General features: G+C 39.2%; 54 protein-coding genes and 1 pseudogene (1 of these 55 running past the window's edge). 25 read left to right on the top strand and 30 right to left on the bottom strand.

Translation table 11 applies throughout. The annotated features are described in order from the left end of the window. Positions 1-33 carry the 3' portion of a MauE/DoxX family redox-associated membrane protein gene (locus CWC17_RS14700; RefSeq protein ID WP_138613721.1) on the top strand. It extends 699 nt beyond the left edge of the window, so only the last 33 of its 732 coding nucleotides appear in the window; its start codon lies beyond the left edge, outside the window; the stop codon is at positions 31-33. A 102-nt stretch (positions 34-135) separates the two neighbouring features. Then, positions 136-480, top strand: coding sequence for an energy transducer TonB (locus CWC17_RS14695; RefSeq protein WP_055013827.1), 345 nt, complete (start codon positions 136-138; stop codon positions 478-480). A 67-nt stretch (positions 481-547) separates the two neighbouring features. Here the strand turns inward: CWC17_RS14695 and CWC17_RS14690 are convergent, their stop codons facing one another. From CWC17_RS14690 to CWC17_RS14670, 5 genes are all read right to left on the bottom strand, one after another. Beyond that, positions 548-826, bottom strand: coding sequence for a peptidylprolyl isomerase (locus tag CWC17_RS14690; protein WP_138613719.1), 279 nt, complete (start codon positions 824-826; stop codon positions 548-550). A gap of 90 nt (positions 827-916) precedes the next feature. After that, on the bottom strand, positions 917-1339 hold the full coding sequence (locus CWC17_RS14685) for a thiol-disulfide oxidoreductase DCC family protein (RefSeq protein ID WP_138613717.1): 423 nt from the start codon (positions 1337-1339) through the stop codon (positions 917-919). A gap of 17 nt (positions 1340-1356) precedes the next feature. Next, the gene (locus tag CWC17_RS14680; protein ID WP_138613715.1) at positions 1357-1884 is read right to left on the bottom strand and encodes a response regulator transcription factor; all 528 of its coding nucleotides are present in this window, start codon (positions 1882-1884) and stop codon (positions 1357-1359) included. Continuing rightward, positions 1881-3122: an ATP-binding protein gene (locus CWC17_RS14675; RefSeq protein WP_171042096.1), complete on the bottom strand. Its 1242-nt coding sequence runs from the start codon at positions 3120-3122 to the stop codon at positions 1881-1883. The genes CWC17_RS14680 and CWC17_RS14675 overlap by 4 nt, the downstream gene beginning before the upstream one ends. A 48-nt stretch (positions 3123-3170) precedes the next feature. After that, positions 3171-3572, bottom strand: coding sequence for a nuclear transport factor 2 family protein (locus tag CWC17_RS14670; RefSeq protein ID WP_138613711.1), 402 nt, complete (start codon positions 3570-3572; stop codon positions 3171-3173). 218 nt (positions 3573-3790) lie between these two features. Here CWC17_RS14670 and CWC17_RS14665 point away from each other — a divergent pair, with 218 nt between their 5' ends. Together CWC17_RS14665 and gloA2 are read left to right on the top strand one after the other, a co-directional pair. After that, positions 3791-4870, top strand: a complete 1080-nt coding sequence (locus CWC17_RS14665) for a ketoacyl-ACP synthase III (RefSeq protein ID WP_138613709.1) — start codon at positions 3791-3793, stop codon at positions 4868-4870. An 80-nt stretch (positions 4871-4950) separates the two neighbouring features. Continuing rightward, positions 4951-5337: an SMU1112c/YaeR family gloxylase I-like metalloprotein gene (gene gloA2, locus CWC17_RS14660; protein WP_138613707.1), complete on the top strand. Its 387-nt coding sequence runs from the start codon at positions 4951-4953 to the stop codon at positions 5335-5337. A gap of 17 nt (positions 5338-5354) precedes the next feature. Here the strand turns inward: gloA2 and CWC17_RS14655 are convergent, their stop codons facing one another. Further along, positions 5355-6716, bottom strand: coding sequence for a leucyl aminopeptidase family protein (locus CWC17_RS14655; protein ID WP_138613705.1), 1362 nt, complete (start codon positions 6714-6716; stop codon positions 5355-5357). Positions 6717-6797: 81 nt separating this feature from the next. Then, a complete protein-coding gene (locus tag CWC17_RS14650; protein ID WP_138613703.1) occupies positions 6798-7220 on the bottom strand; it encodes a hypothetical protein in 423 nt (140 codons plus the stop codon). 104 nt (positions 7221-7324) lie between these two features. Here CWC17_RS14650 and CWC17_RS14645 point away from each other — a divergent pair, with 104 nt between their 5' ends. The 3 genes from CWC17_RS14645 to CWC17_RS14635 all read left to right on the top strand — a co-directional run bounded on the left by CWC17_RS14645 (position 7325) and on the right by CWC17_RS14635 (position 11917). Next, positions 7325-7474 carry an oxidoreductase-like domain-containing protein gene (locus CWC17_RS14645; protein ID WP_082430530.1) on the top strand — a complete coding sequence of 50 codons (150 nt, stop codon included), beginning with the start codon at positions 7325-7327 and terminating at the stop codon, positions 7472-7474. A gap of 343 nt (positions 7475-7817) precedes the next feature. Further along, a complete protein-coding gene (locus CWC17_RS14640; protein WP_138613701.1) occupies positions 7818-10397 on the top strand; it encodes a TonB-dependent receptor plug domain-containing protein in 2580 nt (859 codons plus the stop codon). A gap of 86 nt (positions 10398-10483) precedes the next feature. Further along, a complete protein-coding gene (locus CWC17_RS14635; RefSeq protein ID WP_138613699.1) occupies positions 10484-11917 on the top strand; it encodes a tetratricopeptide repeat-containing sulfotransferase family protein in 1434 nt (477 codons plus the stop codon). 4 nt (positions 11918-11921) lie between these two features. On the opposite strand, the gene CWC17_RS14630 is transcribed toward CWC17_RS14635, so the two are convergent. Beyond that, on the bottom strand, positions 11922-12824 hold the full coding sequence (locus CWC17_RS14630; RefSeq protein ID WP_138613698.1) for an alpha/beta fold hydrolase: 903 nt from the start codon (positions 12822-12824) through the stop codon (positions 11922-11924). 128 nt (positions 12825-12952) lie between these two features. On the opposite strand from CWC17_RS14630, the gene rlmF reads away from it, so the two are divergent. After that, on the top strand, positions 12953-13885 hold the full coding sequence (gene rlmF / locus CWC17_RS14625) for a 23S rRNA (adenine(1618)-N(6))-methyltransferase RlmF (protein WP_138613696.1): 933 nt from the start codon (positions 12953-12955) through the stop codon (positions 13883-13885). 38 nt (positions 13886-13923) lie between these two features. After that, a complete protein-coding gene (gene ltaE / locus CWC17_RS14620) occupies positions 13924-14928 on the top strand; it encodes a low-specificity L-threonine aldolase (protein ID WP_138613694.1) in 1005 nt (334 codons plus the stop codon). On the opposite strand, the gene CWC17_RS14615 is transcribed toward ltaE, so the two are convergent. The 6 genes from CWC17_RS14615 to CWC17_RS14590 all read right to left on the bottom strand — a co-directional run bounded on the left by CWC17_RS14615 (position 14911) and on the right by CWC17_RS14590 (position 23669). Continuing rightward, on the bottom strand, positions 14911-15495 hold the full coding sequence (locus CWC17_RS14615) for a thymidine kinase (protein ID WP_138613692.1): 585 nt from the start codon (positions 15493-15495) through the stop codon (positions 14911-14913). The two genes, ltaE and CWC17_RS14615, sit on opposite strands and share 18 nt — an antisense overlap. Positions 15496-15596: 101 nt before the next feature. Beyond that, positions 15597-16388 (bottom strand): transporter substrate-binding domain-containing protein, encoded by a 792-nt coding sequence (locus CWC17_RS14610; RefSeq protein WP_138613690.1) that lies wholly within the window; start codon positions 16386-16388, stop codon positions 15597-15599. A 74-nt stretch (positions 16389-16462) separates the two neighbouring features. Next, positions 16463-16933 carry a methylated-DNA--[protein]-cysteine S-methyltransferase gene (locus CWC17_RS14605; RefSeq protein ID WP_138613688.1) on the bottom strand — a complete coding sequence of 157 codons (471 nt, stop codon included), beginning with the start codon at positions 16931-16933 and terminating at the stop codon, positions 16463-16465. Continuing rightward, positions 16930-18285, bottom strand: a complete 1356-nt coding sequence (locus CWC17_RS14600) for a DNA-3-methyladenine glycosylase 2 family protein (RefSeq protein WP_055018041.1) — start codon at positions 18283-18285, stop codon at positions 16930-16932. Before CWC17_RS14600 ends, CWC17_RS14605 begins: the two co-directional genes overlap by 4 nt. A 127-nt stretch (positions 18286-18412) precedes the next feature. Beyond that, complete coding sequence (locus CWC17_RS14595; protein ID WP_138613686.1) at positions 18413-18901, bottom strand: GNAT family N-acetyltransferase; 489 nt, start codon at positions 18899-18901, stop codon at positions 18413-18415. A gap of 10 nt (positions 18902-18911) precedes the next feature. Beyond that, the gene (locus tag CWC17_RS14590; protein ID WP_138613684.1) at positions 18912-23669 is read right to left on the bottom strand and encodes a PAS domain-containing protein; all 4758 of its coding nucleotides are present in this window, start codon (positions 23667-23669) and stop codon (positions 18912-18914) included. A gap of 559 nt (positions 23670-24228) precedes the next feature. Here CWC17_RS14590 and bfr (CWC17_RS14585) point away from each other — a divergent pair. Next, on the top strand, positions 24229-24702 hold the full coding sequence (gene bfr, locus CWC17_RS14585) for a bacterioferritin (protein WP_055018043.1): 474 nt from the start codon (positions 24229-24231) through the stop codon (positions 24700-24702). A 12-nt stretch (positions 24703-24714) separates the two neighbouring features. Beyond that, positions 24715-25179, top strand: a complete 465-nt coding sequence (gene bfr, locus CWC17_RS14580) for a bacterioferritin (protein WP_004588793.1) — start codon at positions 24715-24717, stop codon at positions 25177-25179. A gap of 73 nt (positions 25180-25252) precedes the next feature. Here the strand turns inward: bfr (CWC17_RS14580) and CWC17_RS14575 are convergent, their stop codons facing one another. From CWC17_RS14575 to CWC17_RS14560, 4 genes are all read right to left on the bottom strand, one after another. Further along, a complete protein-coding gene (locus CWC17_RS14575) occupies positions 25253-25447 on the bottom strand; it encodes a (2Fe-2S)-binding protein (RefSeq protein ID WP_004588794.1) in 195 nt (64 codons plus the stop codon). Between the two features lie 574 nt (positions 25448-26021). Beyond that, positions 26022-27143: a hypothetical protein gene (locus tag CWC17_RS14570; protein WP_138613682.1), complete on the bottom strand. Its 1122-nt coding sequence runs from the start codon at positions 27141-27143 to the stop codon at positions 26022-26024. A gap of 113 nt (positions 27144-27256) precedes the next feature. Continuing rightward, complete coding sequence (locus tag CWC17_RS14565) at positions 27257-27580, bottom strand: hypothetical protein (protein WP_138613680.1); 324 nt, start codon at positions 27578-27580, stop codon at positions 27257-27259. Between the two features lie 377 nt (positions 27581-27957). Then, the gene (locus tag CWC17_RS14560) at positions 27958-28473 is read right to left on the bottom strand and encodes a hypothetical protein (protein ID WP_138613678.1); all 516 of its coding nucleotides are present in this window, start codon (positions 28471-28473) and stop codon (positions 27958-27960) included. An 850-nt stretch (positions 28474-29323) separates the two neighbouring features. On the opposite strand from CWC17_RS14560, the gene CWC17_RS14555 reads away from it, so the two are divergent. The 4 genes and pseudogenes from CWC17_RS14555 (at position 29324) to CWC17_RS14540 (ending at position 32187) form a co-directional block, all read left to right on the top strand. Continuing rightward, positions 29324-29992, top strand: coding sequence for a hypothetical protein (locus CWC17_RS14555; RefSeq protein ID WP_138613676.1), 669 nt, complete (start codon positions 29324-29326; stop codon positions 29990-29992). A gap of 298 nt (positions 29993-30290) precedes the next feature. Beyond that, positions 30291-30890, top strand: coding sequence for a hypothetical protein (locus tag CWC17_RS14550; RefSeq protein ID WP_138613674.1), 600 nt, complete (start codon positions 30291-30293; stop codon positions 30888-30890). A gap of 130 nt (positions 30891-31020) precedes the next feature. Then, positions 31021-31197: pseudogene (locus CWC17_RS19820) on the top strand (IS91 family transposase); the annotation flags it as partial. Positions 31198-31530: 333 nt separating this feature from the next. Further along, the gene (locus CWC17_RS14540; protein WP_138613672.1) at positions 31531-32187 is read left to right on the top strand and encodes a hypothetical protein; all 657 of its coding nucleotides are present in this window, start codon (positions 31531-31533) and stop codon (positions 32185-32187) included. A 494-nt stretch (positions 32188-32681) separates the two neighbouring features. Here CWC17_RS14540 and CWC17_RS14535 read toward each other — a convergent pair whose 3' ends face one another. The 4 genes from CWC17_RS14535 to CWC17_RS14520 form a co-directional block, all read right to left on the bottom strand. Then, positions 32682-33272: a hypothetical protein gene (locus CWC17_RS14535; RefSeq protein ID WP_138613670.1), complete on the bottom strand. Its 591-nt coding sequence runs from the start codon at positions 33270-33272 to the stop codon at positions 32682-32684. 76 nt (positions 33273-33348) lie between these two features. Further along, positions 33349-33807: a DUF6436 domain-containing protein gene (locus CWC17_RS14530; protein ID WP_502704916.1), complete on the bottom strand. Its 459-nt coding sequence runs from the start codon at positions 33805-33807 to the stop codon at positions 33349-33351. A gap of 43 nt (positions 33808-33850) precedes the next feature. Next, a complete protein-coding gene (locus tag CWC17_RS14525; protein WP_138613666.1) occupies positions 33851-35317 on the bottom strand; it encodes a methyl-accepting chemotaxis protein in 1467 nt (488 codons plus the stop codon). A 99-nt stretch (positions 35318-35416) separates the two neighbouring features. Further along, complete coding sequence (locus tag CWC17_RS14520; RefSeq protein WP_138613664.1) at positions 35417-35971, bottom strand: hydrolase; 555 nt, start codon at positions 35969-35971, stop codon at positions 35417-35419. Positions 35972-36135: 164 nt separating this feature from the next. On the opposite strand from CWC17_RS14520, the gene CWC17_RS14515 reads away from it, so the two are divergent. Beyond that, positions 36136-40632: an EAL domain-containing protein gene (locus tag CWC17_RS14515; protein ID WP_502704917.1), complete on the top strand. Its 4497-nt coding sequence runs from the start codon at positions 36136-36138 to the stop codon at positions 40630-40632. Here CWC17_RS14515 and CWC17_RS14510 read toward each other — a convergent pair. Continuing rightward, entirely contained in the window at positions 40629-41525 is an 897-nt protein-coding gene (locus CWC17_RS14510; RefSeq protein ID WP_138613660.1) for a cation diffusion facilitator family transporter, read from the bottom strand. The two genes, CWC17_RS14515 and CWC17_RS14510, sit on opposite strands and share 4 nt — an antisense overlap. A 199-nt stretch (positions 41526-41724) precedes the next feature. Between CWC17_RS14510 and CWC17_RS14505 the strand changes: the two genes are divergently transcribed. Next, positions 41725-43167: a sensor domain-containing diguanylate cyclase gene (locus CWC17_RS14505; RefSeq protein ID WP_138613658.1), complete on the top strand. Its 1443-nt coding sequence runs from the start codon at positions 41725-41727 to the stop codon at positions 43165-43167. Between the two features lie 10 nt (positions 43168-43177). On the opposite strand, the gene CWC17_RS14500 is transcribed toward CWC17_RS14505, so the two are convergent. Next, the gene (locus CWC17_RS14500; RefSeq protein WP_138540288.1) at positions 43178-44050 is read right to left on the bottom strand and encodes an SMP-30/gluconolactonase/LRE family protein; all 873 of its coding nucleotides are present in this window, start codon (positions 44048-44050) and stop codon (positions 43178-43180) included. 352 nt (positions 44051-44402) lie between these two features. Between CWC17_RS14500 and CWC17_RS14495 the strand changes: the two genes are divergently transcribed. Further along, positions 44403-45239: a patatin-like phospholipase family protein gene (locus CWC17_RS14495; protein WP_138540289.1), complete on the top strand. Its 837-nt coding sequence runs from the start codon at positions 44403-44405 to the stop codon at positions 45237-45239. On the opposite strand, the gene CWC17_RS14490 is transcribed toward CWC17_RS14495, so the two are convergent. From CWC17_RS14490 to CWC17_RS14480, 3 genes are read right to left on the bottom strand one after another with little or no spacing between them, the layout of a single operon-like run. Next, positions 45231-45470 carry a hypothetical protein gene (locus CWC17_RS14490; protein ID WP_138613656.1) on the bottom strand — a complete coding sequence of 80 codons (240 nt, stop codon included), beginning with the start codon at positions 45468-45470 and terminating at the stop codon, positions 45231-45233. The two genes, CWC17_RS14495 and CWC17_RS14490, sit on opposite strands and share 9 nt — an antisense overlap. Continuing rightward, positions 45467-47062, bottom strand: a complete 1596-nt coding sequence (locus CWC17_RS14485) for a PepSY-associated TM helix domain-containing protein (RefSeq protein WP_138613654.1) — start codon at positions 47060-47062, stop codon at positions 45467-45469. The genes CWC17_RS14490 and CWC17_RS14485 overlap by 4 nt, the downstream gene beginning before the upstream one ends. Continuing rightward, a complete protein-coding gene (locus CWC17_RS14480; protein ID WP_138613652.1) occupies positions 47059-47346 on the bottom strand; it encodes a hypothetical protein in 288 nt (95 codons plus the stop codon). The genes CWC17_RS14485 and CWC17_RS14480 overlap by 4 nt, the downstream gene beginning before the upstream one ends. Before the next feature lie 485 nt (positions 47347-47831). Here CWC17_RS14480 and CWC17_RS14475 point away from each other — a divergent pair, with 485 nt between their 5' ends. The 3 genes from CWC17_RS14475 to CWC17_RS14465 all read left to right on the top strand — a co-directional run bounded on the left by CWC17_RS14475 (position 47832) and on the right by CWC17_RS14465 (position 50534). Continuing rightward, complete coding sequence (locus CWC17_RS14475; protein ID WP_055014458.1) at positions 47832-48053, top strand: hypothetical protein; 222 nt, start codon at positions 47832-47834, stop codon at positions 48051-48053. 184 nt (positions 48054-48237) lie between these two features. Then, on the top strand, positions 48238-50265 hold the full coding sequence (locus tag CWC17_RS14470; RefSeq protein ID WP_138613650.1) for a hybrid sensor histidine kinase/response regulator: 2028 nt from the start codon (positions 48238-48240) through the stop codon (positions 50263-50265). A 17-nt stretch (positions 50266-50282) separates the two neighbouring features. After that, positions 50283-50534, top strand: a complete 252-nt coding sequence (locus tag CWC17_RS14465) for a hypothetical protein (protein WP_138540294.1) — start codon at positions 50283-50285, stop codon at positions 50532-50534. Between the two features lie 111 nt (positions 50535-50645). On the opposite strand, the gene ahpF is transcribed toward CWC17_RS14465, so the two are convergent. Both ahpF and ahpC read right to left on the bottom strand, forming a co-directional pair. After that, a complete protein-coding gene (gene ahpF / locus CWC17_RS14460) occupies positions 50646-52229 on the bottom strand; it encodes an alkyl hydroperoxide reductase subunit F (RefSeq protein ID WP_138613648.1) in 1584 nt (527 codons plus the stop codon). Positions 52230-52385: 156 nt separating this feature from the next. Further along, entirely contained in the window at positions 52386-52955 is a 570-nt protein-coding gene (gene ahpC / locus CWC17_RS14455) for an alkyl hydroperoxide reductase subunit C (protein WP_055014462.1), read from the bottom strand. A 256-nt stretch (positions 52956-53211) separates the two neighbouring features. Between ahpC and CWC17_RS14450 the strand changes: the two genes are divergently transcribed. The 3 genes from CWC17_RS14450 (at position 53212) to CWC17_RS14440 (ending at position 54925) form a co-directional block, all read left to right on the top strand. After that, complete coding sequence (locus tag CWC17_RS14450) at positions 53212-53631, top strand: DUF3429 domain-containing protein (protein ID WP_138613646.1); 420 nt, start codon at positions 53212-53214, stop codon at positions 53629-53631. Between the two features lie 67 nt (positions 53632-53698). Then, complete coding sequence (locus CWC17_RS14445; protein WP_138613644.1) at positions 53699-54097, top strand: hypothetical protein; 399 nt, start codon at positions 53699-53701, stop codon at positions 54095-54097. A gap of 3 nt (positions 54098-54100) precedes the next feature. Next, on the top strand, positions 54101-54925 hold the full coding sequence (locus tag CWC17_RS14440) for a class I SAM-dependent methyltransferase (RefSeq protein ID WP_138540297.1): 825 nt from the start codon (positions 54101-54103) through the stop codon (positions 54923-54925). Here CWC17_RS14440 and CWC17_RS14435 read toward each other — a convergent pair. Further along, entirely contained in the window at positions 54920-56530 is a 1611-nt protein-coding gene (locus tag CWC17_RS14435) for a GMC family oxidoreductase (RefSeq protein ID WP_138613642.1), read from the bottom strand. The two genes, CWC17_RS14440 and CWC17_RS14435, sit on opposite strands and share 6 nt — an antisense overlap. A gap of 101 nt (positions 56531-56631) precedes the next feature. On the opposite strand from CWC17_RS14435, the gene CWC17_RS14430 reads away from it, so the two are divergent. Continuing rightward, positions 56632-57648 carry an AraC family transcriptional regulator gene (locus tag CWC17_RS14430; RefSeq protein ID WP_138613640.1) on the top strand — a complete coding sequence of 339 codons (1017 nt, stop codon included), beginning with the start codon at positions 56632-56634 and terminating at the stop codon, positions 57646-57648. Positions 57649-57671 lie beyond the last annotated feature (23 nt).

Below are 57671 nucleotides of genomic sequence, written 5' to 3'. Positions count from 1 at the left end.
ATTGCCGCAGGTGTCTGGATGTTTATTAAGTAATCTTAATTAAGGTTAAATCATGAGCTTGATAACTAAGCGGATTATTTTACATGACTGGTCTTTTAGTGTAAAAAAGGGGACTAAATAATAAAAGGAATTAAAATGAAATACTTACTGTCTATCATTGCCGCTCTAATCATTACTGGCTGTACTTCAACTCCACTTCAAGACAGGCCTGCAGCAACGGTAAAATCAACAGTTCCACCTAAATACCCTATTGCAGAGGTACGTAATAAAACAGAAGGTTTTGTTACCATGTCTTATGATGTAGATAGTTATGGGCGCCCTAATAATATTAACGTTATTAACGCTAAACCTGAGCAAGTGTTTAATAGCGAAGCCAAACGCGCCCTATCTAAATGGCAATACTCACCTAAAGTTGTTAATGGTGTTGCTGTACCTGACAAAAACTTAGAAATGACAATTGAGTTTAATTTGGATAATTAATAATCGGGTAAGGTTATATCTTAAAGGCTGCAGTGTGCAGCCTTTTTAGTATTTATCTGCAAGCTTATTAAGTACGATAAAGAACTTTAATAACGTGCCAGCCAAATTTAGTTTTAACTAGGTGTGGCTCTAAAATAGCGCCATTAAAGGCTATTTTGTCAAACTGCGGAACCATTTGCCCGCGTCTAAATTCACCTAAGTCGCCACCTTTTTTACCCGATGGGCACGACGAGTAATTTTTAGCTAAGGTTTGAAACTTGGCACCTTTACCTAATTGCTTAATAATGTCTTCTGCTATTTCTTTGTGTTTAACCAATATGTGGAGTGCGTGCGCTGTACTTGCCATTTCAAAGCCCTGATAATTTAAAACGCGGCGATTTTAGCACAGCCACATAAACCTGGCATCTACTTATACTGCAATGTGTGAACGACTAGTTTATAAATAATGTTTTGCATCATCTGGGCTGGGTATTCTGCAATAGTTGTACTTGCCAAATAAGGTATAGCGGTTTAAAGCAATTTTATCGTACAGCCAATTATTAAAGGTGTTAGGTAAAAAACTAAATACAGTGGCTAATTTATAGGGGTAACCTAGCTGCTTTACTACTTCAAAAAAAGCATGACTTTGCGTGTACGCTTTGCCGTTTTGTAGGTAAACCATTGAGGCGTATTGTGTGGTTGAAAAACCAAAGTGAGTTAACAGCAGTGCACCTTTTGGAGATTGCACGCTGCATAGTTTAAAAATAACATTGGCATCGTTACTAATAATAAAATTACACCACGCACTACATAATTTACACTGCGCATCGAATAATATAATTTTTTGATTACGCATTAATGTAGCCGCATCATCACTCATTTTATACCCCTAAGCGGTTACTGCTGAACCGGCTTTTTTTGTAACTTACGCTGTAATGTGCGCCTATGCATGTTTAACTGCCTCGCAGTGGCCGACACATTACCGTTATTACTGTGTAGTACTTGCTGAATGTGCTCCCACTCTAAACGCTCTGGCGACATAACTGGTGTTACAATACTGCTCACATTTTGCATATTTAAATCGGTGTTTAGCGCCTTTAATAATGTGGCCATATCAACGGGTTTAGTAAGGTAGTCGTCAGCGCCCAACCGCATAGCCTCTACTGCGGTGGCTATGCTGGCAAACCCTGTTAGTAATACAATGTGCGCCTGTGGTAATAAGCTGCGTAGCGGCTTAATTAAGGCAAGGCCGTTATCGTCACCTAATTTCATATCGAGCAAAATAAAATCTGGCAAGTGTTTACGTGCACTAAGTAATGCATCACTTTGATTATGCGCAACTTCACATCTAAAGCCTTGTTTTGTTAAACGCCTAGCGAGTGTGCTGGCTAGGTTTATATCGTCTTCAATTATAAGTAATTTCATGTATGTGACTGCTCATTATTTACTATGGCTAATTTTACTTTAGCAACCGCCCCACCACCAGCATGATTATACAAAGTTAACGATCCGTTTAGGCGCTCAAACGTTACATTAGAAAGCAAAACCGCAAGCCCCATACCTTGGCTACTAGGCATAAGTTGTCCGCCAAGCTCTGCTAATTGTGATTGGCTAAAACCGCTGCCAAAATCACGAATTAGCAAATATACACATTCACTATGCTGATTATTTTGCTGCCAGCTTAGCTCTAACTCGGTTTGGTTATTTTTTTGATTTGCAATGCATGCATTTTGTAGCAAATTGAGAATAGCAGGTAATAGCATTGCATCACTTTTTAAGGTCGCTGCAATTGGCTCACTTAACCAATTAATGTGCTGATCTGGGTATTGCAGTAATAATGTATCAGTGATCTGTGTTTGCAGCTGCTTTACTGTAATGTGCTCGATGGTATTTTTATTACGAAGCTGAGCAGAGAGTTTTCTAAAGTCGTTTAACTGCGACGCACACTGCTTAAGCGGCGTTTGCATTTGCACAACAACAGGGTTATTTGGCTCCTCTTCTAAAAGCTCTTCAAATAGTAACTGTAAGTTAGCAATAGGGCTGGCTAGTTGATGGGTAATTTGCGCCGCTGCGCCATCTAGGGTCACCAGTTGCTCGTTACGCAGTTGTTGCTCGCGAGCTTTAGCTATTGTGCGTTCGCGCTCTTTTAATGCTCTACTCATAGCACCAATAACCAAAGCGATTACGCTTGCGCTTAAAACAAAATTTACCCACATGCCTATAAAGTGCCCGCTCATGTTCATTTGATGCATACTGTGATCGGGCATCCTAATCAGTAAAAAGCTATAAGCGGCAATGGCTAGCACAGCGATATAAGCGAGTCCTTTTTCACGAAGTGTTACCGCTGCAATCATAATAGGTAACAATAATAGCGATACAAATGCATTGGTTGCGCCACCACTTAATGAAAGCAAAATAGTTAAAAACAGAACATCTGCAGTGAGCTGCATCAACATACCAACGGGGCGCGCTCGACTTACATTGCGATAAGCAAATACGCTCACTAATTGAAATATAGCCTCTAACGCTATTACCACTAATAAAGGCAATAACGCTATTTGATGCTCTAATAAGAAATACACGCTTAGTACAGCAATTAGCTGCACGGCAATGGCACCACTTCGCAGCATTAAAAGGCGGCTAATGGTCGGGTCGGTTTGCATAAACAAGGTACGGTTTACCTATAAAATTTAATACGTTAATAAAAGCAGTCAATCATCCATTGATATAGTAAAAAGCGCGCACGGTGTTCCTTGATGAAACACCATTTTCCATTGTTCATTACTTTTGCGCCAAAGCGACATACGTAAGGAGTAGTTGAACTCGCTTCGGGCTGAGCGCCTGTAAGCTGCTTGGTAACTAATTTGCGCGATGTCTTCGCTTAGCATTCGCCCCTTGAAGTACTGGTTATAAAACTGTGGAACAACCTCAGTAGGTAAACGAGTCAGTACGTGCTGCTTATCAAATACGGTGCCATTAGCTGAAATCTCAATAAATTCATCATCAAGCAAGGCATTTAATGCATCGCTTGATTGGCGTACTTCTGGGTCTAATAATTGCCGTTCAGACTCAATTAAGTGATTAAATAGTGATGCTTTAATTTTATTACCCATACACTTCCCTTTTATCAGTACAGACCTAAGATAATAATACCTTTATTTGCTTTAAATTCGAACGGTTATATTTATAAATGCAGCAACGGGCATTTAAAATTACAGTAAATTTAAACTTTAAAAGACAAAACAGGGTAATAACTTCTCTTACAGGGCAATTTTTGATATAACTCATCCTTTAGCAATACACGTCAGACCACCATTTAAGAGAACACATTATGGCCTACGCACATATCACAGGTTGGGGTAAATGCATTCCCCCAGCAAGCATTAGCAACGATGAAATTAGCGAAATAGTTGATACCAACGATGAGTGGATCACCACACGTACCGGAATTAAATCTCGTAGGGTTAGCCATGTAAGCACCGCAGAACTTGCAACCGTTGCAGCTAAACACGCCATTGATTGTGCTGGTATTGATGCAAAGGATATTGATTTAGTTATTTTAGCGACGTGTACCCCTTCAACAGTTGTGGCCAATACCGCCTCTTTAGTACAAAAAAACATTGGCGCTACCGGCGCTGCAGCGATGGATACCAATGCTGCGTGTTCTGGTTTTTTATATGCCCTTCAAGCAGCTACTGCACAAATTCAAGCGGGAATGATAAAAAAGGCCGTGGTTATTGCTGCTGAGCGTATGACTTGGTATGTAAACTGGGCACGCCGTGACAGTGCTGTATTATTTGGGGATGGCGCTGGCGCCGTAGTACTAGAAGCCGCAGAAACACCTGCAGGCCTACTTGGCACTAAAACCGGCTGCGATAGCGAAGACAGAGACATTTTACACATCACCAACTTTGGTAGTGATTTAAATAAGTATGAGCCAATTGGCCCATCGGACTTACTATTTGAAGGCCGTGAAATTTTCAAACGTGCTGTTAAAGGTATGAGCGAAGCGTGTGATGATGTATTAACGCAAGCTAATTTAAGCCTTGATGACATAAACGTACTTGTCCCGCACCAAGCTAACCTACGCATAATTCAAGCAATTCAGCATCGCTTAAAAGTAGCTGATGAAAAAGTAATGGTAAATATTGGAGAATATGGTAATACATCGGCTGCAACTATTGCTATTGCGTTATGTGAAGCCGTAGAAAAAGGGTTAATTAAACCACACTCAAATATTATGTCGGCAGCGTTTGGTGCTGGTTTAACGTGGGCAGCAAGCTACATAAAATGGGGCGAGCGTGTAACACCTATTAAAGTAAGTGATGCAACCTTACCACCGTGTGAGTTAACAGGCCTTGAGCTTGTGGCTCCAGCCGTTAAAACATGCCAGGAAGCTGAGCCAAACTAAAAACACATGTAACAAGCTATGCATAAACGCACTTTTTGGTGCGTTTTTGTTTTTAAGGACAATAAAATTAAGGAACTAACTTGGAACTATTAGGTATTCATCATGCTGCTATTATTTGCAGTGACTACGCTCGTTCTAAACACTTTTATAGCAACATACTTAAACTTGACGTTATTAACGAGCACTTTAGAGCGGCACGTAATTCGTATAAGTTAGATTTAGCCATGCCTGATGGCAGCCAAATAGAGCTCTTTTCGTTTGATGGAGCCCCTGCAAGACCAAGCTACCCAGAAGCGCAGGGCTTAAGGCATCTAGCATTTAAAGTTAAAAACGTTGCCCAAGCAAAACAGTATTTAGAGTCACAAAATATAACAGTGGAAGCGATAAGAGTGGATGAAATAACCGGCAAAAAATTCACCTTTTTTGCCGATCCAGATAACCTGCCACTTGAGTTATACGAGGTATAACCCTCGTATAACAAGGTTTATTTAAAGCGACTTTGCAGGTAATTAAATACCGCACGAATCCCTAACGCTTCACCACCTGTTGGGCGACCAGGTAATGCACGTAAATTCCACGCCATTACATCAAAATGTACCCATGGAGTGGTTGGCTCTACAAATTCTTTTAAATAAAGCGCTGCGGTGATGGCCCCACCAAACGGTGTGCTGGCACAGTTAGCCATATCGGCTACATCGCTCTTTAAAAAGCTTTTGTACTGATCAAATAAAGGCAATTGCCATACAGGATCGTTTACATCCATACCTGCATCAATAATCCCATTTGCTACATCGCGCTCTGTTGAGAAAAAGCCCGGTAACTCAGTCCCTAAAGCAACACGACAAGCACCTGTTAAGGTCGCAAAGTCAATAATTAGTTCAGGGTTATCGTTTTGTGCCTCGCTAAGTGCATCACACAATACTAAACGCCCTTCTGCATCGGTATTGTCGATTTCAACCATAATGCCTTTACGCGTTTTAATTACATCACCTGGGCGAAATGCATTTCGTGATACCGCGTTTTCAACCGCAGGCACTAAAACGCGTAATCTAATTGGTAAATTAGCTGCCATAATTAACTGAGCTAATGCAATAACATGCGCTGCACCGCCCATGTCTTTTTTCATGTTACGCATGCCTGTGCTTGGTTTTAAATCAAGCCCACCAGAGTCAAAACATACCCCTTTACCGACTAAGGTAATAAGCGGTGCGTTTTTGTCGCCCCATTTTAAATCAAGTAAACGCGGTTTGTTTTCGCTGGCGCGCCCTACCATGTGTATAGTTGGGTAATTTTGCTCAAGTAGCTCATCGCCAATCCACTGAGTAAATTCGCCATTATAATTGTTGGCTAAATCTTCCATTACTTGCGATAAGTGCTGCGGCATCATATCGACCGCCGGTGTATTTACTAAATCACGCGCCAAATAGATAGCATCGGCTTGTTGCTTGATACGTTGATACAATGCTTCATCGGCAATGGCCAGTTGAGCCTTGGCAGTTGGTTTTTCTTTATATTCGCTAAATTCATAGCCGCCTAACACAAAACCAAGTGCTACTTGTTCTACAAAGGTATCATCGCCCTGAATTTGATACGTGCCCAGCGGTAATTTATTGGCAAGCTCGCCTGCGGCCCAAAAATCATCTTTGCTTTGTAATAAACAATATACGTGGCTTAACTCACCGGTTTGCGCATCCGGCACAAGCGCTAAACCTTGCTTTTCAAAGCCACTATTAGTTAACCATGTTTGTATAAAAGTCGGTTGTTGAGATTGCCAGTCAGTGAACTCGTTTTTGAGAATAAAAGATAAAGGAATACCAGAAGAAGTATGACGAAGTAATGCACTCATTGAAAAGCTCATAAAATAAAAAATGGTACCTCAAAGCATATCAATAAGAGTGACCAAAAGGTATAGCTAATTTAACCTAGTTTATTCTTTATTAGGTGCTTTAGTATGTTGTTTTAAATCCTCTTTAATAATTTCGGCGTCGAGATCTTTGACGGGTTTATTAATGTTAAACGAGCTTGGCAATACATCAACGCCTACTAACTGGCCTAGCTTAACCACCAAAGGAATAGTAATAGGAGCAAACGGCAGTACGGCAAATACACCAAGACCAAGCCCCTTTAAAATATCAACAAACTGCTCGTTAGCACGTTTTAACTCTTCTTTGCTGGTTTGCCCTTGCGTGTAACGCTTATAAATAGTGAGCATTTCTATGGTTTCTTGCTTTTCTTGCTCGAGCGCAATTTTAAGCGCCACCATGGCACGACGAAAGCGAAGCTGTTGGCGCTTTTTACTAATTTTAACTACCCGCCAAGGCGCACGGTGAATAACTTTATATAATCGCATAGCGTGTATTCTCACACATAAAGGGTTTTACACAAGAATAATTTACTTAATACGCCCTATACTTTATGCTTTTGCACCATATCAGTGCTTATAAACTCATTTCTATGCAAAACAAACCAAAAGTAGCCATCCCTAAACCCCAAAAACCTAAGCCTGATGAATGTTGCGGTGGAGGCAGCTGCTGCCCTTGCGTGTGGGACGAATACAGGCAAAAGTATCGTGACTGGCAAGCGCAAAACCCACCTTCAAACTAACTTGAATAAACAAGTTGATAACATTTACCTGCCTGCTTCACGCATTAAATCTTCTAAAAAACACTAAAACCGCACTTTATTAGTTCAAATTAGTTACATACTGCACCATTGTTGCAAATATATTTTGATTTGAACTTTTTGTTATTAAAGCGTTAATTATTAATTGCCCTCAAAGTTTTTTATGTATAGGCTGTACATAGGACTTCACATGAGGTGAGCTTTTAGCTCTAAAAAGTCGAGTAGGTTGACTTTTTATCCCCATGTGAACACGTCCAAAATAATAAATAAGTAGTGTTAATTACTGCATTACGTACAGAATATATTCTAACTGGGGAAAATTAGAATGAAACTTAAAAGCAACACGCTAAATCAAGCAATTAGATTTGCTTTAGCTACAACGACCACAGCTGGTTTGTTTATATCAGGGTCTGTTATTGCAGCAGAAGAAAGTGAAACCAAAGTAAACAAAAATGTTGAAAAAATTGCCGTAGTAGGTACGCGCTCAGCGCCACGCTCTATTGGTGATTCACCAGTTCCTATTGATATTATTGGCGGTGAAGAGCTTGAAAAGTCAGGTAACACTGACATGCTTGAACTACTAAAAGGCTCTGTTCCTTCTTTTAATGTTCACCAAAACCCTATTAGTGATGCAGCATCACTAGTACGCCCAGCTAACTTACGTGGTCTGCCCTCAGATAGCACGTTAATTCTTTTAAATGGTAAACGCCGTCACCGTGCTTCAGTTATTGCATTTTTAGGTGGTGGTATTAACGATGGTGCACAAGGTGCTGATATTTCAGTAATCCCAAGTATTGCACTTAAGCAAGTAGAAGTACTACGCGATGGCGCAGCAGCACAATATGGCTCTGATGCTATCGCAGGTGTAATGAACTTCCAACTAAAAGATGCCTCTGAAGGGGGTAAGTTCGAAGTACGCCATGGTCAATACTACGAAGGCGACGGTGATACCACACAGATATCGGGTAACGTAGGCTTACCATTTACTGACAACGGCTTTGCTAACTTAAGTTTTCAATATAAAACAGCAGATGCGACAAGTCGCTCAGAGCAACGCCCTGATGCAGCCGCACTTTCTGCTGCAGGTGTACCAGAAGTGTCTTCGCTTGCGCAAGTTTGGGGTGCACCTGAAGTTGATGACGACATTTCAATTTTTGGTAATGTCGGATTAGAGCTAACAAACGACTCTGAATTTTATATGTTTGGTAACTATTCTGAGCGTGATGTACGTGGTGGCTTTTACTACCGTAACCCACATACTCGCCCAGGTGTTTACTCAAATGACGGCGGTGAAACGCTTTTAGTTGCTGATTTAACAGAAGATATGAGCGCTAACTGTCCTACTATCGCGATTGACGATAACGTTTTAGATAATCCAGACTACATTAGCGGTGTGGCAAACAACCCTGATTGTTTTGCATTTAACGAAGTGATCCCTGGCGGTTTTACACCTAACTTTGGTGGTAACATCACAGATACCTCTTTGACCATTGGTACAAAGGGTATGTTTACAGGTGGTTTCTTTAAAGGTGCTTTTTATGATTTAAGTGGTACGGTGGGTTTAAATGAATCACGCTACTTTATTTACGATACAGTTAATGCCTCATTAGGGGCAGACACCCCGCGTGATTTTAGCCCAGGTAAATACGAGCAACTAGAGAAAAACTTTAACTTTGACCTTTCAAAAGGCTTTGATTTTGACCTAGCGTACGATGTAAATATTGCTGGTGGTTTAGAATGGCACGAAGAAACATTCACTGTTATTTCTGGTGACGAAGCGTCATTTACAGCAGGTCCATTAACTGATCAAGGTTTTGGCATTGGCTCTAACGGCTTCCCAGGTTTTAAACCGTCAGATGCCGGCGAATACACCCGCCGTAACTACGCAGCCTATGTTGATGTAGAAGCACCTTTTACTGAAGAGTTCTTAATGGGCCTTGCAGTACGTTTTGAAGATTACGACAGCTTTGGTTCAACTACCAACTATAAAGTGATGGCACAGTACCACCTTACAGAAGACTTAAATATTCGTGGTTCTGTAAGTACAGGTTTCCGTGCGCCTACTGTTGGCCAAGCAAACGTAAGTAACGTACAAACCAACCTAAGTGACGGTGTGTTACAAGATTCTGCATTATTACCACCAACAAACCCAATTGCTGTGCAACTCGGTGGTACAGAGCTAACACCTGAAGAATCGCAAAGCTACACATTAGGTGCAGTATACACAATTGGTGATTTATTCTTAACGCTTGATTACTACAACATTGACGTAGAAGATCGCATCAGCCAATCAGAAAAAATCGTATTAAGCCAAGCTGATAAAGACACGTTAGAAGCAGCAGGTGTACCTAATGCACAAAGCTATGCGCAAGTAAGCTTCTTTACTAATGACTTTGATACTACAACGCAAGGTATTGACTTAGTAGCTAACTACACAGCTGACATGCTAGGCGGAAGCTCTACATTTAGCCTTGCTTACAACTGGAATGAAACTGAAGTAACTAAGTTCAGCGACATTACCGGTGAGTTTAAAGTTAAGCGCTTAGAAGAAGATTTACCTAACCACCGTGCAACGCTTACTTGGGCACAGCAGTGGGAATCTTTTTCAATGTTTACCCGTGCTAATTACTACGGCGAATACCAAGGTGTTCACGTAGATTACGATGCAACAGCAAAAACAGCTGACGCAGCGGTGACCATTGACGCTGAAATAACGTACTTCTTAAACGAATCTATTAGCTTCTCGGTAGGTGCACAAAACATCTTTGACCAAGACGCTGAAAAACTTGATTTTGAAGACCGTACCGGTATTCCTAACAACAACTGGGGCGGGCAATACTACGAAACGTCTCCATACGGTATTAACGGTGGCTTTTACTACGCGAAAGCAACCTATACGTTCTAATATTTTTTCATGATAAACCAAGGCGAAATGGTAAGACATTTCGCCTTTTTTATTTTATATTAATTAAAAAACAATAATGTCTCATCATGCTAATTAAAAAAGCCAATCAATTATTACAGCAAAATAAACTCAAAGAAGCTGAGTTTCATTTTAAAGCAATTTTAAATAGTGACCCACAAAGCGGCGAGGCATTTTTTGGATTAGGTAGAATAGCGCTTAGGCTAGAGCGCTTTGATGCAGCGGTATACTTATTACAAAAAGCATGCGAACGTTTACCTCATATGCTAGAACCTTTACACGCCCTTGCCGATGCTTTTAATGGTGTCCAATCCCCTGACGATGCGCTTAAAGTACTCGAATATGCTAAAAGCCTTGCAAGCCATAACCCGGAGCCTCACTACTACTTAGCCCAGCATTATTTAAACTACGGTGAATTAGACAAGGCGCACACTACATTTGCGCATGCGCTAAGTATGGGGATTTATCCTGTAACGGCTTATATATTATTTGAATTAGTTCAATTGGGCCGTTTTAATAAAGAACACAACTATGTGAGTAACCTACACCACTTTTTGACACAAACTAACAACCTGCGCTTAAAAATGGTGTGTTATTACGCATTAGGCAAAAGCTACGACAAACTAGAGGACACAGAGCAAGCGTTTAACTATTATTTGCTTGCCAATAAACTTCAAAAAAAGCTCGCTTCCTTTAAAACCAGTGATTTAGTGCCTTTTTATGAACAAATAATCATGCACAATACACAGACTTTAATTGCATCTGCCGATCACACTTTTACCGGTACTATTACGCCCGTATTTATTATAGGCATGCCCCGAAGTGGCTCTACCTTACTTGAGCAGATGCTGGCTAACCACTCACAATTTGCCACGTTAGGTGAAAACACCAGTATTAGTAACCAAGTAGTGGCTTTTATAGAGCAACAAACACAAACGCCTTATCCCCAATGCTTAGATATATTAAATACTGATTTAATTACAAAAGCGCGCAATATTTATATTGAAGAGCTAAAAAAAGCTCAGCCAATACGCCCTTTTATTATTAATAAGCTACCAAGTAACTACCAATCTATAGGCTTAATTTATTTACTGTTTCCTCACGCTAAATTTATTAACTTAAGTAGAGAGTTTAACGCCACCGCTTTTTCTGTGTTTAGTAACTATTTCGCTGAAAATGAACCGTACTTTTGCGATTTAAAAGAATTTAAACTTTATCATGCGTTGTATACAAAACTGATGAACCACTGGCGCAGTCTGCCCTCATTGCCGCTATACGATATGCATTATGAGCAAATAGTTGTTGAGCCAAAGGCACAGCTAAGTGCTTTGTTTTCATTTTTAGGGTGTGAATATGAACCGAAATGCTTAGCATTTTATAAGCGTAAAGCTGCTGTTAGCACATTAAGCAAACACGCTATTAGGCAGCCAATTAATACACACGCACTTGCGCATTGGGAACGCTATAAAACACCGCTTTTAAAACAATTTGAGCAAGCCTAATGGCTTAACTGTGCTCATTAAACCAGTCCAACACATCTTTAAACTGTTCATCTCGTGCCTGTGGGTGCGTAAGCATATTAATATGATCGTAATCCACACTGTGGCCATAGCACTTGCCATAAATTTTGAGGGTTTGTTTTCCAGGCCCTGACTCTGCCATAAACTTTTTGATATCAATAGGCTGCGCCAGAGCTTTGTCGTTTACTGCGCCAATATGAAGTGTAGGGGGGACATGCAGCTTAGCTAACGCGCTTGCGTAATCAAAACCATCATCGCTATCAACCCAAGGCCTTTTTTTAGCCCATTGCATACTTTGATAATGCGACTTTTGCGATTCGTTATCGCTGCCCCACTTATAGCCTTTCGCGTTTAAGTAACCATGCTTTTTAGCGAGTAATGGCGCCATAAAGTACCAAATCACATTCGCTTGCAGTAACTTTTTAGGGTGGTTGTTAAATAATGAACGTTTTGAGCCAAAATAGGCACAAGCCTTCACGTCTTTTACATACTCAGGAAAACGAGCAAAAACGCTATTCATTAAAACGCCCCCCCAGGAGTGAGCGACCCAATAGTCAGGCTTTTTGCTCTCCACTTCCTCTATATAATTAATAAAGGCGGGAATATCTTCAACTATCGCCTCCGTTTGACCATATTTAGCATGACGTGAAATCAGCGGCTTACTTTCACCACGCCCACGCAGGTCTGCTACATAACAACAATATCCTTGCTCCGCCAAAAAAGGCGCTAAACCTTTATTACTGTGAGTATAAAAAATTTTGCCGTTTTCTACTGCTCCATGCATTAAAAACACGACGGGGCCTGCTTGCTTGTCGTTTGCTATACGGCGTAGATGCAAAGTTTGTTGATTGTTTAATTGAACAAAATGTGATTGCTGAGTGATTGCCACAAATTTTCCTTTGTTATTTTTATTTACTCATCCTACCAGTAGCATGGTTAATTCTAAAGTAAATGGTTGCACTTTTTAGCGGGGCATTTGATACAATTACATCATTATTGAATTGCTAAATTTAAGCTATGAAATCAAAATCAAACAGCAACAAGTTACATCCTCGCAATCAACACTTACATGGCTACGATTTGGACATGTTATGTGAAAAACATAATGCGTTAGCACCTTTTATAATAACAACTCCTGCGGGCAGTAAAAGCATCGATTTTAGCAATAACAAAGCCGTTAAAACGCTTAACCAAGCTCTATTAAAAGCGCACTATAATATAGAATTTTGGGATATACCCGATCAAAACTTATGCCCCCCTATTCCAGGGCGAGTAGATTACATACATCACTTAGCCGATTTATTAAGCACAGATAACCAACAAAACATACCGACAGGACGTAAAATTAAAGCGCTTGATATTGGGACAGGGGCTAACTTAGTTTACCCTCTTACAGGTAGCCACGAGTATAACTGGCACTTTACGGGGAGTGATATAGATGCAAGTTCAATAAAAATTGCAAAGCAAATAGCGCAGTTTAACGGTTTAAAAATCACCGTAAAACATCAAAAAAATGCATCTTCTATTTTTAAAGGCATTATTAACCAAAAAGACTTATTTCATTTAACCCTGTGTAATCCCCCGTTTCACGCAAGTGCTGATGAGGCTAGTAAAGGTACTGAACGCAAATGGAAAAATTTAGGTAAAACACCCCAAAACGCGCTTAACTTTGGTGGCCAAAATAACGAGCTGTGGTGCGAAGGGGGTGAAGAGAAGTTTATCAGTAATATGATTACTGAAAGCGAGCAATTTGCGGAGCAGGTAATATGGTTTACGTCACTGGTTTCAAAAAAAGAAACGCTTGCTACGTTAGAAAAAAAACTCAGTACACTCCCTATTGCTGAATATAAAATTATAGATATGGCGCAGGGGCAAAAAGTAAGTCGCTTTATTGCGTGGAGTTATTTTGATAAAGCTACCCGAGAACACATTTTTGAAGAGTTTATGTAAACCCATAAAATAATAAGGCTAATAAAGGAATAACAACAATGATAGATTTTCGCTCAGACACCGTTACTCAACCTTCCAAAGCCATGCGCGATGCAATGCATAATGCCCCAGTTGGCGATGATGTATACGGCGATGATCCTAGCGTAAACGAATTAGAGGCATATGCATGTGAGCGCTTTAATTTTAACGCTGCGCTTTATTGTAGCTCTGGCACGCAAGCCAATTTATTAGCTTTAATGGCGCATTGTGAGCGCGGGGATGAATATATTTGTGGACAAAATGCCCATAACTATAAGTTTGAAGGCGGTGGCGCTGCCGTACTTGGCTCAATACAACCTCAACCTATCGAAAACGAAAAAGACGGCAGCTTATGTTTTAACAAGGTTGCCGAAGCTATAAAACCTAACGACTGCCATTTTGCCAACACGCGCTTGCTTAGCCTTGAAAATACCATTGGCGGTAAAGTGCTCCCGCTTGAGTACTTAGCTCAAGCTCGCGACTTTGTAAATACGCATAAATTAGCACTGCATTTAGATGGTGCGCGCGCGTTTAATGCAGCGGTTGATCTAAATGTAGATATAACAGCAATTACAAAGCACTTTGATTCTGTTTCAATTTGTTTATCTAAAGGCTTAGGTGCGCCAATCGGCTCGCTATTATTGGGCTCACCAGCATTAATTGACAAAGCTAGGCGCTGGAGAAAAGTACTCGGTGGCGGCATGCGCCAAGCAGGAATGCTTGCAGCCGCTGGTCAATATGCACTTGAGCACAATGTAAATCGCTTGCAAGATGATCATGCTAATGCGCGTTATTTAGCTCAAAAGTTAAATAAATTAAGCGGTTTTACTGTAGATATGAGTAACACCACCAACATGGTGTATGCTACGTACAGTAGTAGTATTAATATTGAAGAGCTTGCACAAGCGCTTAAGCTGCAAGGTATATTATTTAGCCCAAGCAAGCAGCTTAGGCTAGTAACGCATTTAGATATTACGCGCGAAGATATTGATACATTTTTAAATGCCTTAGCGGCCCATATTTAATTCTGCTTTATAATGTTTGCGGCACACCGAAACGTATCGGTCGTTGCCGCCAATTTCTACTTGGTTACCATCGGCAATCGCATTGCCGTTTTCATCTGTGCGCAACACATGATTGGCTTTACGGCCGCAATGACATACTGTTTTAAGTTCAACCAGCTTGTCGGCCCATGCTAGCAAATACTGAGAGCCTATAAATAACTCGCCTCTAAAGTCGCTTCGCAGGCCATAACATAATACTGGAATACCAAGTTCATCAACCACATCAGTTAGTTGCATAACTTGCTCTTTAGATAAAAACTGGCATTCGTCGACCAAGACACAGTGGCGTTTTTTTTCGTTTTGAAGGTTTTGAATCAAATCAAATACATTTTTAGATTCATCAAATATATGTGCATCAGCTTTAAGACCGATACGAGACGATACTTTCCCTACACCAGAGCGGTTATCAATGGCAGCCGTTAAAATAACGGGCTCCATGCCGCGCTCACGATAGTTAAACGCAGATTGTAACAAGGTGGTTGATTTACCCGCATTCATCGCAGAGTAGTAAAAGTATAATTGAGCCATTGCCGTGCCTTAAGATAAAAAGTGCGCTTATGCTACCTTAATATACGATTAATACAAATTTCATATCGCTATTTTAGTTAATAAGCGCTTTGATTTTCTTATTACTCAACAGCTTGCAAGTATTTTATGTAAATTTCAGCACTATCAAAGTGCGCTAGCCATTGCCATATCTCTTTACTAAGCTGGCTATTTTGCTGATAAAACTGCTTTGAAAAAATTAAATAACCGTCCGTTGTTTCATAAGGTGGGTAAAGGGGTTTCACATCACTCCCTTTATGTTGATAGCTCGACACTTTTAAGTCATCTACTTGGCATAAGTCAACACTTGCCTGCACAACGCCTTTATCAAGTAATTCAAATGCTTTATCTTTAGAAAACGTATTATGAATGTAAAAAGGCTCTTCTTTTAGCGCGCTGTTCAAGCCATAGCCATTAGGGATGGCAATAGTGAATGCTTTATTTTGAAATACTTGGCGGGTTTTCCATTGTTTATGAAAACGCGCTCGCCCTATTAAGCAGCTACTAAAACGACTCACTGCAAATCTTTCTAGCAATACGCCCTTTTCGTTTGTAGGGTACACAGCAAAACGTTCACGCCCAGCACGATAACTGGCAATAACCGCATTAACACGGTTAAGTTCTAAATCGTTTAGGCACCTGCGCCATGGTTTTCTAACAAATGAAATAGTCACATTGGGTATGTCGGCATCTAATTGCTTTAAAATTTCAATCGAAGCGCCAGGGTTATCTATCGGTACTTCCTGCCCTACCCCTAAAAACATAGGTGCTACGTCTTTGTCTTCGTAGCAAAACACTAAATTCGTTGGGTCAGCCAGCGCAGGGGCTGCAAATGTAAAAGCACAGAACAAGCTGATAAGTCTATATATTCTCATAATATTTTTATTTTAGCTGAGTTACCTAAAGTGTAGCGCGTCGTTTTATAAATGCCTAAGTTAATGATTATAATCTATATTAAACCTTCATGCTTTAACAACCATTGCTTTCTTGCAAGCCCACCAGCGTAGCCTGTTAACTTTGCGTTTGCGCCTATGATCCGGTGGCACGGCACAATAATACTAATAGGGTTTTTACCGTTTGCAGCCCCTACAGCTCTTACCGCCTTTGGATTGTTTAACAGCCGGGCTATATCACCATAAGTACTGGTTTTACCAAAAGGGACACTGAGTAATGCTTGCCACACACTGTTTTGAAAAGGCGTACCATGCGTATCTAATGGCACATTAAAGGTTGTTCGTCTGCCATTAAAGTATTCGTTTAATTGCTTTGCGCAAATTAAAGCCGGTACATTCGTCACCTGCTCAATGGGTGTATGTGTGTAGTGTGTTTTTGGATAAAAACCGACATAGCTCACGCCGTTTTCGGTTGCTTGAATGATAACGTCGTCAATTGGGCTCGAAATAGCGGTTTGGATAATCATGAAAGTTGTTGCCATAGCTGAAAGGTTAAGTATGAGCGAAATGGGGCGCTCAGTTCAGGGTTAAATTGCTGCGTATTTACTAACGCTTTTTTTACGCCCAGATCGCCAGCTAACAATATATCTGGGTTACTTTGCCCGCGCAGTTTGGCGTAGTTAACGGTCCATGGGCCTATCCCTTTTATCTCAAGCCAATTATCTAAAAGGCTATTTTCAGGGTTATCGGCGCAGTACTTAGATAAATTTTTTAATGCATTTTTGCGCGATTGCGGCATTTTAAAAAATTCAAAGTCGCAGGTAGCTAAGTCCTCTGGCTGTGGAAAATATATTTTATCAGCATGTTGATCACCACGCTCTGCGACTAACTTTGTAACTAAAGTATGTGCCGCTGCTACACTAACTTGCTGACCTAGCACAGCGCGGATCCCCGCTTCAAAGCTCGACCATATTCCAGGCAATCTTAATCCTTCACTTAAATTAAATGCACCATTTATACTACCCTTCAAGTGAGTTTCTATATGGTTTATGTCAGCATCTACATCGAGCACACGACGAATATTATTAATAACTTTATGTAAATGCTCGGTATTGTCTATCACTATTTCAACTTTAAAATGGTTATTTTTCGCTTTAAAGTGCGCGTTAAAATGGCCTACAGCCCCATTTAACTTAAATGTTCGCCCATAACTATTCGGGGTTATCCACTCCATAGGCGATATTAGTCGCTTTGATAAAAAGCTATGTAAGGCTTGCCAATTGTAGGGGGGCCTAAAGGGAAGCGTTAATATAATCACAGGGCTTGACTCTTTTTTTGTTTTTCTGAGCGTTGATGGCGCTAAATGCAATTGTTGTAAAAAGGCATCATTAAAACGGCGCACACTTTTAAACCCAGCTGCAAAGGCAATATCGGTTATTGGTAATGTGGTTTCTTGAATAAGCTTTTTGGCAAACTGACATTGGTTAAATAAACGATATTGAGTAATAGACACACCAAAGTGCTGGTTAAATATACGCCTCAAGTAACGGCTCGTAATACCCAAGCGAGTAGCAAGTATTTCGCAATTATCATTCTCACCTAGGTCAATTAATTGCTTAGCTCTTAGTGCAGTGGTTTTTACTCCCAGCCAAGCCGCGCTACCTGGCGCACTATCGGGCCGGCAGCGTATACACGGCCTAAAGCCCGCTTGCGCGGCATTGTGCGCGTATTGATAGTACAACACGTTTTTTTCATGTGCAGTAGGTGCGGGGCAAATCGGCCGACAATAAATGCCGGTGCTTTTTACGGCAACGTAAAATAAACCGTCAAATCGGGCATCACGGCTTTGCCGCGCTTTTTGCCAATACTGATTATTCATCAAGGGTCTTAATCAATAAAACGTACCTTAGCATAGCAATGTTTTAAACCTGTACTGGCCATTTTCGGCACTCATCTGCTTTTAAAAGTATCATACCAACCCACTTAGTGAGTTAAGCGTGTAAGTATCACGATTGCTCTGCAAAATCGAGCAAGTCTTGGCCTGCTAGGCGATAGATTATCCATTCGTTTTGGGCTTTTGCCCCAATGCTATTATAAAAATCGATAGCGGGTTTGTTCCAATCAAGTACTACCCACTCAAAACGCCCACAGTCGTTTTTTATGGCTTTATTAGCCAAGTGCTTCATTATTAGTTTGCCCGCGCCATTGCCACGGCTGTCAGGGCTTACGTATAAATCCTCTAAATACAATCCATTTTTACCCAGCCACGTAGAGTAATTATAAAAATACACAGCAAAGCCAATAGGCTCATCATCTTCAAGGCAAATAACACTGTGTGCTGTTGCCCCCTCACTAAACAGCGTTTTTATAATTGCCTGCTCATCTGTTTTTACTGCATCGGGTTCTTTTTCGTAAATGGCCAGTTCGGTAATAAACTGTAAAATGGTTGGCGCATCGCTTTTTTTAGCGTCGCGTATTTGTACTTGCTTACTCATGTTATTAATCCTAAAAGTACTGCTCTATTTTTTCTTTTAAAATATCAAGCTGAATGGGTTTAGTTAAGTAGTCGTCCATACCGGCATTAATACACCGTTCTTTATCTGAATTCATTGCATTGGCGGTTAAGGCAATTATTTTTATTGCTTTGTGCTCATCCCCTGCCATACCGTCTCGTATATTAGCCGTGGCGTCAAAGCCATCCATTACCGGCATTTGGCAATCCATTAATACTAAGTCAAAATACCCTTGGTTGTGCTCGCTTAAGGTGTTTATGGCCTCTTGCCCGTTTTGCGCTAGTATCACCTCGCAATTTAGCTTTTTAAGCATCAGTGTAGAAACATGTTGATTAACGGGGTTATCCTCAACTAATAAAATTTTTGCAGGCGTGTCTGTTTTTTCTTTTCTTAGTGACGAAATATACCCTGGAGTCACCAGAGGAAGGGGCTCGGTGCTGTCTGAACTTGTTATAACCGATAACGCAGAAATTAAATCAGCGGTTGTAACTGGTTTAGGAAAATACGCTTGAAAACCAATTTTTGAATAGCGCTGAGCGCCTTCCATGCCAGCAATACTGGTCATCATTACCAGTGGCATGGCTTTATAGTCATCATGTGCTTTAAACACTTTACACAACTCCATACCATCCATTTCAGGCATTTGCATGTCTAGCACAGCAATATCAAACATAGTTTGTTTGTTTTCTATGCGCTGTGCACATAGCTCAAGCGCCTGTTTTGCACTACTAGCAAGCGTAACATTTGCCCCCCAATGTCCTAACTGTTGAGAAATAACTAAGCGGTTAGTCTCATTATCATCAACTACGAGTACATTTAACGAACTCATATTTATATTAGGGATAGTGCGTTCTTTTTCTTCCCCTTCAGCCACTTGCATGGTTGCAGTAAATTCACTGCCTTTGCCAGGTGCGCTCACCAGTGAAATTTTGCCATTCATTAGCTCACATAACTGTTTACATATAGCAAGCCCTAGGCCCGTGCCTCCGTACTCACGTGTGGTTGATGCATCCACTTGCGAAAAAGGGGTAAATAATTGCAGTTGTTTTGCCTTAGTTATGCCAATTCCTGAGTCTTTTACTTTTATATTGAGTAATAGATCTTGCTCAGTTTTTTCTACAGAGGCACTCACCACCACCTCGCCTTGACTGGTAAATTTAACCGCATTACTAATTAAGTTGGTTACCACTTGGCGTATACGCCCGGGGTCGCCCATTAAATGTGAGGGCTCTAGCGCGACTAAATCTAAGATAATCTCAATGCCTTTTTCTTGTGCGGTAAAGGCCTGCGCCTCCGCTATTTCGCCAATTAACTCGCGAGCATTAAAATGTATATGTTCAAGCTCAATCTTGCCTGCTTCCGCTTTAGAAAAGTCGAGTATATCGTTAATAACACCAAGCAAAGAATGAGCACTACTTTTTGCAATAGCGACTTTTTTTTCTATCGGTTTACTTAATGGCTCTAACTCAACCAATTCTAACATGCCTAATACGCCATTCATCGGTGTGCGTATTTCATGGCTCATTGTGGCTAAAAATTGGCTTTTTGCCACCGCAGCCTCTTGCGCTTGTACTAAAGCAACTTTTAACTTTTCTGCCGTTTCTTTACGCTTTTGAGAAACCAACGTACTCCCTACTAACGTAGCCAGCGAGCGTAAATACGTTTCTTCACTATGCGCCCAAATGCGCTTTTCTCCGACGGTCTCTGCACATAAAATACCTAAATTACCATCTCCGGATGAAATAACCGCATCCAGCATCGACTCAATATTTAATGGTTGAGTATAGCTTTGGGTAAATTCAACCGTTGCCTTGTGCGTATACACATCGTCAATTGCCACTAGGTTTTGATCAAAAATTGCCTCATAGTAACTTGGAAAATCAGCCTTTTTGAGCACACCGTCAAAATCTACAAATCCGTTTTGCCGAGTATATAAGCCATGGCAGGCCATTTCGTCGCACTGTTTGTTAAGTATCCAAATAGAGGCACGTTCCACATTTAACACCTCTACCATCGACTTTATCGCCAGCTTTTTAACTTGTGCAACGTCGCTATTTTTTACCTCAGGCGAAACCGTTAATGACGCTAAATTTTTGTTATAGGCATTTGCTTTTTCGCTTTCTAACTCTAGGCGTTTATGTGTATCAATACTTTGGAATGACCCAAAAACACGCACACATTTACCGTCTTTAAATTCTGCCTGCCCCATCGACTTAACCCAGCGCTCTTTACCGGTATAAGTTAAAATGATCAACTCAACACTCCAGCTTTCACCTAAAGTGACTGCACATTCAAATAAAGTACTGATTTTATCTCGATGCTCTCCTGGCTTATAAAAATTTATAGCTGTTTCAATGCTAGGCTCAAACCCTTCTGGTACTTCGTGTATTACTTTTACTACGTCTGACCAATACATGGTTTGGTTTTCTAAATTTATTTCCCATGCACCAATTTGGCCTTGTTTACTCATTGCCTCAAGCAAATTTTGTTGGCGGGTAATTTCTGCTTGAGTATTATGGCGCTCAGTAATATCTGAAATAAAACCATCTAAATACAGTACTTGGTTGTCATCACCATAAATGGCCTGACCTTTTTCGTGTACCCAACGAATATTGCCATCACTTCTTTTTATTCTGTATTCAATCGACCAAGGTAGTTTTTGAGCAATACAGGTACTTACTTGTAGCTCAACCTCCTTGTCATCTTTGTGAATCATTGAAGCAAAGCTCAGTGTTTTATTATTTATAAACGCATCTGGCGTATAACCTGTTATACCTTTTACCTGATCGCTCATATATAACATGGTCCATGCTTTATCAAACTTACACCGATAAATCACGCCTGGAATATTATCTACTAACGAAGCAAAGCGATCGCGGCTGTACTGTAGTTCAGATTCAATCTGCTTACGTTCGGTAATATCTAAATGCGTTCCGATCATACGACGAGGCGAACCATCTAAGTTCCACTCGACCACTTTTGCAGTGTCGAGCACCCAAACCCAGTGGCCATCTTTATGCTTCATTCGCGCCTCGCTGACATAGTAATCAGTATCACCGTTAAAATGCGCTTTTAATTTTTGCTCTGAAATAACCAAGTCATCGGGATGAGCATATTTATACCAGGTATCAATAGTCGTAGGCTGCAAATCACTGAGTTTATAACCTATGATTTCTGCCCAGCGATTATTAAAAGTTACTTTACTGGTATCTATAAACCAATCCCATATTCCTACAGCTGTGGTATCTATAACTAACTGCAACTGGGTTTTATGCTGTTCAAGTTCAAGCTCTTGTAGTTTCAATGGTGTTACATCGGTGCGAATAGCAATGTAGCTTTGTGGTTTACCGTGCTCATCAAAAAATGGCGCTATGGTAGTATCTACCCAATAAAAACCCCCATGTTTTGCTTTATTACATATTTGTCCGTTCCATACCTCACCTCGCTGGAGGGTACAATACATGTCGGCAAAAAATTGTTTGTCGTGCTTTTTGGAATTAAGTAAACGGTGGTTTTGGCCAATTAACTCATGCTCTTCATAGCCGCTAATTTCACAAAACTTCTTATTAACAAAAGTGATAGTGCCTGCTAAATCTGTTACCGCAACAATCGCATGCTCATCAAGTGCACTTTTTTGCTCATCCAATTGCTTAAACGCTATTTGCAAAGCTGAACGTTGCTTTTGCAATACGATCTGTTGCTCTTCTTTCACTGCCACCATTTTTTGAAGATCGACTGATAACTTATATAACTCATGACTATCAGTTAAGGTAGGAACCTTTATCTTTTCGCCATCAGTAATTTTGGCCATCACTGCGGTAAGTTCAATTAAAGGTTTGGATAAACGCCGACTAAGCCACCAAGCTGCACACAAAACAAGCAATAAAGACACTGCATTTGTTAAAATTGCCCAACGTTTATAATAACCAAAGTCTTTGAGCATTATGTGTGAAGGTTTTGCCGCTAAAAGTTGCCACCCTTCTACGCCCAAAAAATCTAACTCGCTAACTTGAGCATTATAAGTGGTACCCTGAGTACTGCTGTACTCAAACGTTTGTTTATTAGTCAGTGTGGTTTGCGTAAGAACAGGAGCCTCTTCTGCATTCGTTACTGAAGAACGCTCTATTTTATTGTTATGAAGTACAAAAAAACTAACATCATTATGTGTGCTATGAATGGTGCTTAGGCCTTCTAAAAGACCACGCATATTTACTTCTGCTAACATTACCCCTTCTAGTTTTTGCGCATCACTAAGCCAAGGTATAACCACAATATTAAACTGTTTACCTTTAAACTCAACAGAGCCGAAAGTGGCTTGCGCTGAGGTACTTACAGAGTTAATAAGCTGGCTCAGTTCACCTTTGTCTATCTGCCCATATGGCGAGATAATGGGCTGCTCGAATGTAGATCCAGCTATAACCTCAATACTATTTACAAAATCATAGTGAGTAACAAAATGATTTATTAGTTTGCTTTGTTCAAGAGGGTAATTAGCAAGCTGGTTTTTAAAGGTATATAAATCAGTAAGATGATCATCAAACCATAAATTAGTAAACTCAGCTGCAATAGAGCTTAATTCGTGAAGTTCTGCATCTGCATTTTTTTTTAAGGTACTATTTACATGCTGTAAGCTGAACCAGGTCAGTAAGCAAAGAGGAACAATAGCCATAAACAAAAAAGTAATGATCAGCTTACTACGCACAGACTGAGCTGTGCCACTTAGCAGCCCATACTTTTTTCCTTCAACCATGCTATATATCCAATAACTGTAAATGCATTATTTGTTACCTACATTAATGCACTAAAACCTAAAAGACGCAAGTTTTAGCCCTCAAAGTGGGAAAAATACACCACTTAATTACAGTTTAAACATCAGTAAGTTGCAATTAAAAATTAATTACTCAAATAGACTAAACGTTTAAATTACGGCAATTTTAACCTTTCTCTTTTTTATATTTTATTGTTAAAAACTAAAGCTCACTATTTATACGAACTTTTACTTATCTAGAACCTTAAAATGTGCTTAAATTTATGCAAGTTTTTGGTATTACAACGCTCGCGCTTACATACAATTGTGCGTTTACACGTATAAACCCTAAGCCACATTTGAAAATTTTTGGTGAAAATACTTCAAATAAATCACATTTCATAGTTAAACAAAAATGCAAAACTGTTCATAAACCAAGCAGTAACGCAAACTTAAATAAGAATCAAAACCAATTGTAAAGCAATGATTTTTATAGAAAAACTTGCAAAACACACAATTTCAACTACACTGTGCACAATTAAAATAGTTAAGGTGATTTATCATGAAAGGTAATCAAAAAGTAATCGATGCATTTAATACTTTGCTAGCCAATGAGTTAGCCGCAATTGACCAGTATTTTATTCATTCACGCATGTATGATGACTGGGGTTTAGATAAATTATATGTACGCCTTAACCATGAAATGGAAGAAGAAAAAGATCACGCCGATTGGCTTATAAAACGCATCTTGTTTTTAGAAGGTGTGCCTAATATGACTAAACGCCGTGATCTTTTGATTGGTAACGATGTAAAAAGCATGATGCAGAACGACTTAACACTTGAGCTTGAAGTGGTTGCATGTGTTAAAGACGTAATTGCTATTTGTGAAGAACAGCAGGATTATCAGTCTCGCGAAGTATTAGAAAAGCTATTATTTGATACCGAAGAAGATCATGTTTATTGGCTAGAGCAACAACTCGGTCTAATTGATAAAATTGGTACACAAAACTACCATCAAGCACAAATGGGCGAGTAAGGAGCATAAAGTATGAAAGGCGATAAAGACGTTATAGCTGCTTTAAATAAAGTACTTGCTAATGAGCTTGTGGGTATTAATCAATACTTTTTGCATGCCCGTATGTTTAAAGATTTTGGTTTTAGCCAGCTCGATAAAGCAGACTACAAAGTTTCAATTCAAAAAATGAAAAATGCCGACCGTTTAATTGAGCGTATTTTATTTTTAGAAGGTTTACCTAACCTACAAGACTTAGGCCGATTACGCATAGGCGAAAACAGCGAAGAAATGATTGCTGCAAATATGAGCTTTGAGCTTGATACAATTGATGACTTGCGCAGTGCAATTAAGTTAGCTGAAAACAAAAAAGATTATATTAGCCGTGAAGCACTTGATAATATTTTGAACGAGCAGGAAGAACAAATTGACTGGCTAGAAACCCAGCAATTACTTATTCAAAACACGGGGCTTGAAAATTACTTACAGTCTCAACTGTAAGGTAAATTTAGGTCATAAAAAAAGCAGCTTTATAAAAGCTGCTTTTTTTGTATCTGAATTTTGTAATAACGAATTAAGCGACTTGATCGGTAATATCTGCAATCTCAATAAGTTTGCGATTTAAGATCTTTTTAGTACAACAACAACACTTACCGCATTGGCTGCCTACTTTAAGCTCTTTAGTTAATTCACGCATGGTAGTTGCACCATCGTCAATTGTTTGCTCAATTTTTTTATCAGTCACCCCGTGACAAAGACAAATATACATGAATACAAACTACTCTCAATTTCATTTAGTAGGTGCATATTAATCTAAACAGTAATGGTTATCAATTGTTTCGCAGTAGAAAAGCTTATTTTTTAGAAAAATAAGATCAGTGCCACTTAAGTCGAGAATACACGGCGCGTTGAGAACTTATTGATTTATAGAGAAATATGGCACTTAAATTGAGATTTATTAACTTAATTACACTCTAAAAATAATTATGTTTTTTATTAGGTAAATTTCTTTAACAGCGGGAAGTTACTTACAAGCGTCTATAAAGGTAACTACTTTGAAATGATAATTTGGCTATTTATTGTTTACTTCGAGGTAGAGTTTATTTAGGCCGTCGCTTTCATGAGTATCGACATCGCAGCTTTATTTTTCATTACGTAAAGAACCTCGACTCTTGGCCAGTTACAACTGCGGATTGCATCACTCAATAATTACCGCCGGTCTGCTCTGTGCCATGAGCGGACGGTCGTAACGCCTTGCTAAGCGGCGAAAAATTGTTGGCTAAAATTAGCGATGAACGAGCAAAAGCCAACTGTTTTTTGTCCGTTTAAGCAACTTGTTAGAGCTAAAAATTACCGACCCTTACTTTGTTAATAACGTCCTCATTGGATTTGTTATATTTAGATTCATGGTTGTACACAGTTGAACCAAAATAAGTGCCACCTGCAAATTTTATTGACCACCCTTTATATTCTTCTTTATTCCCTTTTATTTCAAATGTGCCAACTCTAGCGTGGTTGGCCACATGAATCATACCGCGCCATTCAAGTTGATCATTCTCCATTTCATGACCGTAGTTTTTAATTAACATGAGTTCTTTCGAGAATGATAAATTTGAAAAGATTAAACTATATTTTAATTTTATTTCTTTGTTATCCAGATAAAATTTAGAGTCATTGTAACTTATCGTTTGCCATAGTCCGCGACTTGTTTTATGAGTAAAGCCATTTTCTTGATTAAAGTATTTTACTTCAATACCAAAATAAGATGGTTCAAAGCCCTCTTCAATTAAGTGCTCTTTAGGAAATAAGACATAGTCAATTCTAACATTTACATTTTCAGATAAATGAATGCCATTAACTTCTGGATAAATGTAAAAGTCTGAAGCCAACTTTTCATTGAACCAATTTTTCAACTCTGGTTCGCTTGTGAACCTTTCTGTTGTTTCACGTAATTTATTATATTTTTCTTTTTTTAAAAGAACTGTTTGATTAATCAAAGCTCGAATTGCTTTTTCTGAATTAAACTCATCTTTAATCTCTTCTATAAATTGAGCTAATTTATCATTAACCTCTTCAAATTTTTGTTGTTCAGCTAAAAAAGTTGATTGATAATCTGGAAAGCCATTAATCGTGTTAGTGATTCTTCGTTCTTCATCCCATAAAGAAGAAATCTCTTCGTACGCAATTCTATTTTTGATAGAACGTTCTTCTTCAATATTGGGATCAAATACTTCCGGTTGTTTACCATTAAGAATTTTAAGAGCATCAATTTTTTTTAGTGAGCCTCCACGCTGTTCACCACATTTATTACACTGGTAAACATAATGAATACCACCACCAAATTCTCTTGTTTTTATTTCTTTGTGCATTTCACAACTGCAAGGTCCTGTAGCTCTCGCATTTTCCAAAGACTCTCTTTTGTTTTTAATTTCTACGAGTTCTTCAATGAGCAGATTAGCGTCCATATTCATCCTTTAGCTCTAACGCTCGATTAACGGGTTAAAAATAGTGGGCTAAAATCGAGCGAAGCGAAGTGCCCGCTGTTTTTAATCCCTGTTTAATTGCTTGTTATACCTACTCACCCCGATACTGTAACTCTCACTGCAACACCGATTACAGATACTACAATTGCAACAATTGATAGTGTAAGTGACAACTTATAACGAGATTCTTGTTTCTTCATAGACAAGAGATTTAACAAATGGTCGTAGCATTTATACCATTTTTTAGAGTAATCATTGTCTGTAGCATAAGGTTCCTTATTGCCATCACCTTTATCTGTATATGGGAAGTACTCATATAGTTGTTTTAACAAGGATTTTAATTCTTTCTCAGACAATTCTGAAGTAGCTGGTTCAAAAACCTTACATTGAAAATTATAAACATCTTTAAATTGAGCCATGACTTCCCTTTTATCGCAAATTCTATTAGTAGGTATAACAATTTAATAGTGCGCTCATCGCGCATATTTCTGCCGACGCTACGCTCATTTTTCTACATTATATAGTTTTAACAAATTACCTAAGGTATTACTATCACTAAGTTTTCTAACTATTTTAAGTAAAGTTAAATTAACCAATGTGCGCGCAGCGCTCATTTTCATGAATATATGCACAAAGAGCAGTTTAACAAATCAATTAGCGACGATATTTAGCCAATCTCAATGACCGGTTATCGCTCATTGCCGAAGTATGCCTGAGTATATGAAGCGGACGATAGTAACACATTAAGCAGCGCGGCCAGCCTGCAAGCCGATGCTGACGTTAGAATAAAACCTCATCACTTTCGCCTAAATTTACCAGCCCGAGAATGCCATTTTGTTGAGTCTTTTACGTTTTCAAAGCGATGTTGCATGTTGTTATATCGGGTCCCGCCAGGCTCAATACTTTCGGTGCTCGCGATTAGCATGCGGTTCAAGTTTTCTAGCTCGTAAAGCTCTAAATTGGGCAATCTTGAAGCCATATTTTTCTTAAAATTCTTGTGGGCCTTTATTTGGCTAACTAGAAACTTCTTTTCTTTCTTTTCGTATTCAATAGTTTTTTCGTCCGTGATGTGTTTTTCATGTGTTTCTCTTTCAGGATCCTGCTTCCTTTTTTTCTTAATTTTTTCTTTACTATTTTTCAATGATTTTTGAATGACGTTGGAATACGCCCATTTTTGAGCTGCTCTTAAAGCTACATTCCAACTTTGGTCATTAGCTTTAAATTTAAGCGACAGAAGATGATCTTTAGTCCATTTACCTGATTTTAGCATTTCCCATATGAACTGCTTATTTTCGTGTACTTTATTATCCACGCTCATTCTAGCTTCGGTCTCAAACCTAATGATAATTTAATATTAGTGCGCTCATCACATATATTCCTGCCAACTCCACGCTCATTCTTCTACATTAAATAGTTTTAGCAAATAGCGCGAAGTATTACTACCTCTAAGTTTTCTAAAACTTTTGAGTAATGTTAAATAGCTCAATATGCGCGCGCAGCTGATTTTCATAAATATATGCGCAAAGCGCAGTTTGACCACTAAATTGACTATTATATTTATCCAATCTCAATGACCGATGTTCGCTCAAATCAGACCCCGAAAAATAGCTCATATAGATATCTAGGTTAACGCTTTCAAAAAACAGAAGTATATTTCCGATAACTACCTTTGAATCCTATAAACGGAAGTTTGATTCCGAAATATAGCAATATTGCCTTACAAACCGGAAGCTTACTTCCGTTTTGTACTTTAAGATTATAAGCTGGTATCTATTTTAAGCTCGGAAATCCAACTCGTTTCTGCCCCAAAATAAGTTAATGCAAATGCTCTAATGGCAACTTTAAGCGATCAATAAATGATTCGAGTCGTTTAATGCTATTGGCTCTATTCTACAAAGCGGACGTTCCGCTAAATTTCATGTCATCATCCATATAGGGTACTTTATAAATATTCAGTGTGGTTGTTTTGCTCCCATATTCAAGAGAATGAGCTATGAGCGTATTTTCTTTCTTCTGAATATCTTTAGCACAAATAAAAAATTAGATTTGGTAATGTATTACGTTATTTGTTAAAAGTAGATTTATTAAAACAAGAGCGTGGCATCGGCAGAAAGGTCCGCGACGCGCGCACTATAAAATTGTTAGTCGTCAAAGGAAGAGCGATGAATATTGAAGGCAAAAAAATATACTCAACAAAAGTTTATTTCGCGCATAAGCTTTTATTTTACATAGCGAGAAAAGCTGCTGATAAATCTACTGAAGAGCCTGAAGAAGCAATTGTTTCATTGATTTTTAGCTTTAATTGTATTGAAGCATTTATAAATGAAACTATCGGCTCAACTGAGCTATTTACTGGTGGCCGGAGAACTGAAGCTGAGCAAGAGTTATACGAACAAATGCTAAGTTTACAAAGTAGTAAGGCTAGTACACTTGAAAAGTATAAAAAGTCTAAAAAGTTATTTACAAAGAACCATTGGGATCGAACACAATCACCTTACAAAGAATTTGAAACACTAAGAAATCTTAGAAACTCAATTATTCATAAGCCACCAGAGGTAATTAAAGGTGAACTAACAATTGGACAGGGAGAATATAATTACAAGTCTAAATATGAACGACCAGATGTTGAACTTCAGGAACTACTAAAACTTGGAATTATTAAGCCGATACTAAGGGATGGAAGTTGGCTTGATGCTATAATGACTCCTGAGTTAGCGGAGTGGTCTTGTCAGGTTGCTTTTGATGTCATAAATAATTTTTTAACATCTTTACACGAAGGCAGGTTTAAAGAGTTAATGATAGAGCAAATGAGCTTGAGTATAAACGACTAACAAGTACCTGAACCAAAGGACGCAAACAGCAGGCTTGCGCTTCTGCGTCGTTAATTATTTTTAGCTTGCTATTTTGTGCAAGTTCGGCAGCGTTAATTTTCACCCTAGGATTGTAGATGGTTGATGTAAATAGATATGAAAAGGATGCTCACTATGTGAAAGCCAGATCGTTATTGGATAGTGATGATTTGCAGTCTCTTAGGTACGCCTGCTTAGAGTTAAGGTACTTCATCGAAGCTCATGTGTATCAGCAATTGCTTGCAGGAGCTGAAGAAATACCTAGAACAATAATTGAAACGTGGCAACTCAACAAAGCTATAAAGCTATAAAGCTATTGTCGGGTTTCGATGATTTAGCTGATAAAGACTTACATTTGAGTATATATAGCGAAGAGGGTGAATTTAAAGACACTATTACCTACAACAACATACCAATAAAAGATTTGAATAAACTGTATAACTCTCTGGGGAGTTATTTGCACCTCCCAATGCCTAAAAAACTTACTAGCTACAAAATCAACAAAAATAAAATTATTAAGATATTTGACCAGCTAAATAGGCTTACTACAGGCAACTTAATGGTAGTGAAGGGAAACTATGAATTCTTCCAGTGTGAAGCCTGTGGGAAAAACATTTTGTATACACAGCACTATGTCAAGACAAACGAATCAATTACATGCCAAAATGATTCATGCCGTATTGATCATGCAATAAAAGCGACTGAGAACAGTGTTTCATTTGGATCAAAATATGTTTTTGAATGCGGTGTTTGTCATAAAGAGGCATCAGTTTTCTTTTCCAAAATTGAAGGTGGCTTTAAATTTAATTGTGACCATTGTGAAACAGAGTATGCGTTTGAAATGATTCTTAGGGGAACCCCTATTGAGCAAGAAAATTAACAAGCGCAGGTACTTGGACAAATGTTCCACTGGCTCCAAATTTGCCCTTGCTTCGGGCGTTGCCCATAGCAGTTTTTATGCGAAAATAACCTATTACAGCCGACGACCTAAAATGATTTTGCCCCAAGACGAGTTAGGGTTAATAAAAGCTGAAGCATCAACCCTATTCAAAGCGGTGAAACCGAAAGCAGAGCAAGAGCCATTAATACCGCTTTGGCCTTGCCAGTCATGCAAGGCGGGTATCTTACGATTTATTGGCGTGATGAATTTAGATGTGGCGACAAATAAAATAGCACGAACGAGTTAGCAGCCTTGCTTGCTGCATCAAATCAATGAGTTAACCTGCTTAACTGCTCAGGCTAGTCGCGACTGTGCGTGAGAAAAATATCCTTGCTTAACGGTAAAACATTAGGTTTAATGAATAGATAATAAACGCTGAGCAATGCAGGGAAGCTTAAATTTTAATAGGTAAGCTTATAAATTAGCTGATTTAGCTAGAGCCTCTAAAAAAACTCCCATAGCATAAAGAACGCCAACTCTGAAACACGGAGCAGGTAGCGGCTCAGTCCAACAAACGATTATGCAACACAAACTGCGTGTCGCATAAATACTAAAGTGTTATACAAAAAAAGGATTTCTCGTGCCATCAGAATTATCTCAAGAACTATATGCTCTTTATAAAAAATATGAAGCAGATTTATACGAATTTGGAGAGAAGTCCAACGAGATAGTTCATGGCCCTTTCCTTATATCGCCAAACGATAAATTCTCTACTTCAAAAGTCAGAGTTGTATTTATAGGCCAAGAAACTAATGGCTGGAGTTGTAAAAAAGACATCTCAAATCAAATGGAAACGTACTCAAAGTTTAATCTTGGGGAAAAGTATGTTTCAAGCCCATTTTGGAATGTGATTAGGAAGTTTGAAAAATCTATTATTGGAGAGACGCACTCATCATCATGGCTAAATATTAACCGATACGACGAAAATAGCAAAAAGCCATCCAATGAAAATAGAGAGCTATTATCTGGTTTAGATACGTTGCTTTTATCAGAGCTCAAAATTTTAAAGCCTGATATCACCATATTTTTAACTGGTCATAGTTATGATAGTAGAATCATTCCTCTGCTCAGCGCTCAAAAGACAAGCATAGGTGAATTCGATCAAAAGCAAGTATGTGAAATAATAACAAACTCTATAGGTGGTCGGGTATTTAGAACTTATCACCCAAATTATTTAAGGCGCTCTGGTCTTGAGAGCAGAGTAGTTTCAGAAATTTGTTCTCAAGTAAATGTATAAAAAGGCAATTAAAAATTGCCCACAAAAACACGTGGACTCGCTCCGCTCGCCTTTCATTGCGGCGTTACCAAAAAATAATCAAACTCATTTTTGTCCAAAAACGAGTTTACTCGACCGTCTGCTTCTCGCTCAAAATCGCCTGTCAGGCGAAGTCTAAACCCGTTCTTTTAAACTGTAAGATCGGATATGAGCTACTACAGATAGGTGGTGATTTAATTGGCCCTTCAACATCTTTTTCACTACTAGTGTTAACCACATTTTTAGTCACAGAAAATTCCTTCTACATAACAGCTTTATAAGTGAACATTCCCCCTACCTTTGCTCGGAAATGTACTTATTATATGAGTTTATTCCAATAGCAAATTGTATAAGTTATTGCCATCAATACATATTGTGTCTATCAAACTATGGTAAATCCAAACTGTCTAATGAACGCTGGGAAGTCCACACTGGCTCTGTGGCATAGAGTCACGATTAATCTTTAGACACTGACGTTATACTGCTTCAATTTCATGAAAGTACAACCCTTTTATCCCATGCTCATGAACGATGCTATATAAGCTATTTTTAGCATCTGTAGTAAAGTATCGAAGCCCAGCTTCTCGCACCCTAAATAGTTCAGGATTTTCAATCGCACTCTTTTCAAATACCATCTTTTTAAACTTTCTAATTCTGCTTGGTTTGCCATTTTTAATATTTCGGATGGAGTGTTCTTCACTAAGGGCTTTGTCAAAGCCTACAACATTAAATGCAAACCACTTCTCAGCTTCTAAATTGCATTCAAGCAGCTCAACATTTTTGCTAAAACCGTTTAAAAATAACGGTGAATACTTAGGGGATACTACAATAGTTAAGGCAACCAAACCGTCTATATCAGGTTTTTTTAAGCTTGGTTGTACAGTACTTGTCTCAGCTAACCAATCAACGCCCAACGCTTTCCAATTATCTCTCATACTCATACCGTCGAACATTAACAACTGGTCCTCGGTCAATTGAATTGTTTGTCTTAACCCCGTTTCATTAAGTAAGAGAAACTCATCAGGCTCAACACTCACACTGTATACTTTATTAAATTTATATAACATTAAGCATTACCTTGAGTCAGTAATGAGATACGTTTTTAAATAGAAAATCTCAGAAACGATTCATTTTTCACAAATATTAAGCAGTGCAGTAACAACCACTGGTTTTATTAAGTAACAGCTGGCTGTTAAAACCAGCTACAAGATTATTTATAACCGTTTCAACAAAACCACTGCCCTGCGCGCAGCCAAACCCTTGTGAAAGAGGGCCTGCATAAACAAAGTCACCCTTGTTATTAATAACTACTGCCGCGGGGGTGGCTGGTAGCAGCTTTTGTAAAGAGGCTGTTTGCTCAATATTGATAAGCGCAAAGTTGTGCGCTTTAGAAAATGCCGCTAATTGCTTTAAGTGAGGTTGAGCTTGCTTGGTACAGCCACAGTCAGGGTTGGTGACTATAATCAACGCATTTTTATTAGTGGTTATAAACCCTATGTGTTGCTTAAAATTGGCAAACCACCCAGTTTGCTCAAGTACACCCACACTATCAAATACACGTAACTGATTGTATTGATAATAAACCAGCCCTGAGACAGTCACAGCTAGCCACAAAGCTATTACTATACTCGTTTTTATGGCTGATTTACTTAAACTTGGCAATGCTCTGCTCTAACACGGCAATACTTACATCTATCATTTGAACTTTGGCGGTTAACTTTTCGACTACTTTGGTGTCTTGATATTGGCTTTGCTGCATTTGTTCTGTGCTTGAGGCTATTTGTTTTGTGTTAACCGCTTGATCAGCAACAACTTGTGAGACAGAGTGAGCACTGTGGTTTACAGCTTTGATTTGCTCACTCATCGCACTTATGTTTTCTTTCAAGGTGGTGCTTATATGCGTTAAATCAACCACAAAATCAACACATTGGCTCATAGATTGGGTTGAGGTTTTACTGTTAGTAACTAAATCTTTTAGCGTTAATGCAATTTTGTCTGTCGTCGCTTTACTGCTTGTAGCAAGGGTTCTTACCTCATCGGCTACAACAGCAAACCCTCGGCCATGTTCACCGGCCCTTGCAGCTTCAATGGCTGCATTTAGCGCAAGTAGGTTAGTTTGCTCTGCAATACCTGATATCTCATTGAGTAAACCTGATATTACATCGCCTGCTGCCACTAAATGATTTATTTGCTCTTCGGTATGATTAAGTAAATTAAGTAACTCTGTGCTTTTAGTCGCAGTTTGCATAACATCATTAGATGCATTGTTGGCAGCTTGAGAAATGCTATCTACCTGTTGCTTTAACACATTACTTTCATGCTCAACTGAACTAAAGCCTTGGGCAACTTGCGCGCCTGAGTCAGCTATATCATTAGTTTGTTGCTTTCTTTGCTCAGCCCCGCTTGCTAGCTCATCATGTACGTTTATTAATTGCTGAGAGTTTTGCTGCAGTGAAAGAGACTGGGTTTGTACTTGACTAATCACATCCGATAAATAACCTAATAAGGTGTTAAAACCCGCCACGGCATTGCTATTTTTGTCATCCGCTCTAAGCGAAAGTTGTATATGTTCTGGGTCGTGCATAATAGCTTCTGTCGCTTTGGTTAAAGACAGCCCAGCACGCCGCTCCTGCTGCAATGTTTTAGCAATATAACCGGCTACAAACACCTCTACTATTGCATAACCAGCATGTATAAGTACCGTAGTAAAGGCGAGCCTATCTGGGTCAAATACATAAAAACCAGTGTTTTGTATTTGTAAAAAATAAAAGCTTAAATGATGAATGGCCACAAAAATAATGGCAGTGATAAACACGCGCCAGTTCACAAACATGATTAACATGGCCATTAAGATGAATATTTCGAAGTGTATTTCTATTAATCCAAAGGCTTGTTGTATGTGCAAAAAAGAAAACATCATGATTGCTGCTGCAACCACGTGACCAGTAACGGGGTTATTTTGCTGAGTTTTAAGTAACCAAATGGGCAATAAGCTTAAAGGTAAGCCAACAATAAATGCTTGTGCAAGTGTGCCAAAGTACACCCCTAGAGCTATTGACTCTACAAACAAAAAAATGAATATTATGGTGAATAAACGACTTACACTATTCATAAATACCTTTAGTTATTAGTTTTATAATACAATCGGGTTTTGTACGTGTTAGCCGATAATTACGACCACATTTTATTACTATAGCTTAGCCTGCAAACTTTACTTAATAATTGATAAAACCGCTTTAAATTCTGGCGATGCGGCGTTTTTTGTCCATTGAAAAATAATACTTTCTACGCTGGTAACGATAGCCCCTGCTTGTTGTAGCTGCATTAAAGCTAATGATTTATGCTCTGGATCTCGTGAGCCTACCGCATCAGCAGCTACATAAACTTCAATCCCTTGCGCTATTAAATCTAAACAGGTTTGTAAAACACATACATGTGACTCTGTGCCTATTACTATAACTTGCGTGCGTGTAAGTTGTTTAAACGTAGCATTAAATGTCGGCTCGTTACATGCACTAAAATGTGTTTTTTCAATAGTCTGCGCATTTATAAGCGCGTCTTTTAATCGTCTATTTGTGCTACCTAGCCCCTGTGGGTATTGCTCTGTAACAATGCTAGGAATTTTAAAAATGGCACTAACTTTGGCAATTTTTATTGACCACTGTAGTAAATCAGAAAATTCGCTAATTGCGGGAGAGAGGTTATCTTGAATATCTATTACTAATAAAATGCTTTTATCGGCAGATAAATTTTTGTGACTCATCATAACATCCCGCTTTTTACGTAATTATAATTAGCAAGCGTAGCTTAAGTAATTATTAATGACTAAGTTTAGTTGATATAAGTTGTAATCCACAATTCAAAAAAGTGTGCTATATTTAATTTTTAAATGTACATTCCTCCTGCCCTAGAGCGAGTTTATTAGTGCGATTGAGTATTTTGTTTTTTCTCTTCACCGCTGTTTATTTTCTTTGTATTAATAGCGTATCGGCCACCACAAATTATGCTCAACAACTACAACGAATATCTACCGATGAAGGTTTATCCCAAAACTACGTAACTAAAATTCTACAAGATGATTTAGGTTACATCTGGATAGGCACAGCGCAAGGCCTAAACCGCTTTGATGGTTACACTGTCACTCCCTTTGATGGCGGATTTAATCTTAACGAAAATTTCATTACTACGCTTTTTAAAACTCATGAAGGCAATATTATTGTGTCAACTGAGCTTGCAGGCGCTTTTTTGGTTGATCCTAAAACGTTAGCTACTCGCAATATATTTTCAGGTAGCCTTGCTGGAAATACAGCAAACTACGCCTCTATTGAAGCTGTTGAACAGTATCAGGATACTTTTTACTTTGCCATTTTAAACAACGTGTATTCACTGAGTTCTAGTACAAACTCACTCACCTTAGAGTTTACAGCACAAAGTGAAGAGACCATGGTACGCGCGCTAAAATATTACAAAGGCACGCTTTTTATAGGCACACAAGCAGGCTTATTTAGTTACGACCTAAAAACAGAATCTTTACGCTCTCTTAGTTTACAAGCCCCCAATAAACAAACAGCCGATAATAATAATGTTAAGTTTTTAGCTATCGACCCCATGCTAGGGTTATTAGTCGGCACAGTTGAAGGCATGTACGCGTTAAGTTTAGATAAAACAGCTCATGCGCCTGCATATCAAAGCACTAAACGTGTTATTGCTGATTACAATATTTGGGATTACACCAATACACCTTATGGCGAATTTATTGCCACAGAGCATGGCTTGTTCGAATTTAAGCGAGCAAAAGGGACGACTGAGCTGGTACTTAGCTTTGATCAAAGCAAATTTAATATTACCGAAAATACCATTAACGATCTAATGGTTGACTCAAGCGGCGTGTTTTGGCTTGCATCGCGCACGCAAGGTGTGCTTACTTGGTCAATAAACACACGACGTTTTAAAAAAGTAACCTTACCCAAAAACAACCACATAAATAGTATTTTCCAAGATGCTGACTTAACTATGTGGTATGGCACCGACAATGGCCTCGCTCATGTAAATGCTGACAATCACACCACTTACTACCTAACCTCGCGAGACCCAAAAGCGGTGTATGGCGAATACGCAATTTTTGCCATTAATAAAGCACATTTAGAACCCACGTCGCGGTACTTATGGCTAACGGGATACTACAATTTAATTTTATTTGATAAAAAAACGGGGACCACGGTTGCAAAAAAAGATTTAAATAATGTTATGTCCAAAGATGCAACTATTTATGGTGTGTCAGAGGTAGCTCCAGATACATTTGCGTTTTATAATGATCACGGCTTTTATGTTTATAATGGTAAAACGGGATTAACACGCGAAATTAAAGGCTTAAAACAGCATATAGACCCCTTAAATGCGTACACTTTCCATCGCCCTTTTAACGATTACCCCAATGAGTTTGTAATAAGCACAACCACCCATTTTTATCGATATAACGAGCAAACAAACACCTTAACCGCTATTTATAAAACCAGTAAAAAAGGTAACCAAAGTTACCACACAGTAGAAAACTGGTTGATTGATAAAAACAACATTTTATGGCTTGCCACAACCAGTGAAGGCTTAGTGGGAATTGATGCACAAAGCTATGAAAAAAAACACCACTTTAACGTCACTAATGCACTAAAAACGCAGTCTATTTATTCACTTATTAGCGATGACTATGGGTATTTATGGTTTAGCAGCAAAAATGGTTTGTACCGCTTAAATACCGACACGTTAAGGCTGCGAGTTTTTACGGTAAAAGATGGTTTGTCGGTTAATTCATTTAGTACCTTAGGGGCCATTACGCTTAAAAACAACAATATTATGTTTGGCAGTAGTTATGGTGCGATTTCGTTTGACCCAGCTGAGTTTTTACAGCAAAGCAAACAAACAACCACGGCAATAACCGATATTAAGTTAATGTCGCGTGACTTAAACTATAAACCCAGTCAGTTTGCCGTCTCTGCGTTGGAATTAACACATGAAGATATGGGCTTAGAGGTAAGCTTTTCAAATTTTGATTTTCAAAATAGCGAGGAAACACGTTACAAAATTACGCTTCAAGGGCCTACTTCACTCGAGTATGATAATTTAAAGACAAATAAAATATTTTTTACAACGCTACCGCCAGGTAATTACCAATTAACGGCCAGCGCATTTAATTTTAATAGTGCGACAGAGTCGAAGCCGGCGCTGTTAAATTTTAAAGTGGCGTACGCGCCATGGAAGTCTCCTTATGCGTATGCGGCTTATATTTTAATTATAAGCACTATATTGTGTTTACTTTTTTGGCAATACAGAAGCAGGCAGCTAGCTATAGCTAATGCGCAAAAAGCGACTATACATTCGCAAAAACAAACCGAGCTTGCCCTTACAAACAATAAAAGTGGCATTTGGGACTACCACTACCACGACGAGTCGGTAAATACTAACCGTGGTAGTGAACTTGGCTATACAAATTTACCAAAACGCATACCACTAAAGCACTATTTAGCTTTGATTCACCCTGAAGATAAACCACGAGTGATTTCTCATTGGTTAAATTTTACAAAGAAAAAAAAGCAAGAGCATTGGCAAGCAACATACCGGTTAAAGCACAAGCTGGGCCATTGGCTATGGTATCAAGATTTAGGGCAAATTATTTATGATGAACAAACACATAAGCCTGTCTCTGTATCTGGTATATACACCAACATTACTGAGCAACGTGCCAATGAACAGCAAGCCAACATTTTAGGTGAGGCGTTTGGACAAATAAATGACTGGTTGCTTATTTTAGATAATAACTTAGTGCCGGTTTCCGCTAACAACAGTTTTATAAAAACCTTCTCACAAAGTCATACGCAACCACTAAGCTTAAAAGTGTTTGTTAAAGCGATAGGTAAAGCGCAATGTAAACGCTATGCCAACACATTAAAAACCTTAACCGCTAAGCAAAACTGGCGAACAGATACCATTATTAAAACCGCGACTAATCAGCACCACCCTATCCATATAAGTACTACCGCAATCGCGAAAGAAGCAAACAGCATTAGCTATTATGTAATTGTTATATCCGATCTAACCGAGCAAAAAAAGGCCGAAGACGAGCTGCGTTATTTAGCTAACTTCGACCCGCTCACACAGTTGCCTAACCGCAGTTTAATGCATCAAAAAATCAGTCAATCTATTAAGGATGCGCGTGAACAACTAACGCAAAGCGCATTATTATTTATTGATTTGGATAAATTTAAGCCGGTAAATGACACGTTTGGCCACGCTGTTGGTGATCAGCTTCTATGTAATATTACCCAAAGGGTGAGTTCAATGCTGCCAAGTAATGCCACACTTGGTCGCCAAAGCGGTGACGAGTTTTTAGTCCTTATAGATAATGTTGAAGACATTTCGATTCTTAATCAAACAGTTAAAGGCATAAGCTCAGAACTTGCTAATAAAGTGATTATTGAAGATTTTTCTATAAATATATCTGCAAGTATAGGCGTCGCTTTATACCCGTTTGATGCCAGTTCAACAGATTTATTGATCAGAAATGCAGACGTAGCCATGATGCACGCAAAGCAGGCTGGCAGAAACGGCTTTAAGTTTTTTAATGACTCGATGAACGAGAAAATAAAACAAAAACTCATCCTTGAAAACGATTTAAAAGATGCCGCTAAAGATCAGCTGTTATTTAATCATTACCAACCCATTATCGATACGCAAGCGCAAATAATTAATGGCGTTGAGTTACTCATGCGCTGGGAAAATAACGGTCAATTTGTCTCACCGGCTTTATTTATCCCATTAGCAGAAGAAACAGGCCTTATTGAAGCGTTAACTGAACAAGCTCTAGAGCGTGCGCTATCTGAACTAGCACCTACTTTAGCTAAAAACCCATTATTTTATATCTCGCTTAATTTGTCACCAAAACACATTTTGAGAACCAATATAGCCACCAAACTGATTAATATTTTAAAACACCATAAAATGAGCCCAGTGCAGCTGCGCTTAGAAATAACTGAAAACATATTGCTCGAAGATAAGCAAAAAGCCGCTAAACAATTACAAAAATTAAAGGCTGCTGGCTTTAAGCTTTTACTGGATGATTTTGGTACTGGCTACTCATCACTCACCTATCTAAGTCAGTTCCCTATTGATGTTATTAAAATAGATCAAAGCTTTGTTAACAGTATTGGGGGTGATAAGAGTGATGAGTCTATAATCAAAACCATTTATACTTTGGCCCAAAACCTTGGGCTTTATTGCATAGCCGAGGGCGTTGAAACTAAGCAACAAAAAGCGTTTTTAGAAGGCTTAGGCTGTCATGTTGTGCAAGGTTATTATTTTGCCAAACCAATGCGCGCGCAGCAATTGCAAAGCCCAGAAACCAATGAGCATATTCAGAGTTTAATAAACAATTAGCTATGAATATGTTGGCATTCGTGGCTTTCTATTTGCAATACACTGCTTTTAACATTAAAACGAGCCGCAAGGAGCTTTTCTATTTTTAAGCGACAAGCTTCGTCGTGCTTTTCAATGGTGCAATGCTGTTTTAACACTACGTGAGCGCCGACAATAATATCATTGTCTTTACGCAGTACCGTCACATTATGTACATTATGTACATGCTCTAAGTCGGTAATAGATTGCTCAATGTCTTTTACTTTAGGCAATTTAGCACTATTAAAAAACAGACCTTTAATACAACTAGTAATTACTTTACCGCCTGTAAAGAGCACAAACGAGGCTATCAACATGCTCGATAAAATATCAATAATGCTCCAACCTGTATAATAAATGAGTACACCGGCTATAAACGTAGAAATGGTCGATATAATATCGAAAAACGAATGTAAAAACACAGCGTAAACATTAATGCTCGCTTTGCGCCCTTTGTAAAGTACCCACGCTGCGGCACCATGAAATAAAAACCCTACAGAGGCAATACTCGACATTAAAAAGCTGTTTATTTCTAAATCATGGCCATCGTTATGATGGAAGATTCTTTCAATACCTTCATATAAAATAATGGAGCTAATAGCCAAATACAGCAGACCATTTATAAGACCACCAATAAGTTCAGCGCGTTGGTAGCCATCGTTATAAGTTTTAGCAAAGTGAATGGCTAAGGTAGAGGCAATAAGAGCAATAAATAGCGAGCTGTTATGCACAAATAAGTGCCCCGCATCAGCAAGCACAGCAAGCGAATTTGCGTAAAAAGCGCCAATAACTTGAATGACCATAAATGAACATGTGATCGCCAAAGCGATAAGTAGCCGACGACGAGACGCTTGGTGTGTAGTGATTTCTGTCATGAAAAGCTTGAAAAACCTATACTTAAATTGCAAATAAGCCGGCAGATGGCTTAGAGTAGAAAAGGGCAATGATATACAGTTGCAATTGTAATACGAAGCACCTTTAAACGCACTAAAAACTTAGCAAAATTGCTAAAACTGTACTAAACAATATATAAAGGGAATAACACATTCTATAAACAAGCAACTGGAGCAATGAGTGGGCTTAAAACAATTAGAGGATATTTGGAGTACTGTTAAGCTTATTCCATTTGCTGTTGTACTTTATGATGTTAAAAAGCACACCTATAAAGCAAACTCGCAAGCCCAGCTTATATTTGACCTACCTGAAAAACACACCCTAAACAAGGCTGATTTTGAGCACCTTAAGTTCAGCAGCCCTGAGAGTAGAAAACAATTTACAATTGAGCAATTGTTTGAAAAATACTTGGTGATAAATACTAACTGCCACGTATTATTACAAAAACAAACGAAAAGCCTGTTGCTAAATGCCAAACTCGCCCAGTTAAATAAACACTTACATATAGCAACGTTTGAAGTTATTGAGCACAACCAAGATGCGCAATATAACTTTGATAAAATAATCTCAAAAATTTCTACTGATTTAATAGATATTCAAAATGACAATATTGATACGCATATAGGGTTTGCACTTAAAGCCATTGGCACTGTTTGCCATGCCGATAGAAGCTACTTATTTAAATTCTCTGAAGATGGTAAGTCAATGCATAATACTCATGAATGGGTTAATCAAGGCATTCAAGCGTTTAAAGAACAGCTACAACATGTCCCAACAAACTCACTCCCCTACTTCGCCAATTTAATGGATACCACGCACTTATTTAAAGTAAATGATGTTGCCAGTCTCCCTATAAAAGCAACTAAAGAAAAACAAGAACTCGAGCGTGAAGGGATTCAATCAGTATTATGTATTGGCCTTCGCTACGATAAAGAGCTGGTAGGCTTTATAGGTTGTGACTGTGTAAAACAAAAACGCGAATGGACAGACCTAGATTTAATTAGAATAAAGCTTGTAGGCGAGATAATTGCTAACGCATTTAAAAATTTAAATTACAAGCAAGAACTTCAACGCATACAACAGCAGCTAATAACTGCGAATCAAAAGCTCAACCAACTTGTAAATACCGACAGCCTCACCTCAATTGCAAACCGGCGATGTTTCGACAAAGCACTAGAGAGTGAAATTAAGCGCTGCGCACGTGCTGAACAACCCGTTAGTTTAATTATGTGCGATATAGATTTCTTTAAAAACTACAACGACAGTTACGGCCATCAGCAAGGCGACGAAGCCTTAGTAAAAGTAGCAGCTGCGCTTAAGGCGCAATGCCGACGCGAGGGCGATTTAACCGCACGCTATGGAGGTGAAGAGTTTGCCGTAATTTTACCGGCAACTAATGAGCAAGACTGCCTGCACTTTACCCGCTTAATTCAACAAACAATTAAAGCGGCAGGCATAAAACACAATAAATCTAGTGTAAGTGAGTACCTAACGTTAAGTATTGGTTTTTATTCTGCCATGCCGGATAAAAACAGCACACCGCAATGCTTTATAAATAAAGCCGACCAAGCACTCTACAAAGCAAAAGAAACAGGACGAAATAAGGTGTGCCAATTTAAATAACTAAATTCAATCATAGCATCACGGGCGGCTCAAGCTGCCCGTTTTGTATGCCTGTTATTTTAAATACATTACCTTGTAATGATTGGTTAGTTTTTACATTACTATCATCTGCGGACGTTACAAATAGCCACTGTGCGTTATTGCCACCAAACGCCACGCTTGTAGGCTTTTTAGCGGGTAATGGTTGTGTTTGTAAAACTTCCCCATTTGGGGATAAACACACAACGCAGCCCATATCCCACACTGTAAGCCATAAATTCCCTTGTGCATCAATCACACAACCGTCTGGGTCCACTTCAGTATTTTTAAATTGATAAAAAACACTCGCTGGTAAAATAGGCTCACCACTTTGTGGGTGTACATTCAAAGAAAAAATACAACTGGCTTTAGAGTCGCAGTAATACGCGCGTGAGCGTGCTTTATCAAAACAAAGACCGTTGGGGATGGTTAACCCTTGCACCACACAATTAAGCGAATTTTGATAAAATCGGTAAATTTTTCCCCCGCCTGAGCGGGCGCTTTTATCCATAGTACTTAGCCAAAACCCACCCCAAGGGTCGGCTCGGCCATCGTTTGAGCGTCGTGTAGGCTGGGTGTTTTCTAAAAATGTAAGCGTTTGGCGCACCCCAGAAGCTATATGGTATTTATAAATACCCGTACTGGTGCCAATAATAAGGTGTGCCTTGTCAAGCCACGCTAAGGCCGAAACCGTATCTTGCATTTCAACTTGAGTTAATGAGTCAGGTTTTGTTAAACACATACTCAGCAAGAGATTTTTTTCTATGTCTACCCAAAATAGCGTTTCAAGCAAAGGGTGCCAAAGCGGGCTTTCACCTAACTTATTTTGTAGATTACTAAATACGGTCACATTTGAGTCAGTCATAAATAACGATTCTTTATTATTAACAAAGTCTTGTATTAATAAATACTTTATCAGAAATACCCAGCACTTACGATTAATCAAAACACATTAACAATTAAACGCGTTTTCTAAGCTAAACAGTGCACTAATACTAAATAACTTAACTAAGTAATTTAGTCTCAAATAATAAACATGTAGATGACGGGTTAAAGTTTCGTAATTCGTCTGTTTATATCAAAATTTTTTAGCGCCGTTAGCATCACGTTTCATTCCTTAAATGAATTAAGTATATGACAAATGGGTTAATTATTTTAAGCATTTGATCGCGCTTTACTTAGTTAGTTGGTAATATCATCTAAAGGGAGGTAATAGTATGATTAATAATAACAATAAACATTCTTTAGTGGTCGAGGGAGGAGCAATGCGCGGTATTTTTGCCGCCGGGGTGCTTGATGAGTTTTTAGCGCAGCGTTATCAGCCTTTTACTGATTATTTTGGGGTCTCTGCTGGCGCTACCAATATAGCCGCTTATTTATGCCAACAACCTAAACGAAATTACCATGTGATTACCGATTTTTCGTGTCGGCCAGAATTTATTAACTTAGCGCGCTTTATCAAAGGCGGACACTTGTTTGATTTAGACTGGCTATGGCAAGCAACTATTGATGAGATACCGCTTAACACAGACACTTTTGCAAAAGCGGCTCATGAATTTTATATCGTCTCCACCGCCATCACCACAGGGCAACCTCAATACCTAAAAGCAACGAGCGATTTAATGATAGAGCAACTTAAGGCATCGTGTGCTATCCCTATTGCGTATCGCAACTACCCTATTATTAATGACATTGCGATGACCGATGGCGGCGTAGCAGACTCTATTCCTGTTATAAAAGCTTACGAAATGGGCGCTGAAGAAATAACCGTCGTACTTTCTCAGCCATTAGGTTATAGAAAAAAGCCAAGTAAATCCCAGTGGTTAACTAAAAAACTATATAAAAACTACCCAGCTCTCATAAAAAGCGCGACGAACAGAGCGCACGTTTACAACAGGAGCATAGATTTTATTAATAACCCGCCTAAAGATTGCAAAATAAATGTCATTGCCCCACCGCCTCAATTTAGAGTGGGCCGTACAACCAAAAACGTTAAACGGCTCAACGATGGGTATAAAATGGGAATTGATACAGCCAAAGCCTTTTTAACTTAAGCGCTGTTTACCTAAAGACACCGTAACCAGTATGCCCATTACGGTCAACGCTGCAATGGTGCATACAACACCCGCTATTATAGCGTAAACATGTATAAAACATGCCAAGGCAATAGCTGTTAAAACAAAACAGTACAGCCATTTATGGATTACTTTGTAGTGCTTACTTCTCATTAATAATAAAGCAGCTAGTAAACACATTAATGCAATCACTATCACCAAAGTATTCATGCTGTTTTTACCTCTGTAAGTGGCATTGCTGCAGAGTGTGTTTTTAAGTACCCCCATAAAAACGCCAGCCCAACAATTAAAAAGCTGATATCGGTAACTACTACCAAGGTACTGTTTGCGTTAATAACATTATTTACACCTAACACGCTATTAAGTGGTAAAACACTCATTAGTGACAGAGCGCAAAATAGCACAGTGGCTTTAAAGTAGCTTTTATAGTTTTGCCAAAATATGGCAATAATTAGCCAAACTAACCACGAGTAAAAAAATAACGGCCCAAAGTAAGCGTTGTGCTCAGCACCTGCCACGGCATAATTTAAAAGTATTTGCATAGGGAATAATACACAACAGGCAAGCACTAAACCGCCGCAACTACCTATAATAAAGCGGTTCCACTTTGCATATACGCCAGCACTAAGCGTTGGTGTGCTACCTCTGCTACGCTTTGCTAACCACATCATCATGCCTGAAAGTGGCATTAAGGCGCATGCTAAACCAAGCATTACCCAAAGTAGTTTCACAAATAATCCAGCAAAATTACCAAAGTGTAGTGGGAAGAGTATTTCAATAATTTTAATTGATACCCCTGCTATATCGCCAAAGCTACTCATTGAAGCGATGTATTTCCCTTGTCCATTGTAATGCAATAGCTGAGAAGCCACAGCCTCGCCTCCTAAAAGACGTAAATACACTTGTGCGTTAGCATCGTTATGCGCCATTACCGTGGCATCTAAAATAACCGCATGTGGGTAGCGTTGTTGCGCATCACCTAAAATAGCGGTTATGTCAGTTGGCTGATTTATATGACTAATTATAGGCTCAGGAATAGCTGTAAAGGTTTCTATTAACTTATCTTGGTCGCCACCAAAACTAACAAAAGCGGCGGCAGGTAGTAAAATTACAGTGGCCAGGCCTAAAAATGCGCCGCTAAAGCCAATTACAATATTAAAAATATTGCCCCAAATGCCCATTACTTTGTGGCCGTCACTAATAGTGACATCAAAACCTTTGAGCCATCTAAAGGTAAACAGCTCTTTAATTAATTTACGGTGAATAAATAGCCCCGTTACCGTACTTACTAATAACGTTAAGCCCAAAAAGCCAGTTAAAATAAGGCCTATAGGGCGCCCTAAATGTAAGTCAGCATGAAACTCAGCAATGTAACTAGCTGCATCTGTTTTTCTGTTGGCATAATATTGCTTACTTGGACCATAGTAGGTATTTACCAATGCTAAGCTTGCTGGGTCAAATTCAAATGCTCTAAGTACTTCTTGCTGGTAATTTTCATCACCATGGTGAGACTCGAATACTAAAGCAAGTAAGTGAAAATTATGCCCGGTCGGCATAAATACATGAATATTTTCACCAAACTCTTCGGGTACTTGTGCGTGGTAGGTATTTACTAACGAATTAATTTCACTATTAGGAATATGTTGAGTTTGATGCAACGATTGGTTAGCCCAAATTTTAAGCTCGGGTCTGGCAAGTACTGCAAGCGCACCAGTAAAAGCTACAATAAATAATAGAACAGCTGTAACTACACCCACCCAGCTATGTAATAGGAATAGCTTTTTTAATGTAATTGATTTCATCCTTGCCCCTGCATTAATGCTAAATAACTTAAAACTCCATGCACTAAACACAAAGTGATCATGAGTAAAAATGGTTGCCATGCTTTTTCGCTAATGTAGGCATAGATAAATAGCCCTACCCAAATAATGGGAAACAGTAAAATAGGCAGTAAAATTTGTTCACTCATTTGAAAGGGTAAATAGGTAGTCATACCGGTGATCATTACCGTAGCGGTCACCAGTGCTAATACGCACGCCATAAAATGGCGACGCTTTGTAGCGCTAAATGTTTTTTTATTATTCATTTTTAGCTCGTTTAAAAAAGTAGCAAGCGCACACCTTTGCGCATGCAAATAACAATTGTTCGCATTATATTGCGTATTTGTGAATATATGCAACAACTTATCGTTCTAATAAAAAACAAGCATACAATTACCCATCAATAGCAAACTCAATGCGCTTAAACTAAAAGTAGGTAACAGTCCAATACCAACTACAACAATAATGATCAGCCAGAGCTTGACTGCTTTGTAAGTAGTTAGACAACAATGCATGGGGCAGCTACTTTTAAATAGTACAAAGTATGTACCCTTAATGGGCTTAAATAGTATGGCGCTATCGAGCACATTAAGAATCCACGTTAAAAGGTAAGCTTTAATTTTTAGTGTCACTATTACTAATAATTGTTACGTTGTGAGCGCCTAGGCAATAAAAGCTAAAAGCCACTGGGCTACGCCTTCAATAAGCTGTAAAATTAACCGTTATACATTTGGTTATATGAGAGAAAATTATGAGCGATAAAATTAATCCAGAAGCGTTACACGCGCTAAAAATTGCATTCACTTACATGCCACAAGCGATTGAAGTAACAAAATACGAATATGGAGAGCGCTATCAAACGGTGCTTGACCATATTGAAGCTGTGCGCGAAGTACTACTTATTAACGATGTTGATCCGGAGGAAGTCGGTGGCGACATAAACCCAGAATACACGCCTAATTCAACATATTAAGTAAGCTAAATTTTGCTAATGACATACATCCATTAAGCGCGTGTATTAATTGCATAACCGTCTTTACTTCATAAATTTTTCAACGGTTTGTCTCTATTAGTATAAACTGTAACAAACTGGCTAAACAATTATGCCTATCTGCCGATACGCATAGCGATATAAAAATAAAACTAAGGTAATTGCAGTGAATTTTTTAAGGCGTTTTCACGATATAGTCTCAAACCAAACACTAGATTTTGACTCCAAAATAAAAAGTCTACTTGAGTTTGGTCTAGAAGTGTTTAGCCTTGATATAGCAATAATTAGTAAAATTGAAGCTAATACCTACACAGTACTCCACGCTATAACACCCGATAACAGTTTAGTTACAGGTACACAATTTGAGTTGGACGGCACCTATTGTGTTCATACTTTATCTGCAGGCTCAGCGCTTTCGTTTCATAAAGCTTCACAAAGCACGATTGCAAACCACCCTTGTTACATAAACTTTCAACTTGAATCCTACATTGGTGCACCCATAAAAATAGCTGATGAAACATTTGGCACCGTTAACTTTTCATCCCCTAACGAGTCAACTGCATTTAGCGACGAAGCGTACGATTACATAGAGCTATTTGCACAGTGGCTAGGATCTGAATTTGCAAAAATAGACACTAAAGAGCAGCTTTTAAAAAATAGCTACACCCTATCTAAGCTTGAAAACATCGCCAACATTGGCACTTGGGAAGTCGATTTAATCGAAAATAAAGTGTATTGGAGTAAGCAAACTAAACGTATACACCAGGTTGCCGATGACTATCAGCCAATCATTGATAATGCAGTTGAGTTTTACAAAGACGGCTCAAGCAAAGATGCTATAAATCAAGCAGTTGAAAATGCTATCAACAAAGGAGAAAAGTGGAATTTAGAGCTTGAGGTTATTACTGCACAAAACCAAGAAATTTGGGTCTCGACCTTTGGAGAAGCCGAATTTCATGAAGGCAATTGCATAAGGCTATTTGGTACATTTCAAGACATAACCGAATCTATATTACTTAGAGAAGAACTTAAAAAGAAAAAAGCCGAAGCAGAACATATGTTAGAAGATAGAAGTATGCTATTTGCTAAAATTAGCCATGAGTTACGCACCCCTCTAAATGGCATAACCGGCATGCTCACCACCCTAATAGATGAAAAAAACACTGAAAAACGAGACGAAAAAATAAAAATAGCGCTACGCAGCGCTGACATTTTACTTAACATAATTAATGAAGTACTCGATTTTTCTAAAATTAATCATGGTGAGTTAAAGCTAGAGCCAACCGATGTACTGCTAAAAACCATATTTAGTGACTTAGCGTCTTTATATACCCCCTTATTTAAAGAAACCAGTGTTGAACTAATGATAGAAAATACGATTGATGATAGCTGCTGGGCTTTTTGCGACAGTACCCGCCTTAGCCAAATTACCTCTAACTTATTAAGTAACGCATTAAAGTTTACCGAGCAAGGCCAAGTAAAACTCAACACCCAGCTCATAAATAATAACGATGCGTTATCTCTTGGTATCACAGTTTCTGATACTGGCCGTGGAATGACCCCCGCTTTTTTAGAGTCTTTATTTTCGCCGTTTACACAAGAGGTTGATGCTAAAAACAATAAAGGAGGCACTGGTCTTGGCCTAGCAATTATAAAAGAGCTTGTAGAATACATGGGCGGCACAATCACAGTGACGAGCGAGCTAACAAAAGGCTCTACGTTCAGCATTAATATTCCGCTAGAGCTTGGTAAAGAACAAATAATAGATGATATTCAATCAAAAATTGAGCTAAACAACCACTCGCTCAGTGTGCTTATTGTAGATGACAACGATATAAACCGCCGTGTGCTTGATGCCTCTCTTGATAAGTTAAACGTAAAAGCCGACTGCGCCATTGATGGTCAAGACGCTATTTTTAAGTGCAAGCAAAAGCATTACGACCTTATTTTTATGGATTGCATTATGCCGATCTTGGATGGCTTTGAAGCAACCAAAACACTAAGAGCGCAGCGTATTTGCCCTAAAGAAAGCACCTACATTGTAGCCCTTACAGCCAACACCTCCTCGCAAGATAAGTTAGCTTGCCAACAAGCGGGCATGGATATGTTTGTCTCTAAACCGTTTAAGCTGCCGCAGATTGAAAAAGCGCTTGCCAATGCGCTCGAGCATACAACTAACGTTAACTCGCTATAATTTAGTAAGGACATACTATGAGAAATATAATAAGAACATTACTTTTTACTGTACTGTTTTTAGCCATATTTAAAGGCATTTCTACAGGGCAATGGGGGTCATCAATAACCGTTGTTATTGTATCAAGCGTATTGCTATTAGTTACGTTTATCAGTGGTAAGGCAGCACAAGGCCGTTCAACTTATACAAGCACTGACTCTTCAATTTATGTTAGCAATAACTCACACTCTAATAATGATTGCGGTGGGGATTCTGGTGGCTGTGATTAATAGAGGTATTGTTATAAACATTAAAAAAGCCGCCTTTGGAGAGGGCGGCTTGGGTTAACAAACAGCATTTGGGTGTACCTTTAGCTGTTACATCAAGAGACGATTTGTCTATTAAGCTGCATTTTGGTCTTGATTGCTTTGCTCGCTGTGGCGAATTAAGTAATCAAACGCGCCTAAGCTTGCTGTTGCACCACTACCCATTGCGATAATGATTTGTTTAAATGGCGTATTTGTCGCGTCACCCGCACCGTAAACGCCCGGTAACGTGGTTGCGCCTTTAGCATCAATTTCTATCTCGCCAAATTTGCTTAGTGTAAGGTCGCTCTCTTTTAACCATTCGGTATTAGGGATCAAACCTATTTGTACAAAAATACCTGCAAGTGCTAATGATTTTTCCTCGCCTGTTACACGGTCAGTGTAATTAAGTCCGGTTACTTTTTTACCATCGCCTACCACTTCAGTGGTTTGTGCATTTTTAATAATAGTGATGTTACTTAAGCTATTCGCTTTGCGAACGAGTACTTCATCAGCGCGCAGCGTATCAGCAAACTCAAGTACAGTTACATGCTCTACAATGTTGGCTAAGTCGATTGCCGCTTCAATACCTGAGTTACCGCCCCCAATAACGGCAACTGGCTTACCTTTAAATAAAGGGCCGTCACAATGCGGGCAGTAAGCGACACCGTGGCCGCGGTATTCTTGCTCGCCAGGTACATTCATTTCACGCCAGCGTGCACCGGTGGCAAGTACTAACGATTTAGCTTTTAAAGTCGCACCGTTTTCAAGGGTAATTTCATAACCATTAGTACCGCGACTAAGCCCTGCTGCGCGTTGGTTATGCATTACATCTACATCATATTCCTTAACATGCTCTTCTAGCTGAGCAACAAGCTTTGGACCTTCAGTGGCTTTAACCGAAATAAAGTTTTCGATAGCCAACGTATCGGCAACTTGACCACCAAATCTATCGGCTACAATACCGGTGTTTAAACCTTTACGAGCAGAGTAAATAGCGGCTGAGGCACCCGCAGGGCCACCACCTACAACAAGTACATCAAACTCATCTTTTTCACTTAGTGCTGCAGCTTGCTTAGCTGCGCCTTTAGTGTCTACTTTATTTAAAATGTCGGTCAAGCTTAATGCACCTTGGCTAAATGGTTCGCCATTTAAGTACACAGCGGGTACTGCTAATATGTTGCGCTCTTCTACTTCGTCTTGAAAGAGTGCGCCGTCAATCATTGTCGCTTTAATATTGCTGTTTGTTGCGGCCATTGTATTTAGCGCTTGCACTACTTGCGGGCACGTTTGGCAACTTAAGCTTATGTATACTTCAAAATTAAGTTCTTGTTCGAGTGATTGTATTTGTTCAATGTCTTCGCTTTTGGCTTTACTTGCGTGACCGCCAGTGTGTAAAAGCGCTAACACTAAACTTGTAAATTCGTGGCCCATAGGTACGCCAGCAAACGTAATGTGGGTGTTTTTTTCAGGTGAATGCACAACCATAGATGGCCGACGTGCGCTCGAATCAGGGTTGTTAACTACCGTAAACTTGTCACTTAGCGAGGCTAAATCGTTTGCTAAGCTTTCTACTTCTGCTGATTTTTTGCTGTCATCCAAGGCAATAAGCAGCTCAACAGGTTGAGTAAGCGATTCAAAATGGCTTTTTAATTGATTTTTAATGTTGTTATCTAACATGGCTTAACCCTTTTTAGGAAAATTTAAACAGCAAGCCTCCCATGCCAACTAATGCATGTGCTAATGAGTCCGAGTTGAAATAGGAGGCACCAACAAACGAAATGATGTTGGTTTAAGGGCAGTTGCCTGCCCCTATAAAAGTGGGTAAACCTGTATTTAGATTTTACCAACTAGGTCTAGTGAAGGAGCAAGTGTGTCTTCACCTGGCTGCCAAGATGCAGGGCAAACTTCACCGTCATGCGTTGCAATGTATTGTGCAGCTTGTACTTTACGTACTAACTCTTTAGCGCTACGGCCAATACCTAGGTCATGCGTTTCGATTACTTTGATTTCGCCCTCTGGGTTCATTACAAACGTACCACGAAGTGCAAGGCCGTCTTCTTCAATCATAACGCCAAAGCTGCGAGTAATACGGCCAGTTGGGTCGCCAATCATTGGGAATTTAATTTTACCAATGGTGTCTGACGTGTCATGCCATGCTTTGTGCGTAAAGTGAGTATCAGTTGATACTGAGTAAACTTCTACGCCCATTTCTTGTAGTTGCTCGTAGTAATCAGCAACGTCGCCAAGTTCAGTAGGACATACGAATGTGAAATCTGCAGGGTAAAAGAAGAAGATTGACCACTTACCTAGTACGTCTTTTTCAGACACTTCTACAAAGTCACCATTGTGGTATGCAGTTGCGTTGAAAGGTTGAATTTTTGTGTTGATCAATGAAGTGCTCATAGTATTCCTCATTTATATTTAATGTATTAATTTAAGTTACCAAGCAAAGCTAAATTTATCGGCTAGCTCTGCTGGCTTGATTAATACAATAAGCCCGTTGATAAATTAAATAAAATTGATTGTTTAGATTAAAACAATCGATTTTTAGGATTGAACTATCTGACTGTACTATTCGTAAGTGATTAATTAGCTATATGTGATAAGAATACTGCTACAATAGCGGAGCTTAAAACACACAAACATAAGGCATGCCGTAATGGAAAAATTTGTTAATCATATTCAACTTGGCTATTTGGGGTTACTGCCCTTTTTAGGCTGTGTAGCGTGGCCGCTTATGTTTGGTAGCAACAGTATTAATCTTGAGTTTTTTACTTTTTACAGCATTGCCATATTAGCATTTATGGCGGGCAATTTATGGCGCGCTGGATTGCAAAGTTACAGCGATGCAATTAAAGCGGTTTTGCCCGTTATACCCGTACCATTTTTATCGTTTATTCCGCTGGAGTGGGCGCTTGCCTGGTTAGGGGCAAGTTTTTGGTTAGTGCTTATCTTTGAGAAAGCCACACCACAGTGGCAAACCTACCATCGTGATTATCAAAAAATGCGCTTTATTCTTACCTCAGTGGTATTTGTGTGTCACATACTCACCATTGGTATGAGCCTTTACCCAAAATAACCTTGCGCTGCTTAACCTACTAGGCGTAATAGTGTAACATCCGCGCACTGCTATTTAAGGACGCACCATGATTGATACATTACGCCAGCAGCTTAACGAGCTTGGCGAAAACTACGTAGAAAAAAACGCCGCTTTTAAAATTAAAGTTATTCCGTTTTTTTGCGCTATTAGCATTAAAAAAGATCACAAAAATGAAGGCCGGCTCAGCTTTTACTCAAATCAATTAATAGAAATACTGTTAGTGGTATTATTTATGTTGCTTGGGCTTACGCTTTATAACCCAGAAGCGGGTTTTACACATGGCCCTGTTCATATTGTGTTTGCTATTTTAATTACCTTTAATTTAATTTTAAAACAAATAGCCATTGAAGGGCTCAAAACACGCCTTGCGTTTTATCGTTTGCAGGGTGCTAATACAGCGCAACATGCGCAAAGTTCAGATCAAAACTCTCACACACCTAATTAAGTTATGTATTTAAATCCTAATTGGCGAATTCTCACCGTAGGCGATGGCGATCTATCGTTTTCACATGCGGTGGTTAACCATATAAAACCGACAAAGTTAGTCGCATCTACTTATGATAGCGCCGAGACAATAGAGCAAAAATACCAACATAATGCGCTCAGTAGTTTAAAAAAATGCAATGTTAAAGTTATTAATAGCTTTGATGTAACTGACCCACTATGTTGGCAAAAATTAGCGGCCCACCAACACAGCTTTGATGTGGTTATTTTTCAGTTTCCGCTTATTCCTGCCTTTGTAGGGCGCGAAGCATTTGAAAGCAACACGCAGAAAACCAGTATGAACGTGCTTAATCGTGCCCTGCTTCATCAATTTATTAAATATGCTAACCATTATGCGCTCGACAAAAGCGGCCCTATGCTATGCTACATAACCTCAAAAGATGTAAAGCCCTACCGCGAGTGGAATATTGAAGGCAGCTTAAGTATTGGCCTTGAAGCTAAATACGCGGGCCAAATGCCTTTTGATATTAACCAGTTTGATGGCTATAAAATAAGAAATGTAGACCGTGATAAGCACGTAAAAGACACCAGCGGCATTACGTATGTGTTTACGCCTAAAGCAACCTCGCTACACACAGACAAGCTAAGCACTCACCTTAAAAAACCTGCGTACTTAGGTGAAAATTATTGCTCGCTTTGTCGGGTAGGCCCTTTTATTGCCACCGAAGATGAAAACAAACACCTTAACGCTAAAAAGCATCAACAAATGCTTAAACTAGAAGATGACTGGCAGGCGTGGCTTACTGACTTTTACAACCGCACCTTATAACCCTGTTTTATAGCTCAATTTAATTAAATCAGCGGCCTTTTCAGCAATGGCGATAACCGGCGCGTTTGTGTTTCCTGTTACTATGGTTGGCATAATTGAGGCATCAATAACCCTTAAACTGCGTATCCCGTGAACTTGTAGCTTACTATTGACTACCGCCATTTTGTCGTTACCCATTTTACAAGTGCCAACAGGGTGGTATTCGGTATCGGCCGTTTGGCGTATAAACTCTATAAGTTGGGCATCGTTGTTTACATCAAGCGGGTAAACCATATTGCCCCGAATTTTATCAAAGGCACTGCTTTGCAAAATATGTAACGCTTTTTTAAGCCCCGCAAGCATGAGGGATAAATCATCAGGGTGGCTTAAATAATTAGGGTCGATAAGTGGCGCACTGCGTGGATTGCTATTGGCAAGCCTTATTGTCCCTCGGCTTTTGGGGCGCATAATACTGCTGTGAATACTATAGCCATGGCCTCGGTGAAGCTTGCGGCTATGATCGTCCACCAGCCCAATAACAAACTCAAGTTGAATATCTGGCGCGGGCGAATTATCCAACACATTAATAAACGCATGTGACTCAGCAAAATTACTGGTTAACACCCCCCTACGTTTATTAAACCACTGCGCACATCCTTTAATAATACTTGCAGCGCCTTTAACGCTTACCCCAAAGGTGCCTTTTGCTGTATTTGCTTTACACAAAGGCACCACAGTTAGGTGATCTTGCAAGTTAGTCCCAACGCCTTCTAGTGCATGCTTAAGCGCAATGTTATGCGCCTCTAAATGTGCTTTAGGCCCAACGCCTGATAGCATTAACAACTGAGGGGAATTAATCGTCCCAGCACTTAAAAGCACTTCTTTTTTTGCCAACAACGTCGTGGTTTTACCGCCGTGTTCTAGCTCTACCCCGCAAGCAATATTGTTATTGATTATAATTTTGTTAACGTGACTGTGGGTATACACGCTAAGATTTGGCCTGTTTAAGTTTGGTGTTAAGTACGCCTTAGCAGCACTGCAGCGCTCACCATTATGTTGTGTAACTTGCGAAAGCCGTGCTCCATGTTGCTCAGCGCCATTTATATCGTCGTTTAACTGTATTCCTTGCTCAACACAGGCGTTTAAAAAGCAGTCATTTACAGCACTTGGCTCAGTTAGCTCTTGTACATGCAATGGCCCTTGCGTGCCATGTAACGCGTTATTAAATGTTTTATTATTTTCGGCTTTTATAAAGTACGGTAATAAACTGTTATAGTCCCATCCAGGGTTACCATTTTTTTCCCAATTATCGTAATCGTATTTATTACCGCGTATATACACCATGGCATTAGTAGAGCTAGACCCACCAAGTACTTTACCCCGTGGCACAAAGCCACATCGGTTATTTAGCGCCTTTTGCGGTACCGTATTATAATGCCAACTATTTATGCCATATGGCACACTGGCCGCAATACCCGCGGGCATTTGTACTAAAGCACTCTTATCGCTCCCGCCCGACTCGATTAAACATACACTTATATGCTGATCCTCTGATAGGCGTGCAGCCAGCACGCATCCTGCACTACCTGCGCCAATAATAATGTAATCGAATGTCTGCTTAACCATGGGCACCTTTAAATTAACACAGTACAAAACACTATAGTGCATAGATTAATGCCACAAAACTTGATATTTTTAGACACCCCTTTAATTTACAGCGCCAGTGTATGAGCAGCCCAATACGTGCCACCTCTTTATATTCAATCGATTCGTTAATTAAAGAGCTTGGTGCAGAGCCAGCAAGCATACTGGAAAAATGTAAGGTCAATGTCGACTTTAACAACCTTGAAAACCACTATTTACCCTACCTCAGCTACGCAAACTTATTAGAATACTGCAGCCACACACTTAACTGCCCAAGCTTTGGACTTAAATTAGCAAATAAACAAAACTTTGATATTTTAGGCCACATAGCCATAGCCGCTAAAAGTGGCACTGACTTAAAAGAAGCGCTCGATTGGGTTGTAAAATATTTACACTTACACAGTCCAGCATTATGTTTAACAACCCACGCATTAGATAATGACGAGACCTTATTTTTATCATTTGAATTTAACTTAAAGCCACTACCACAAATAAACCAAGCGATAGAGCTGACGTTAGGCTTAGCCATAAGCATAATTAAGAAATTAAGTAATAATCAGTGCAAGCCCCGCACTGTATTTTTACCGCAAAAGCTACCTGCTAATACACACGCATACAAAACCTATTTTGGCTGTAAAGTAATAGAGCATCGTAATAGCGCGGGCATTGTAATAAACAAAGCCGACTTATCAATTAAACTTAGCCACAGTAGCCTCAATAAAACCGATGCCGCGTTAAGTTTTTTAGCTAAACGCGGTGCGCATAGCCATTCGTTGCCTGCCCAAGTAAGCGCATTAATAAGACCAATGCTGCCTATTTATCAGTGTTCAAATCAAACCATCGCTGCGGCTCTTAACATGCACCCACGTACTTTGCACCGAGAATTGGCAAAACATAACACCAGTTTTGTAAAGCTCAAAGACACCACACGTCGTGCGCTGGCGGCGCATTATTTATTACAAAAACACTATTCTATCAGCACTATTTCAATGCTTTTGGGCTACCAAGAACAAGCAACCTTATGCGCAAGTGTTAAACGCTGGTTTGGCGACTCTCCTAGGGCGTGTCGAACTTTGTGGATTGAAATTTATTCAATCTAGGGGCGATTTAATCGCGGCGCGAG

Origin of the sequence: Pseudoalteromonas sp. S3785 (assembly GCF_005887365.1) — a bacterium.
In the GTDB taxonomy this organism is placed as follows: Bacteria; Pseudomonadota; Gammaproteobacteria; order Enterobacterales; family Alteromonadaceae; genus Pseudoalteromonas.
This window is presented reverse-complemented; position numbering and strand designations above follow the sequence as displayed.

What these genes read in the sequence shown, in the direction of transcription:
- CWC17_RS14695 (WP_055013827.1), top strand. Translation starts at nt 136, where the DNA reads ATGAAATACTTACTGTCTATCATTGCCGCTCTAATCATTACTGGCTGT.
- CWC17_RS14690 (WP_138613719.1), bottom strand. Translation starts at nt 826, where the DNA reads ATGGCAAGTACAGCGCACGCACTCCACATATTGGTTAAACACAAAGAA.
- CWC17_RS14685 (WP_138613717.1), bottom strand. Translation starts at nt 1,339, where the DNA reads ATGAGTGATGATGCGGCTACATTAATGCGTAATCAAAAAATTATATTA.
- CWC17_RS14680 (WP_138613715.1), bottom strand. Translation starts at nt 1,884, where the DNA reads ATGAAATTACTTATAATTGAAGACGATATAAACCTAGCCAGCACACTC.
- CWC17_RS14675 (WP_171042096.1), bottom strand. Translation starts at nt 3,122, where the DNA reads ATGCAAACCGACCCGACCATTAGCCGCCTTTTAATGCTGCGAAGTGGT.
- CWC17_RS14670 (WP_138613711.1), bottom strand. Translation starts at nt 3,572, where the DNA reads ATGGGTAATAAAATTAAAGCATCACTATTTAATCACTTAATTGAGTCT.
- CWC17_RS14665 (WP_138613709.1), top strand. Translation starts at nt 3,791, where the DNA reads ATGGCCTACGCACATATCACAGGTTGGGGTAAATGCATTCCCCCAGCA.
- CWC17_RS14655 (WP_138613705.1), bottom strand. Translation starts at nt 6,716, where the DNA reads ATGAGTGCATTACTTCGTCATACTTCTTCTGGTATTCCTTTATCTTTT.
- CWC17_RS14650 (WP_138613703.1), bottom strand. Translation starts at nt 7,220, where the DNA reads ATGCGATTATATAAAGTTATTCACCGTGCGCCTTGGCGGGTAGTTAAA.
- CWC17_RS14645 (WP_082430530.1), top strand. Translation starts at nt 7,325, where the DNA reads ATGCAAAACAAACCAAAAGTAGCCATCCCTAAACCCCAAAAACCTAAG.
- CWC17_RS14640 (WP_138613701.1), top strand. Translation starts at nt 7,818, where the DNA reads ATGAAACTTAAAAGCAACACGCTAAATCAAGCAATTAGATTTGCTTTA.
- CWC17_RS14635 (WP_138613699.1), top strand. Translation starts at nt 10,484, where the DNA reads ATGCTAATTAAAAAAGCCAATCAATTATTACAGCAAAATAAACTCAAA.
- rlmF (WP_138613696.1), top strand. Translation starts at nt 12,953, where the DNA reads ATGAAATCAAAATCAAACAGCAACAAGTTACATCCTCGCAATCAACAC.
- ltaE (WP_138613694.1), top strand. Translation starts at nt 13,924, where the DNA reads ATGATAGATTTTCGCTCAGACACCGTTACTCAACCTTCCAAAGCCATG.
- CWC17_RS14615 (WP_138613692.1), bottom strand. Translation starts at nt 15,495, where the DNA reads ATGGCTCAATTATACTTTTACTACTCTGCGATGAATGCGGGTAAATCA.
- CWC17_RS14610 (WP_138613690.1), bottom strand. Translation starts at nt 16,388, where the DNA reads ATGAGAATATATAGACTTATCAGCTTGTTCTGTGCTTTTACATTTGCA.
- CWC17_RS14605 (WP_138613688.1), bottom strand. Translation starts at nt 16,933, where the DNA reads ATGATTATCCAAACCGCTATTTCGAGCCCAATTGACGACGTTATCATT.
- CWC17_RS14600 (WP_055018041.1), bottom strand. Translation starts at nt 18,285, where the DNA reads ATGAATAATCAGTATTGGCAAAAAGCGCGGCAAAGCCGTGATGCCCGA.
- CWC17_RS14595 (WP_138613686.1), bottom strand. Translation starts at nt 18,901, where the DNA reads ATGAGTAAGCAAGTACAAATACGCGACGCTAAAAAAAGCGATGCGCCA.
- CWC17_RS14590 (WP_138613684.1), bottom strand. Translation starts at nt 23,669, where the DNA reads ATGGTTGAAGGAAAAAAGTATGGGCTGCTAAGTGGCACAGCTCAGTCT.
- bfr (WP_055018043.1), top strand. Translation starts at nt 24,229, where the DNA reads ATGAAAGGTAATCAAAAAGTAATCGATGCATTTAATACTTTGCTAGCC.
- bfr (WP_004588793.1), top strand. Translation starts at nt 24,715, where the DNA reads ATGAAAGGCGATAAAGACGTTATAGCTGCTTTAAATAAAGTACTTGCT.
- CWC17_RS14575 (WP_004588794.1), bottom strand. Translation starts at nt 25,447, where the DNA reads ATGTATATTTGTCTTTGTCACGGGGTGACTGATAAAAAAATTGAGCAA.
- CWC17_RS14570 (WP_138613682.1), bottom strand. Translation starts at nt 27,143, where the DNA reads ATGGACGCTAATCTGCTCATTGAAGAACTCGTAGAAATTAAAAACAAA.
- CWC17_RS14565 (WP_138613680.1), bottom strand. Translation starts at nt 27,580, where the DNA reads ATGGCTCAATTTAAAGATGTTTATAATTTTCAATGTAAGGTTTTTGAA.
- CWC17_RS14555 (WP_138613676.1), top strand. Translation starts at nt 29,324, where the DNA reads ATGAATATTGAAGGCAAAAAAATATACTCAACAAAAGTTTATTTCGCG.
- CWC17_RS14535 (WP_138613670.1), bottom strand. Translation starts at nt 33,272, where the DNA reads ATGTTATATAAATTTAATAAAGTATACAGTGTGAGTGTTGAGCCTGAT.
- CWC17_RS14525 (WP_138613666.1), bottom strand. Translation starts at nt 35,317, where the DNA reads ATGAATAGTGTAAGTCGTTTATTCACCATAATATTCATTTTTTTGTTT.
- CWC17_RS14520 (WP_138613664.1), bottom strand. Translation starts at nt 35,971, where the DNA reads ATGATGAGTCACAAAAATTTATCTGCCGATAAAAGCATTTTATTAGTA.
- CWC17_RS14510 (WP_138613660.1), bottom strand. Translation starts at nt 41,525, where the DNA reads ATGACAGAAATCACTACACACCAAGCGTCTCGTCGTCGGCTACTTATC.
- CWC17_RS14500 (WP_138540288.1), bottom strand. Translation starts at nt 44,050, where the DNA reads ATGACTGACTCAAATGTGACCGTATTTAGTAATCTACAAAATAAGTTA.
- CWC17_RS14495 (WP_138540289.1), top strand. Translation starts at nt 44,403, where the DNA reads ATGATTAATAATAACAATAAACATTCTTTAGTGGTCGAGGGAGGAGCA.
- CWC17_RS14490 (WP_138613656.1), bottom strand. Translation starts at nt 45,470, where the DNA reads ATGAATACTTTGGTGATAGTGATTGCATTAATGTGTTTACTAGCTGCT.
- CWC17_RS14485 (WP_138613654.1), bottom strand. Translation starts at nt 47,062, where the DNA reads ATGAAATCAATTACATTAAAAAAGCTATTCCTATTACATAGCTGGGTG.
- CWC17_RS14480 (WP_138613652.1), bottom strand. Translation starts at nt 47,346, where the DNA reads ATGAATAATAAAAAAACATTTAGCGCTACAAAGCGTCGCCATTTTATG.
- CWC17_RS14475 (WP_055014458.1), top strand. Translation starts at nt 47,832, where the DNA reads ATGAGCGATAAAATTAATCCAGAAGCGTTACACGCGCTAAAAATTGCA.
- CWC17_RS14465 (WP_138540294.1), top strand. Translation starts at nt 50,283, where the DNA reads ATGAGAAATATAATAAGAACATTACTTTTTACTGTACTGTTTTTAGCC.
- ahpF (WP_138613648.1), bottom strand. Translation starts at nt 52,229, where the DNA reads ATGTTAGATAACAACATTAAAAATCAATTAAAAAGCCATTTTGAATCG.
- ahpC (WP_055014462.1), bottom strand. Translation starts at nt 52,955, where the DNA reads ATGAGCACTTCATTGATCAACACAAAAATTCAACCTTTCAACGCAACT.
- CWC17_RS14450 (WP_138613646.1), top strand. Translation starts at nt 53,212, where the DNA reads ATGGAAAAATTTGTTAATCATATTCAACTTGGCTATTTGGGGTTACTG.
- CWC17_RS14445 (WP_138613644.1), top strand. Translation starts at nt 53,699, where the DNA reads ATGATTGATACATTACGCCAGCAGCTTAACGAGCTTGGCGAAAACTAC.
- CWC17_RS14440 (WP_138540297.1), top strand. Translation starts at nt 54,101, where the DNA reads ATGTATTTAAATCCTAATTGGCGAATTCTCACCGTAGGCGATGGCGAT.
- CWC17_RS14435 (WP_138613642.1), bottom strand. Translation starts at nt 56,530, where the DNA reads ATGGTTAAGCAGACATTCGATTACATTATTATTGGCGCAGGTAGTGCA.
- CWC17_RS14430 (WP_138613640.1), top strand. Translation starts at nt 56,632, where the DNA reads ATGAGCAGCCCAATACGTGCCACCTCTTTATATTCAATCGATTCGTTA.